The 52,615-nt window shown below is 60.8% G+C and carries 47 protein-coding genes; 29 read left to right on the forward strand and 18 right to left on the reverse strand.

What is annotated here, in order from left to right; genetic code table 11:
- From ACTHN9_RS06905 to ACTHN9_RS06975, 15 genes are all read left to right on the forward strand, one after another.
- Positions 1–1,138: DUF2345 domain-containing protein (locus ACTHN9_RS06905; protein WP_440536014.1), on the forward strand; the 1,138-nt coding region annotated here is incomplete at its 5' end.
- Between the two features lie 13 nt (positions 1,139–1,151).
- Positions 1,152–1,937: a DUF4123 domain-containing protein gene (locus ACTHN9_RS06910; RefSeq protein ID WP_440536015.1), complete on the forward strand. Its 786-nt coding sequence runs from the start codon at positions 1,152–1,154 to the stop codon at positions 1,935–1,937.
- 86 nt (positions 1,938–2,023) lie between these two features.
- Positions 2,024–2,779: a DUF3304 domain-containing protein gene (locus ACTHN9_RS06915; protein WP_440536016.1), complete on the forward strand. Its 756-nt coding sequence runs from the start codon at positions 2,024–2,026 to the stop codon at positions 2,777–2,779.
- The gene (locus tag ACTHN9_RS06920) at positions 2,776–3,126 is read left to right on the forward strand and encodes a hypothetical protein (protein WP_440536017.1); all 351 of its coding nucleotides are present in this window, start codon (positions 2,776–2,778) and stop codon (positions 3,124–3,126) included. The genes ACTHN9_RS06915 and ACTHN9_RS06920 overlap by 4 nt, the downstream gene beginning before the upstream one ends.
- 35 nt (positions 3,127–3,161) lie before the next feature.
- On the forward strand, positions 3,162–3,941 hold the full coding sequence (locus ACTHN9_RS06925) for a DUF3304 domain-containing protein (RefSeq protein ID WP_440536018.1): 780 nt from the start codon (positions 3,162–3,164) through the stop codon (positions 3,939–3,941).
- A complete protein-coding gene (locus ACTHN9_RS06930) occupies positions 3,881–5,761 on the forward strand; it encodes a T6SS phospholipase effector Tle1-like catalytic domain-containing protein (protein WP_440536019.1) in 1,881 nt (626 codons plus the stop codon). Before ACTHN9_RS06925 ends, ACTHN9_RS06930 begins: the two co-directional genes overlap by 61 nt.
- 3 nt (positions 5,762–5,764) lie before the next feature.
- The gene (locus ACTHN9_RS06935; RefSeq protein ID WP_440536020.1) at positions 5,765–7,027 is read left to right on the forward strand and encodes a hypothetical protein; all 1,263 of its coding nucleotides are present in this window, start codon (positions 5,765–5,767) and stop codon (positions 7,025–7,027) included.
- Entirely contained in the window at positions 7,024–7,281 is a 258-nt protein-coding gene (locus ACTHN9_RS06940; RefSeq protein WP_440536021.1) for a PAAR domain-containing protein, read from the forward strand. The genes ACTHN9_RS06935 and ACTHN9_RS06940 overlap by 4 nt, the downstream gene beginning before the upstream one ends.
- A 309-nt stretch (positions 7,282–7,590) precedes the next feature.
- On the forward strand, positions 7,591–8,244 hold the full coding sequence (locus ACTHN9_RS06945; RefSeq protein WP_440536022.1) for a hypothetical protein: 654 nt from the start codon (positions 7,591–7,593) through the stop codon (positions 8,242–8,244).
- A 46-nt stretch (positions 8,245–8,290) separates the two neighbouring features.
- On the forward strand, positions 8,291–8,500 hold the full coding sequence (locus ACTHN9_RS06950; protein WP_440536023.1) for a PAAR domain-containing protein: 210 nt from the start codon (positions 8,291–8,293) through the stop codon (positions 8,498–8,500).
- Positions 8,501–8,547: 47 nt separating this feature from the next.
- Positions 8,548–8,841: a hypothetical protein gene (locus tag ACTHN9_RS06955; RefSeq protein ID WP_440536024.1), complete on the forward strand. Its 294-nt coding sequence runs from the start codon at positions 8,548–8,550 to the stop codon at positions 8,839–8,841.
- Positions 8,842–9,124: 283 nt separating this feature from the next.
- Positions 9,125–10,099, forward strand: coding sequence for a WD40/YVTN/BNR-like repeat-containing protein (locus ACTHN9_RS06960; RefSeq protein WP_440536025.1), 975 nt, complete (start codon positions 9,125–9,127; stop codon positions 10,097–10,099).
- A gap of 139 nt (positions 10,100–10,238) precedes the next feature.
- Complete coding sequence (locus tag ACTHN9_RS06965; protein ID WP_440536026.1) at positions 10,239–10,853, forward strand: hypothetical protein; 615 nt, start codon at positions 10,239–10,241, stop codon at positions 10,851–10,853.
- 93 nt (positions 10,854–10,946) lie between these two features.
- Positions 10,947–11,456 carry a hypothetical protein gene (locus tag ACTHN9_RS06970; RefSeq protein ID WP_440536027.1) on the forward strand — a complete coding sequence of 170 codons (510 nt, stop codon included), beginning with the start codon at positions 10,947–10,949 and terminating at the stop codon, positions 11,454–11,456.
- A gap of 161 nt (positions 11,457–11,617) precedes the next feature.
- Positions 11,618–11,986 (forward strand): hypothetical protein, encoded by a 369-nt coding sequence (locus ACTHN9_RS06975; RefSeq protein WP_440536028.1) that lies wholly within the window; start codon positions 11,618–11,620, stop codon positions 11,984–11,986.
- A gap of 73 nt (positions 11,987–12,059) precedes the next feature.
- Here ACTHN9_RS06975 and ybiB read toward each other — a convergent pair whose 3' ends face one another.
- Positions 12,060–13,028, reverse strand: coding sequence for a DNA-binding protein YbiB (gene ybiB, locus ACTHN9_RS06980; protein WP_440536029.1), 969 nt, complete (start codon positions 13,026–13,028; stop codon positions 12,060–12,062).
- A gap of 281 nt (positions 13,029–13,309) precedes the next feature.
- Here ybiB and ACTHN9_RS06985 point away from each other — a divergent pair, with 281 nt between their 5' ends.
- Together ACTHN9_RS06985 and maiA are read left to right on the forward strand one after the other, a co-directional pair.
- Positions 13,310–14,026, forward strand: a complete 717-nt coding sequence (locus ACTHN9_RS06985; RefSeq protein WP_440536059.1) for a fumarylacetoacetate hydrolase family protein — start codon at positions 13,310–13,312, stop codon at positions 14,024–14,026.
- Positions 14,027–14,071: 45 nt separating this feature from the next.
- On the forward strand, positions 14,072–14,716 hold the full coding sequence (maiA, locus tag ACTHN9_RS06990; RefSeq protein WP_440536030.1) for a maleylacetoacetate isomerase: 645 nt from the start codon (positions 14,072–14,074) through the stop codon (positions 14,714–14,716).
- Positions 14,717–14,779: 63 nt separating this feature from the next.
- On the opposite strand, the gene ftsY is transcribed toward maiA, so the two are convergent.
- Positions 14,780–15,949: a signal recognition particle-docking protein FtsY gene (gene ftsY, locus ACTHN9_RS06995; RefSeq protein WP_440536031.1), complete on the reverse strand. Its 1,170-nt coding sequence runs from the start codon at positions 15,947–15,949 to the stop codon at positions 14,780–14,782.
- A gap of 276 nt (positions 15,950–16,225) precedes the next feature.
- Here ftsY and rsmD point away from each other — a divergent pair, with 276 nt between their 5' ends.
- The 8 genes from rsmD (at position 16,226) to ACTHN9_RS07035 (ending at position 25,370) form a co-directional block, all read left to right on the forward strand.
- Positions 16,226–16,846, forward strand: a complete 621-nt coding sequence (gene rsmD / locus ACTHN9_RS07000; protein ID WP_440536032.1) for a 16S rRNA (guanine(966)-N(2))-methyltransferase RsmD — start codon at positions 16,226–16,228, stop codon at positions 16,844–16,846.
- A gap of 113 nt (positions 16,847–16,959) precedes the next feature.
- Positions 16,960–17,466 (forward strand): pantetheine-phosphate adenylyltransferase, encoded by a 507-nt coding sequence (gene coaD, locus ACTHN9_RS07005; protein WP_440536033.1) that lies wholly within the window; start codon positions 16,960–16,962, stop codon positions 17,464–17,466.
- Between the two features lie 295 nt (positions 17,467–17,761).
- Positions 17,762–18,922, forward strand: coding sequence for a glycosyltransferase family 4 protein (locus ACTHN9_RS07010; protein WP_440536034.1), 1,161 nt, complete (start codon positions 17,762–17,764; stop codon positions 18,920–18,922).
- 262 nt (positions 18,923–19,184) lie between these two features.
- Entirely contained in the window at positions 19,185–20,348 is a 1,164-nt protein-coding gene (locus ACTHN9_RS07015; RefSeq protein WP_440536035.1) for a glycosyltransferase, read from the forward strand.
- Entirely contained in the window at positions 20,345–21,580 is a 1,236-nt protein-coding gene (locus ACTHN9_RS07020) for a glycosyltransferase (protein WP_440536036.1), read from the forward strand. Before ACTHN9_RS07015 ends, ACTHN9_RS07020 begins: the two co-directional genes overlap by 4 nt.
- 27 nt (positions 21,581–21,607) lie before the next feature.
- Positions 21,608–22,768 carry a glycosyltransferase gene (locus ACTHN9_RS07025; RefSeq protein ID WP_440536037.1) on the forward strand — a complete coding sequence of 387 codons (1,161 nt, stop codon included), beginning with the start codon at positions 21,608–21,610 and terminating at the stop codon, positions 22,766–22,768.
- Positions 22,769–22,823: 55 nt separating this feature from the next.
- The gene (locus ACTHN9_RS07030; RefSeq protein WP_440536038.1) at positions 22,824–24,200 is read left to right on the forward strand and encodes an O-antigen ligase family protein; all 1,377 of its coding nucleotides are present in this window, start codon (positions 22,824–22,826) and stop codon (positions 24,198–24,200) included.
- Between the two features lie 12 nt (positions 24,201–24,212).
- Positions 24,213–25,370 (forward strand): acyltransferase family protein, encoded by a 1,158-nt coding sequence (locus tag ACTHN9_RS07035; protein ID WP_440536039.1) that lies wholly within the window; start codon positions 24,213–24,215, stop codon positions 25,368–25,370.
- 16 nt (positions 25,371–25,386) lie between these two features.
- Here ACTHN9_RS07035 and ACTHN9_RS07040 read toward each other — a convergent pair whose 3' ends face one another.
- The 11 genes from ACTHN9_RS07040 to ACTHN9_RS07090 all read right to left on the reverse strand — a co-directional run bounded on the left by ACTHN9_RS07040 (position 25,387) and on the right by ACTHN9_RS07090 (position 43,816).
- Complete coding sequence (locus ACTHN9_RS07040) at positions 25,387–27,339, reverse strand: hypothetical protein (RefSeq protein WP_440536040.1); 1,953 nt, start codon at positions 27,337–27,339, stop codon at positions 25,387–25,389.
- Between the two features lie 103 nt (positions 27,340–27,442).
- Complete coding sequence (locus tag ACTHN9_RS07045) at positions 27,443–29,533, reverse strand: hypothetical protein (RefSeq protein ID WP_440536041.1); 2,091 nt, start codon at positions 29,531–29,533, stop codon at positions 27,443–27,445.
- A 444-nt stretch (positions 29,534–29,977) separates the two neighbouring features.
- A complete protein-coding gene (locus ACTHN9_RS07050; RefSeq protein WP_440536042.1) occupies positions 29,978–32,110 on the reverse strand; it encodes a hypothetical protein in 2,133 nt (710 codons plus the stop codon).
- Between the two features lie 869 nt (positions 32,111–32,979).
- Complete coding sequence (locus ACTHN9_RS07055; RefSeq protein ID WP_440536043.1) at positions 32,980–33,876, reverse strand: ATP-grasp fold amidoligase family protein; 897 nt, start codon at positions 33,874–33,876, stop codon at positions 32,980–32,982.
- 68 nt (positions 33,877–33,944) lie between these two features.
- Complete coding sequence (locus tag ACTHN9_RS07060; RefSeq protein ID WP_440536044.1) at positions 33,945–35,012, reverse strand: glycosyltransferase family 4 protein; 1,068 nt, start codon at positions 35,010–35,012, stop codon at positions 33,945–33,947.
- Complete coding sequence (locus ACTHN9_RS07065; RefSeq protein ID WP_440536045.1) at positions 35,012–36,280, reverse strand: oligosaccharide flippase family protein; 1,269 nt, start codon at positions 36,278–36,280, stop codon at positions 35,012–35,014. The genes ACTHN9_RS07060 and ACTHN9_RS07065 overlap by 1 nt, the downstream gene beginning before the upstream one ends.
- A 23-nt stretch (positions 36,281–36,303) precedes the next feature.
- Positions 36,304–38,523, reverse strand: coding sequence for a polysaccharide biosynthesis tyrosine autokinase (locus ACTHN9_RS07070; RefSeq protein ID WP_440536046.1), 2,220 nt, complete (start codon positions 38,521–38,523; stop codon positions 36,304–36,306).
- 109 nt (positions 38,524–38,632) lie between these two features.
- Positions 38,633–39,961, reverse strand: coding sequence for a glycosyltransferase WbuB (locus tag ACTHN9_RS07075; protein ID WP_440536047.1), 1,329 nt, complete (start codon positions 39,959–39,961; stop codon positions 38,633–38,635).
- A gap of 270 nt (positions 39,962–40,231) precedes the next feature.
- Positions 40,232–41,179, reverse strand: coding sequence for a GDP-L-fucose synthase (gene fcl, locus ACTHN9_RS07080; protein ID WP_440536048.1), 948 nt, complete (start codon positions 41,177–41,179; stop codon positions 40,232–40,234).
- Positions 41,180–41,197: 18 nt separating this feature from the next.
- Complete coding sequence (gene gmd, locus ACTHN9_RS07085) at positions 41,198–42,280, reverse strand: GDP-mannose 4,6-dehydratase (RefSeq protein ID WP_440536049.1); 1,083 nt, start codon at positions 42,278–42,280, stop codon at positions 41,198–41,200.
- Between the two features lie 435 nt (positions 42,281–42,715).
- A complete protein-coding gene (locus tag ACTHN9_RS07090) occupies positions 42,716–43,816 on the reverse strand; it encodes an acyltransferase family protein (RefSeq protein ID WP_440536050.1) in 1,101 nt (366 codons plus the stop codon).
- A gap of 586 nt (positions 43,817–44,402) precedes the next feature.
- Between ACTHN9_RS07090 and ACTHN9_RS07095 the strand changes: the two genes are divergently transcribed.
- Both ACTHN9_RS07095 and ACTHN9_RS07100 read left to right on the forward strand, forming a co-directional pair.
- Positions 44,403–45,386, forward strand: a complete 984-nt coding sequence (locus ACTHN9_RS07095; RefSeq protein ID WP_440536051.1) for a phytanoyl-CoA dioxygenase family protein — start codon at positions 44,403–44,405, stop codon at positions 45,384–45,386.
- Positions 45,383–45,940 (forward strand): putative colanic acid biosynthesis acetyltransferase, encoded by a 558-nt coding sequence (locus tag ACTHN9_RS07100; protein WP_440536052.1) that lies wholly within the window; start codon positions 45,383–45,385, stop codon positions 45,938–45,940. The genes ACTHN9_RS07095 and ACTHN9_RS07100 overlap by 4 nt, the downstream gene beginning before the upstream one ends.
- A gap of 569 nt (positions 45,941–46,509) precedes the next feature.
- Here ACTHN9_RS07100 and ACTHN9_RS07105 read toward each other — a convergent pair.
- Positions 46,510–46,857 carry a winged helix-turn-helix domain-containing protein gene (locus ACTHN9_RS07105; RefSeq protein WP_440536053.1) on the reverse strand — a complete coding sequence of 116 codons (348 nt, stop codon included), beginning with the start codon at positions 46,855–46,857 and terminating at the stop codon, positions 46,510–46,512.
- A 97-nt stretch (positions 46,858–46,954) separates the two neighbouring features.
- On the opposite strand from ACTHN9_RS07105, the gene ACTHN9_RS07110 reads away from it, so the two are divergent.
- Complete coding sequence (locus tag ACTHN9_RS07110) at positions 46,955–47,572, forward strand: hypothetical protein (RefSeq protein WP_440536054.1); 618 nt, start codon at positions 46,955–46,957, stop codon at positions 47,570–47,572.
- A gap of 69 nt (positions 47,573–47,641) precedes the next feature.
- Here the strand turns inward: ACTHN9_RS07110 and ACTHN9_RS07115 are convergent, their stop codons facing one another.
- Entirely contained in the window at positions 47,642–49,093 is a 1,452-nt protein-coding gene (locus ACTHN9_RS07115; RefSeq protein WP_440536055.1) for an FG-GAP repeat domain-containing protein, read from the reverse strand.
- A gap of 576 nt (positions 49,094–49,669) precedes the next feature.
- Here ACTHN9_RS07115 and ACTHN9_RS07120 point away from each other — a divergent pair.
- Positions 49,670–49,945, forward strand: a complete 276-nt coding sequence (locus ACTHN9_RS07120) for a YfhL family 4Fe-4S dicluster ferredoxin (protein ID WP_440536056.1) — start codon at positions 49,670–49,672, stop codon at positions 49,943–49,945.
- A 115-nt stretch (positions 49,946–50,060) separates the two neighbouring features.
- Here ACTHN9_RS07120 and pth read toward each other — a convergent pair whose 3' ends face one another.
- From pth to ACTHN9_RS07135, 3 genes are all read right to left on the reverse strand, one after another.
- Entirely contained in the window at positions 50,061–50,663 is a 603-nt protein-coding gene (gene pth / locus ACTHN9_RS07125; RefSeq protein WP_440536057.1) for an aminoacyl-tRNA hydrolase, read from the reverse strand.
- Positions 50,664–50,795: 132 nt separating this feature from the next.
- The gene (locus tag ACTHN9_RS07130) at positions 50,796–51,404 is read right to left on the reverse strand and encodes a 50S ribosomal protein L25/general stress protein Ctc (protein ID WP_440536058.1); all 609 of its coding nucleotides are present in this window, start codon (positions 51,402–51,404) and stop codon (positions 50,796–50,798) included.
- 187 nt (positions 51,405–51,591) lie between these two features.
- On the reverse strand, positions 51,592–52,548 hold the full coding sequence (locus ACTHN9_RS07135; RefSeq protein ID WP_440536060.1) for a ribose-phosphate pyrophosphokinase: 957 nt from the start codon (positions 52,546–52,548) through the stop codon (positions 51,592–51,594).
- Positions 52,549–52,615: the final 67 nt, after the last annotated feature.

The raw sequence follows: 52,615 nt of genomic DNA on the forward strand, positions 1-52,615 counted from the left end.
GAGCGCCCTACCGCGAATCGGATCCGAGGTGATCGTAAGTTGGGTCGACGGCAATCCTGACCATCCTCTCGTCATCGGCCGCGTGATGAATTCGTCGAATCTGCCGGCGTGGCGGCTGCCGCACCAGCGGGCGCTGACGGGTATTCGCAGCCGGGAGTTGGTGGGTAATCAGGGTAACCGCGCCGGCGGCCGGAGCAACCACCTGGTATTCGACGATACGGCCAACGCGATTCAGGCGCAGTTGAGATCCGATCACGGTGCGAGCCAGCTATCGCTGGGCAGTATTACGCGCATCGAGGATTGGCAGGGCCGGAAAGAAGCGCGCGGCGAAGGCTTCGAATTGCGCACCGATGCGGTGGGGGCGATTCGCTCGGGCAAAGGGATGTTGGTCAGTACCGAGGTTCGGCCCGAGGCGCGATCGCATATCGCCGATGTCGGCGAGCCGGTGTCGCGTCTGACACGGGCGCAAACGCTGCACGATCAGCTCGGCCAACTTGCTCAACGGCACGAAGCGCAGGACCCCGGTACCGATCAGACCCAGGTGGCCGACGCGCTCAAATCGCAGGCCGAGGACATCAAGGGTTTCGGCGGCGGCGATGGAGCTTTCCCGGAGCTTGACGAACCGCACTTGCTGCTCGCAGGCGCGGCCGGTTTGGAGATGACGACGCCCGCCAGCGCTCATCTGACCAGCGGCCAGCATGTGGCCGTCACGGCCGGTGAAAACGTGTCGATTGCTGCGGGCAAATCCGTGTTCGCGAGCGTGTCGGAAAAATTCTCGCTGTTCGTGCACCGCATGGGAATGAAGCTCATTGCGGCCAGCGGCAAAATTCAGGTGCAGGCGCAGAACGATGACCTTGAATTACTTGCGAAGAAGGTCGTGGCGATTATCAGCACCACCGATTGGATCAACATTACGGCGAAACAGGGTATCCGTTTGACCGCGGGGACCAGCCAGTTGGTGATCAGCAAGGATGGCATCAAGGGCTTTACCCCTGGCGAGAACATCATGCACGCGGCAAATCACGAGACGGTGGGGCCGCAGAGCGTACCGACCGTTTTTCCGGGGCTCCCCGACAACTTCTGCGAACGCTGCTTTTTGATGGCCGCGCGCTCGGGCAGTGCGATTGTGCCTCAATAGGCGGGGATTACCGATGAACGATTTCGTGCTGCTCGATGCGGCGATTTGGCGAGACAACCCGCAGTTCGACGTGCTCGCGCGCACGCCGAATGCGGTCCCGCTCTACGCCGACCTCCCCTCTGCCGACGCGAGCCAGTTCGGGCCATGGCTGCTACAAGCCGATGCGTTCGATGCCAGCGTGCCGGGTGACGAACCGCGTGGGGTGCCATGGCGATATGGCGTGAGCCGTCTCTCGACCGATGCGAGTCTTGCCAGTCTGACCGTACACCTCGAATCGCAACGCAGCATTGCGATGGCAGAGGGCGACCGTTACTACCTTCGGTATGCCGACACGCGGGCACTTGGGGCGTTGGCGCGCGTGCTGACGCCGGAGCAGGTGGGGCAACTCAAGGGCCCAGTGGTGCAATGGCATTGTCTGGACCGCTTTGGACAGGAACAAGCGTTTGGCGCGAATGTGCCGGCCGATCCGCGTCGCCACGGTGCGATTGTCCTGTCGGACGTGCAGAGTGCTCAGTTGCTCGAGCAACAACTGGCCGGAGCATTGGCCGACGAGCTGGCTGCGGGCAGTGGCGACGTTGCCGGTGAACGCTTGCGGGCCGAGCAGTATCCGCACGTTGAAGCATCGGCGGCGTTTGTGCTGGTGCATGGTATTGAGCCGTTCGATGTGCAACGGCATGTTGCGGCGGCAGCGGTCGAGACGAATGGCGCTGTGTTGCGGGATGCGCGGTTTCTCGCGCGTGTCGAGTCGTTGCGAGCTTCCGGGCAGTGGCAAGAACTATTGGCGTGGCGTGCTGCGTAGATGATCTGAATGGACTGGGAATCAGGGACATTGGAATGACAAAACGAACCTGTCGGGCATGGCTTGTAGCGCTTGGCGTCGCGTTGATGACTGCACTGACCGCCTGCCACTCGTTTGGCAGTGAAGAGACCTTCGGCTATTCCATGGGAGGTATCGATCATCTTGCGGACAATTTGAGCGTAACGGACTTCTGGGTCAACGGTGCAGCCGGTTTTCAGGCCGGGAGTGGCAACGCCGGGGTCCCCGCTCCTTCGCTACCGGTCAAATGGCATCCGGGCCTGACCGTTCATGTCGTGTGGGACGTTAGGGATTGGCAGCACGACAAAGGCAGTACTCACGAGGCGAACGTGCCGGTCGATCCTTACCCCGAGGATGGTGGCAACCTGTGGGTACATTTCCTCGCCAACGGCTCCGTACGCGTGGTGGTATCCGACATATCTCCGCTCGCGTCCAATTACCCTGGGCCGCACGATTCAATCCCTCGGAAGCGACCATGGGATATGTATCCGCCAAGGATCGCGTACAGCGATGTGAGCGAGCAGTTTCTGGACACGAAACTCATTCACCAGCGCTGTGATGCTGAGCCGGACGCGGCGGCCTGCGTGAAGCATGCGCACGAGAAACTTCTCGACGAGGAACGCGAGGATGCTCGTCGCTATCTTCCGCGGTGTGCCCCAATGGCTGGGGAGGACTATTTGGCTTGTGACAGGCAAGCGGAGCAGAGCATGCGTGCTGCACGTTTTGCGCGCCGCTGCAAGGTGACCCCCGACTTGCCCGAATGTGCTCACGAAAGAGACCCAAAGAATATTTCCCAACGCAGTACAGGAGCACCTGACCAGTGAGCGATCAGATCAGCCTATTGCGTGCCGCTGCGCACCCGGGCAACACCGATGGCGTAACGGCGACTACTCCGACGATGAGATATCGTCCGGAAAAGTGCGAATTTCCGATCCACGTCGGCGTGTTCTTCGATGGGACCCGCAATAACCAGAAGCAACAACTGGACGGGGCATCGGCGGCGTTTGTACTGGTGCACGGTATTGAGCCGTTCGATGTGCAGCGGCATGTTGCGGCGGCAGCGGTCGAGACGAATGGCGCGGCGCTGAAGCAAGCGCGTTTTTCGGCAAAAGTCGAGTCGTTGCGAGCGCCGGGACACTGGCGGGACCTATTGGCGTGGCGTGTGGCGTAAAAGCTATGAATGGACCGGGAATCAAGGACATTGGAATGACAAAACGAACCTGTCGTGCATGGCTTGTAGCGCTTGGTTTCGCCTTGATGGCGGCTTTTAGTTCGACCGCCAACGCTTCCATGAGCGGTATCGACCATCTTCCGGACAACCTCAGCGTGACGGATTTTTGGGTCAACGGCGTGGGGGGCTTCCAGGCCGGCAAGGGCGGGCGAAGTGCTCCCGGGCCAGCATTGCCTGAAAAGTGGTATCCGGGGCTAACTGTGCATGTGGTGTGGGACGTCAGGGACTGGGAGCACGACAAGGGAACCACCCATGAAGCCGACGTGCCAGTCGACCCGTACACCGAAGACGGCGATTTGTGGGTGCATTTCCTTGCCAACGGCACGGTGCGCGTGGTGGTGTCCAACATGGGCCCGCGTTCGCCCATCTACCCCGGCCCGCACGATCCGATTCCGCAGAAGGAACCTTGGGATATGTATCCGCCGAGGATCGCGTATAGCGATGTGAGCGAGCAATTCCTGGACACGAAACTTATACACCAGCGCTGCGATACCGAGTCCGATCCGGCAACCTGCATCAAGGAAGCACATGAAAAACTCCTGGATGACGAACGCGCGGATGCTCGCCGCTACTTGCCGCGGTGCGCGAGGATAACGACAGGCCCAGCCTATGAGGCGTGTAAAAAGCAGGCGTGGCAGAGCATGTATGCCGCGCGTCTCGCACGCCGCTGCAAGGTCGCACCAGATTTACCCGAGTGCGCACCCCAAAAAGACGCGAAGAAAATTCAAGAACGCAGCACGGGAGTGCTTTACTAATGAGCGATCAGATTAGCCTGTTGCGGGCTGCTGCGCACCCGGACAACACCGATGGGGTCACGGCGACCACGCCAACGATGAGATATCGCCCAGAGAAGTGTGAGTTCCCCATCCATATCGGTCTCTTCTTCGACGGCACGCGCAACAACCAGGACTGGGCCGACCCCGCACTGGGAGGAGCAACGCAATTGGCGCGGAAGAAGGACAGCAACGTCGCGCGCTTATTCCGCGCGTATCCTGACGATCCATTGAAGGGATACTATCCGCGCTACATGCCGGGCGTCGGTACCCCCTTCCTTGAGATTGGCGAGAACGGCGCCAGCATGCTAGGGATGGGCTTTGGCGCGGGCGGCGACGCGCGAATTGTGTTCGGGCTACTGCACGTGCTGAACGCGATGCATCGTTCGATCAACAACGGCGACATACCGATGATCGAAAAGCCAACGATCCGGGCGCTATGCGCGAACGCTTGGCTACCGATGCAAACCGGCGCCGAAGGCGGATCCGACGGCCTATCGCCGGCCGATCAGCGAGCGCTGGAGAAGGTCGGCATGCAGGAAAAGGGCGGGCTGTTGACCATGAATGGTATCTCTTGCCGTACCGAATTCCTGAAGGAGCAGTTCTCGTTACTCGCACAGAAGATCAATGACACGAAACACCCGAAGCTCGTGGAGGTCTTTATCGACGTGTTCGGCTTCAGCCGCGGCGCAGCCGAGGCACGCGTGTTTTGCAATTGGCTCGACGAGTGTTTCGATGGGGACACGCTCGCTGGCGTCACGACACATATCCGCTTTCTAGGTATCTTCGATACGGTTGCCGCTGTCGGTCTAGGTCCTGCGGCGAGCCGTTGGACCAACGGCCACGAAGCGTGGGGCGAGACGAAGAACCTGCGGCTCTCACCGCGTGTGCGCCACTGCGAACACTATGTCGCAATGCACGAGCAGCGCGAGTCATTTCCGCTAGAAGACATCCAAACGCCAGGCGATGCAATGCCGCCATGCTGCCGCCAATTTCGCTTTCCCGGAATGCACTCGGACGTGGGCGGCGGCTATCTGCCCGAAGAGCAGGGAAAGAACGGTGCTGACGACGAGAACAAGCTGGCCCGTATCCCGCTGAATATGATGTATCAGGCAGCCAGAGCAGCTAAGGTACCAATCGACATGACGAATGCGACGGTCCTAGACGGCTGGGATGCGTTCGCAATGGGGGACGCTCTTCAGAAAGACTATAGTGCCTTCCTCCAAGCCAACGGCACCGGCGAGCGGGCGATCACCGACTGCCTGATCGACATTCTCGCGTGGCGCTATCTCTACCGTCACACCTACGCGACGCTGCCGTTTGTCCAAGCATCGGGAGACAAAGACAAGCACGACTTGTTGGGCGCGCACCAGATATTTATGAAGGACATCGGCGAGCTCAATGCCGCGGACGCTCCAATCGATGGCACGGCGAAAGACGCTAGTACTTCGAAACTGTCGTGGGGCCGGGTCTTCGGGCAGAACCGAGCCAAACCCGCCAGCGCGGACGTCGCGCCCGCGGAAGCGGGCATGCCGGCGAAGCGCCGCGAAGTCTTCGATCAAATTATCAAACGCAAGCCTAACGATGTCGAACTGGCGTTCTTCAGCGACTATTGCCACGATTCCTATGCAGGCTTCACGCCATTTAACGTGTCGGGTGCGATCAATTGGATGGCATCGCGAAACGCGCCGTGGGAAGGCGGCGGGTATTTGCAGTACCGGACGCGATACGCGGGCGAAAGTCGTCGATTGGCGATGCTCGAGGCATATCCGCAGGACGGGGAGACCGCTGCCGCCGCGTGACTTGTGACAGATCAATTGAAAGACGAAATCGGCCGAGGCCCGATCTGCCTTCATGACAAAACCACAGACGGCGGCGAAGTCATCGCCGCGTGCGACGATCATGCGCATCTCCGCAATCGCCCCTCGACGGTCTATATGCCCACCCTCGCGCTGGTACGCTGGTCTGCCGGGGCAACACGGTACTGGCTCAGCAACGCGATGTCTATCCGGATGACAAGCATAGAACCGGACCGTCGCGCGCATGCTGCCGCTCGACAATCCAGCCGCGGCTTATACAGTTCTATGAGACGCATCATAAGAAGCGAATGCCGTCGCGAGACCTCATTTACCATCGGAATCAACATGAATACACAAGCACGCCCCGTCTCGCTACCCAGGACGGCTGCCGCCATCGCAGCGGTTGTCGCAGCGGCACCATTTCTTTCCGGCCTCTATTTTCTGGCGAAGGCATCTTCACTGTCCCCGGATGTTCTGGCGGTGAACCTCGCCAATCTTATTGGTAGCCTGGTATTTCGAACCGGTATGGTTTTTCTGATTGTTCAATGGCATGGGGAACAGCGGGGTCAGCTTGCGTTTCGCCGCCCCGCATTGCTGCTGGCGATCTATGCGTCGTGCTTGCTCGGTTGGCAGATCGCGCAGATGTTCCTACAACAAGCGCTGATGGGAAGTTTGGGCGACAGTATCTACAGTCTGAACCTCATCGTGACAATCATCACGCCGCTGAATGCCGTCCTGTATTCGCTTGTCGCTTGGCTGACGTGGCGGTTCATTACACGCATGCGACGCAAAGATGCCTTGCCACTGGCGTCGGACGGTAACGCACGGCGGCGCATTGCCGGCCTTGCGGCTTGGCTGTTTGCTAGCGTACTACTGTCCTTTATGACGGAAGCAATACAGATGTTGCTCGACTACTTCGACGATGATCTCAAGCTCGTGATGTTGAACTACATGGGCGCGGCTGCCATTCCGACAGCCTTAGTCTTCGCGGGAGCGATGCTCGGCCTGCCTCGCGATCTCAATCGACTGTACGGCTGGCGTCTACTGGGGTCGTCGCTCGTGGCGATGGTATGCGTTTCGCTGCTGACTTATGTGGCGCTGCGGGTACTGGGGGGCAACATTCTTGCCGGGGCCGGCTTGACGTCCGGGATACTGACGGTTCTGATTCTCGCCGGAATTGGCATGGCTTACCGGATGTGCTTCCGCGTGTTCTACGTTACTGTGCGCAGGCCGATCGCTGAAACACCTCAAGGAATGCAATCGTCATGAAAGACGAAAACGGCCGAGGCGTGATCCGCCTTCACGACAAGACGACGCACGGTGGAGAAGTCATCACGGCGTGCGACGAGATCAAGGCGATGGGCATCCCCGTCGCCTTGAAAGACGACATGACGTGGTGCCCGCAATGCAAAGGAAAATTTAAGATCCTGCCGGAGAACAGCCAGCGCAATCATCATGGTAAGCCGGTCGCATATCACAACGACCCAACCGAATGCGGCGCTCGACTGATTTCATCGTTGTAGAACCGGCACGTCAGTGTCCTCTTGAGGCAGGATTTCGACAGCTTTTCTGCGGTCACGCTTCGCCGTGGACGCGGGAAGCTTCGTGCCAGTAAGCTGGTCTGCAATAGCGCGCTTTCGCCCCGGGCCTGTTGACCTTAGAGGAAAACGTGCCTGCGACGATCAGCATTGAAACGGATGCATCACTCGAATGTGCGTAGTTAAACGTGTATGGCCCATACCCACGCTGGGCACTTGTCAGGATCAGGACTATGGGGTCGTCTAGCTAAGATCCGACCTCGACAGATACGCCAAGGAGTTCGGCAAATGAGAGTGCGGACATCGTTCATTACGGCGATGGTGCTCTCGGCCTGCAGTACTACGGTACCCGCACAGCAGGCCCGAACGTCGCCAACTGACCTTGCGCAAATCGATGCGACGATAAGGCAGTTCTATGCGTTGTCGCATCGAGAGGCATCGTGTGTCTTCGGCAAGATGGATCAAGATGGTCGGCCAATCGATCCGGTAGCACGCAACCGCGAGTTCCGCGCCGATGCATATACGCGGCTTTTCAAGCCTCTCTTTTCGCATTCGTTGTTTGACGAGATGCGCGCACCGTGCGTTGGGAGCGCCAAGGCAACCGGCATGCTTGACGTCCGATTGTGGGACTCCGAGATTGACTCCGACCCGTCGAACTACGGCCGCAATGTTCGGCTAAGAATCACGCAGCCAGTGCGCGTGCTGCAAGCAGGCCCGTCGCGCGTCCGTGTGCGGGTGGACTGGGCGGAACTCCTCAAGGGCAAGTCTAGCTACTATGGCGTCGGGCGAACGGACCTCATCCTTGTAATGGAGTCGGGCAAGTGGTTGATCGACGATGCGTATGCCTTTGGGGCGGCCACAGGATCGCCGAAGCAGTTCGATATGTCGATCGAAGACTTCGACGAAATGCCGGGTATGGTTCACTTTCGTCAGGACTCAACGCAATAGCTCCCGATCTTCTTGCACCTAGACATGCGCCACTATCTGATCCTCAATGCCACCAGCTCGTAACCGAGGGCTCGAATCGGGACATCGTCGACGGCAAGCCCATTGCGCTAAAAGGCGACACCGCCACGGCACACAAACCATCGCTGAAGGCGACGAGGCGGGAATGGTCAGCGGTAGCCAAGTCGCGTTGCATGGGCATTGTGTGACGTGCGGGTGCACGTTGGTTAGTCAGGGAACAACAATTGGGGTGGTTTGACGGTAGCCATGCGCGACCGCCCGATTCGACGACACAAGTCAAGACGAATGGATACAAGAAATGAACTTGTAGCACCCAAGTCCCCAACATTCTGCCGAGGGGCGCTATATGGGCTGATCGTTTTTATAGTCTGCGCCGTTGGCATTGCAGCGCCGATCAAAGTTCTTCCATTCATCTGGACGGGCACGTGGGTGATCGCCCTGTCGAGTTACCTCGTCCGGCGGCGACACTGGCATGCGCTCGCAGGCATGCTGCTGGTGGTTGGGATTGCCCTTTCTGTCTTGCTGGGCGCCCTGTTCGTAGTCACCATACTTGTCGGCGCCGCAGCCGGCACGCGTTAAATGGCGTCTGACATGCGGCGCAAACCGTTTACTTCGGCGTGGGCACACATGTCCGGTCATAGAAGTAGGAACGGACGAATGTACAAAGGCGCTAATGACCGGCTCGCACAACCGCGGGCGGACCTCCGTAAGGGCAAGTCCAGCTACTATGGAATCGGCGGAACGGACCTGATCCTTGTGAATGAGTCGGGCAAGTGGTCGATCGGCGATGCATACGCCTTTCGAGGCGCGGTCATTCGGCGTTCGCGCGTCTGGCTCTCCCCCCAGATCGGAAAGGATAGTTATGATGCGGTACCGTAAATGCGTCAGCCTCGTGGTTGGCATTGCTTTGCTGATCTTTGGTGTGGTGGCAAGTGCCGCTGACGCTAATAATTCGGACGTTGATAATCCGATTCATAAATTGAAAATTGGCCGATTGACGATCTTCCAGAAATATACGAAATACCTCAAATTTGTATTGGCGGACGGGCGTCTCATTACGGTGTCGGATACTGCGGGCGTCTATTGGCCGCCGGTTACATCCGATCGGTGGGGGCGCTTTTACGTCGGCAATAAATCAATTGACAGCAACGGTGGCCGTGTGACGTACCACGATTCTGATCGAAAGGCCATTTTATTGGGCTCTCATTATACGGTTTCGCCCGATGATGCCAATGAGTCAGTGAAGGTTCAGCACGATGGCCGCGTTTGCAAAATTGGCATTCGAAAGCTCGGTCTGGATCCCGCCGACGGAAGTGTCAGCGAGCTTCTGCGTGGCGTAATTCGCTTCGTGGATTCTGACGGCCCACTGGTCGGTCTTGTCACGTTGGGTGGGAGCCAAGCCGGTAATACTCACTACCTTGCGATTCGCATCTCCCCCGATACGTGTCACGTTGATTCCGCTAATCTCGGCAATCCGGATCTTCTAGTAGAACTAGGTTGGACGCCCGCCGGACATTGGTGGATAACAGGCTCGACTGAGGGTACGTTGATTCGCTCAGACGATGGTAGAAAGTGGACCACGACGCGTCTGCCGGAGAGCATTTCCGAACTTGTCAGCGCGTACGTGGTTGATCGGACTCATATCTGGCTTGCTGCTAGCGATTCAAAATCCGTCAATCAAGACACTCCACAGATCGTATACTCGGAAGATGGAGGCAATACGTGGACGCCGCTGGCGTGGCACAGCAATTGGATGTCGCGCGTTCCTCCGTATTGGCTGGAAGGGCAAATGCGGTCTCGCAGCGAGGCTAGTGAGGGCAAAATTGAGGCCCAATAGAACCTAGTGATCGAATGCCCGTTAGCTTGCTGACGGCCGTTGCATGCAACGCCACAAAATGCTCGAAGACTGGCTGAACGGGGATTCTTCGAAAGAAAATGTGCGCCGATCTGGTGTCGATAATTGAGGTGCGAATAGTATGAAAAAAGCGATTGCATTCGTTTTGATCGCAACGATATGTCGGATTGCTGCTGCGGAGCAATCTCCTGTCGTTGGTTTGTGGGAGCAGGTTGTCGCGGGCGACAGGGGTGATGGCTCTCCGGTTGGTACACAACGGGTAGACATCGTATTCGTCGATAAAAAAATTACCGAGGATACCTGGTTCACCGGCTTTTTTGCAGCGGACATAAAGCCCGAGGCCTTGTGTTGCATTGACATAAAAAAGGACGATCTGATCACGTTGTCGGATCTTTTGAGGAGGTATCCGTGGGATCCGGATACCGCGGAACATCTCAAAAAAATCACGGGATGGAGATACATATACAAGGCGAACCTAGTTCAGCTGGCTGAGCAAAACGCAAGAATGCGAAAGTTGGTAAAGAATTTGAGTGCTCCCCCCGCATTGTCGCCCTATTCTGCGCCCGTGATTTCTGGAAAGATCCAAGCTGCGCAGCTTGGAAAGACGTTCAAGGTTGGCAATGCGGGGGTCGCATATTCAGTCCGGGTGTCAGAGGACAAGAGCGCCATTTCTTACAAATTCTCGATCGACGGCAAGCCGGTGACGCTAACCGAAGATATGTTTCCCGCGGAGTAAGGGTTGGACGAAGGAAAGATGACTTCCCGCGAAGTGCGGCCGACGAACACACTGCACCAGCGGCTAGCTGGCGCGCGAACGGATTGAATTCACATGAGGTACGAACTTAGCAGTGTCGATTCCGACGTGGGCCGCGACCTTGCCGCCTCACAGGACGAAGCACCTTCGGCACCTGGACAACATGCTCTGCCTGAAGGCGTTTCTCACAACCTAGCTTGTCTGAACACGCTATGGATGCTCGGCTTCTTCGATGATGCCCTTTACGAGCAAACGAAGAAGGTGTTGCCCGACTCTCCGGACTTCGAGCAAGAGGGTGAACAAACGGCGATAGGCGGTCCGGGTGCGCTGTTGCAATGGATGATCGACAAGGACCTGCTTGGGCGGGCGCAATTCGAGGCGCTTGCTGCGCGGTTCGTTCGCGAGGGTGTCGAAAGGAAGCGGAATGAAAAGGATGACTTGCATCGGATCGTCGTTGCGATGGCGGTCGATTCGGAGTTCTGCGCGAGGGTGTTTAATGCGGCAATGAGCCGAAAAAAGGCTCGGGCATATGGCCCGTATGTCGTTGCGGCAGTGATCCTGATCCTTATGTTTCTCTTGCGCTGAATGGGATGAAAAAACGGATTCTCCTAAGCTTTGCGATATCTATGTCGCTGTTATCCGGAAGTGTTTCCGCCGAAAGCGACGTATCGTTCTCGGCCAAGCCCATTCGTCCGGGTTGCGCAGTAGTCATACACAAGGCCTACCCCTCAGGCGTCGATCCGAACGTGAATGCCACCGTGTTCGACCAACAACTCGTTTGGAAATGCAACGGTGCCGAAGCCGTCCCGATAGGGACGATTGGAGCGGAGGGTAGCGGCGCCGACATCGTCACCGTCTTCTATCGGCCGAACGAAATCGTCGTCTTGGCGCGTTGGACATCCGGTTCGTCCGCAGCGGACTTCCAAGGCGATCTCTATCAAGTCGATGCGTTTCGTCTCGAACAGGCGAGCAAGCAGACGACCTTCCGCGCGGTGCCGGCCATGACCAAGGCGTTCGGCGATGGCTACGATGGCGTGCTCAATGGAAAGCGTGTGACATTTCCCTACAAAAATGCCGCGTCGATCCGCAAGCGGCTAGCGGCGCTCGGTCTGTGATGTAGTCTGCTCAATCGCTTTTGAACGACGCCAACCGCCCGCGCCGGTGAGAAACCCCAAAGCTTTAATAATCTCAACCCGCCGTTTCGCCTCGCCCCACCCGCACGATCCGCACAATTTCCGCCACTTGCCGGGCGAGCGTAGGCGGCACGCTTGCCTCCCCGCGCAACACCGTTTCGATCCACCGCGCCGTCGTTTCCGCGTCGCGGCCGGCGGGCAATTCGGGGCCGGCTTCATCGGTCGACGACCGTTCGGGCGAGACGAGCGTCTCGGCGATACCGTCATGGAGCCAATCGATCTGCACTTGTCTGCGCGTATCGGCCACGGCCTCGCCTTCGGTCCCGCGCGCGAGCAGCGCGCCGCCGGCAGCCGCTTGCGGGTGACCGAGAAAAAGCTCGGCCAGATTGTCGCGATACGAGGGGTGCGTGTAATTGACGAGGCGCAGGCCAGCCGGCTCGAACGGCTGCAGAATCTTGATGAGGGTGTGCGTCGAATTGCGCACGCCCATCACGCGCCGCAAAGCCAGCAGGCGCGCGAGCTTCGGCGCGAGCACCTCGACCGATGCGAAAGCCACTCGGCGTTCGGCCAGCGCGTTCTCGATCTCGTCGTGCGAGGTGGACGCGGCAATGCCAAGACAACCAAAAATTTCCGCGCTCGTCACGCGGCCCGGATCTTCGGTCACCCCATGCACGAGCGTGGGCACGCCCTCGCGCGCGAGCAGGAGCGCCAGCAGCGGCACGAGATTCGGCTGCTTGCGCGCGCCGTTGTAGCTCGGAATCGACACGGCCCCGCTCACGCGCAAGGGCTCGACCGACGCCTGCGCGGCCGCCAGCATCGCCGCTAGTTCATCGGCCGTCTCGCCTTTCAGGCGGTAGGCCAGCAAGACGGCCCCGAGTTCGACATCCGACACGCGCCCATCGAGCATCGCGGCGTAAAGTGCGTATGTATCCTCGGGCGAGAGGGCGCGAGCGCCGTGCGGGCCGCGCCCGATTTCCTTGATGAAGCGAGCGCACAGGAACGGTTCGGCGATAGGTTGAGTCATGGGGCGCGAAGCGGAGCGCAATGGCTCGGCAGAAAAAGGGAAAGCTCAACGAGTACCGCATTCGCGGCGATCTGGCAAGATGCCTGACGCCGATTTACCCGATGATTCCGGTTCGCGAGCGGTTTCGCTCGATCGCTTTCCGACTGAGGCACGCGGGCAATCGGGCGGTGGGGCAGCCGACGGACGGCGATATTGAGGTAGCGCTAAACTCGCCATTTTCGCCCACGTCTTGCGCATGGATCTGCCGCGCTCAACCGCTCAACGATTACGAGGAAAACGCGATGGAGTATGTCTTTCCCCCCACGCCGGTCGTCGCCGTGCCGATCGCCGAAAGCCCCGACGCCGCAAGTACGCGTGAAGGCTTCCCGGTGCGCCGCATCTACTGCGTCGGGCGCAACTACGCCGCGCACGCGCGCGAGATGGGTCACGATCCCGACCGCGAGCCGCCGTTCTTCTTCTGCAAGCCGGCCGATGCGGTCGTGTATGTGGCGCCGGGACAAACCGGCGAATTTCCGTATCCGCCGCGCTCCAGCGACGTGCATCACGAGATGGAACTGGTTGTCGCGATTGGGCGGGCAGGGCGCGACATCGCCGTCGATAAGGCACTCGAACACGTCTACGGATACGCTCTCGGTCTCGACATGACGCGACGCGATCTGCAAGCCGAAGCGAAAAAGATGGGCCGGCCCTGGGACGTCGCCAAAGGGTTCGACCGCTCTGCACCGCTCGGCCCTATTCATCCGGTGTCGCGCGTTGGCCAAATCGAGCGCGGCGCGATTTGGTTGGCGGTGAACGGCGTCGAGCGCCAACGCTCCGATGTGTCACAGCTCATTTGGTCGACGGCGGAAACGATTGCTCATCTGTCGACGCTATTTACGCTCGAGCCCGGAGACCTCATTTTCACGGGCACGCCCGAGGGCGTGGCAGCCGTGAAGCGTGGCGATGTCATGTCGGGCGGCGTCGAGGGCCTGGGCACGCTGAACGTGCGCGTGGCGTGAGGCGAAAGGGGAACATCAGAAAGGGGAACATCCAGGAGACAACCGATGAAACTCTATAGCTATTTCCGCAGTTCGGCGTCCTATCGCGTGCGCATTGCGCTGAATTTGAAGGGCCTGTCGTACGAGTATGCGGCCGTGCATCTGCTACGCGGCGGCGGCGAGCAGTTCGCGCCCGAATACCGGCGCGTGGGGCCGGACTGCATCGTGCCCGCGCTCGTCGATGGCGACATCACGCTTCAGCAGTCGCTCGCGATCATCGAATATCTCGAGGAGACGCATCCGCATCCGCCGCTGTTGCCGAGCACGCCGGCCGATCGCGCCTACGTGCGCGCCATCGCGCTGCAAGTCGCCTGCGAGATCCATCCGCTGAACAATTTGCGCGTGCTGAAGTACCTGAAGCACGAGCTGAGCGTGTCGGACGACGCCAAGGATGCCTGGTACCAGCATTGGGTACGCAACGGGTTCGATGTGCTCGAGTCGATGCTGGCCGACGATCCCCGCACGGGTAAGTTCGTCTTCGGCGATACCCCGACGATGGCCGATCTCGCGCTGATCCCGCAAGTGTTCAACGCGCAGCGATTTCAGGTCGATATGCAGCCTTATCCGACGATCCAACGAATCTACGACGAGGCGATGCAGCACGACGCGTTCATGCGCGCGGCGCCGGGCCAGCAGCCCGACGCGGAATAGCCCGCACAAAAGAAAAACGCGCGTGTCGCGATGGGCGAAACGCGCGTTTTCGGGCGGTGGGGATTAGCCGAGCAGGGCGTCGGCGAATTCCTCGGCGTTGAACGGCTGCAGATCTTCCACTTTCTCGCCCACACCGATGAAATAAACGGGTACGGGACGCTGGCGCGCGATCGCCGCCAAGATGCCGCCCTTGGCTGTGCCGTCGAGCTTCGTGACGATGAGCCCGGTCAACGTCAGTGCATCGTCGAATGCCTTGACTTGCGCGAGGGCGTTTTGTCCCGTGTTCGCGTCGATCACGAGCAGCACTTCGTGCGGCGCGCCGTCGAAGGCTTTGCCGATGACGCGCTTGACCTTGCGCAGCTCCTCCATCAAGTGCAGCTGCGTGGGCAGACGGCCCGCCGTATCGGCCATCACGATGTCGATTTTGCGCGCACGCGCGGCGCTGACGGCGTCGAAGATGACGGCGGCGGGATCGCCGCTTTCCTGCGAGACGACCGTAACGTTGTTGCGCTCGCCCCAAACCGCGAGCTGCTCACGAGCGGCGGCACGGAACGTGTCGCCGGCCGCCAGCAGCACCGATTGGTCGAATCGCTGCAGATGCTTGGCGAGCTTGCCGATGCTCGTGGTCTTGCCGGCGCCGTTCACGCCCGCAATCATCATGACGAGCGGCTGCGCCCGACCGAGAACGAGCGATTTTTGCAGCGGCTGCAGCAGGTCGACGATCAGCGCGCGCAGCGCAGTTTTCACGTCCTGGGGATCGGTGAGCCGCTGCGTGCGGACTTTCTCGCGCAACGCGCCGAGCAGAAACTCGGTGGCTTCGACGCCCGCGTCCGACATCAACAGGGCGGTTTCGAGTTCCTCGTACAGTTCGTCGTCGATCTGCGTGCCCACGAAGATGCCCGTGAGGCCCGCGCTCGTTTTCGACAAGCCCGAGCGTAGCCGCGCGATCCACGATTGTCGTTGCGCCGGCTCGGGGGCCGGGGGCGGGACGATGGCCTCGGTGTCGTAGTCGTCGTCGGCCGAGACGGGGGCGGAGGCGAGCGCCGAGGCTTGGGCGCTCGGCTGCGGCACGGCGGGCGCGGCGATGGGGGCTTGCGACGGTGCGCGAGCCGGCTGAGTCGACTGAGCCGGCTGAGCCGACGCAGGCGCATTCGCGGGCGCATCCGCCTCCGGCGCGTCCTGAGCGGTGTCGGGCGTCTGACCGCCCTTGAATCGTTTGAAGAAACTGAACATGGTGTGCCGTGATGGTTGCCGCAAGCGAACGGCCTGCGGCGGCAATAGATGGCGCGTGGCCGCGCATGCGCCGCGGTGGACCGGCAATGCGGCAATGCGCTCGGTGTTAAGCGCGCTATTTTAACAGGCACCGCGCGAACGGCGTGCCGACGGCGCGTTTCCTGGGGCATTCCTGGCGCTTTTCGCGGGTATCGCGGCCGCTGTGGTAACGTTGGCAGTCGCTCCCGCGCACCTGCTTGGCGCCGGGTCCCATCGCTTTTCAACGCCATCGCCCGCATGTCCCGTTCCTCGTCCGCCTCCCGCGCACCCAGCGCGGCGCCCGCCCGCGGCAAGCCGCATACCGTCCGCATCATCGGTGGAGATTGGAAGCGCACCCCGTTGCCCGTGCTCGATCTAGAGGGATTGCGGCCCACGCCGGATCGCGTGCGCGAAACGCTATTCAACTGGCTCGGCCAGCGGCTCGACGGCTGGCGCTGTCTCGACTTGTTCGCCGGTACCGGCGCGCTTGGCTTCGAGGCGGCCTCGCGCGGGGCGGCGCGCGTGCTGATGGTCGAGCGCAACGCGAAAGCGGCGCGCCAGTTGCGCGAGATCCAAGCGCGATTGTCGGCGCACGCCGTCGAAGTCGTCGAGGCCGACGGATTGAGACTGGCCGCCGGCCTGCCGCCGCGCTCGTTCGACGTCGTCTTCCTCGATCCGCCATTCGGCGAGACGGCGGTGTTCGCGCGCGCGCTCGAAGCGGCGGCGCCGCTCGTGGCCGAGGACGGCTATTTGTATGTCGAATCGGGGGCGGCGCTCGAACTCGCGGAGCAAGGCCTACTTGCCGGCTGGCGCCTGGCGCGACAAGGCAAGGCGGGCGCCGTACACTACCATTTGCTGCAGCGCGAAAATGATGAATAATGCGCGTTTCGTAAGCGATAGACGACGGGCTCGGTAAGCCGCGTCAAGGCCGGGGGCGTCCTCGAAGCACGCATACCCCGTGTCCCAAACAGGATGATGACAGGAGATGGTCGATGGTAGTCGCCGTGTACCCGGGTACGTTCGATCCGCTTACGCGCGGTCATGAAGACCTCGTTCGGCGCGCGTCGAGCATTTTCGACACGCTCGTCGTCGGTGTTGCCGATAGCCGCAACAAGAAGCCGTTCTTTACGCTGCAGGAGCGGCTCGATATCGCCCAGGAAGTGCTGGGCCACTATCCGAACGTGCAGGTGATGAGCTTCAAGGGGCTGCTCAAGGATTTCGTGCGTGCCAACAACGCGCGCGTGATCGTACGCGGGCTGCGAGCGGTGTCCGATTTCGAATACGAGTTCCAAATGGCGGGAATGAATCGCTATTTGCTGCCCGACGTCGAAACGATGTTCATGACGCCGTCCGATCAATACCAGTTCATTTCGGGCACGATCGTGCGCGAGATCGCGCAGCTCGGTGGCGACGTCAGCAAGTTCGTGTTCCCGTCCGTGGAAAAGTGGCTGGTGGAAAAAGTGGCGGAAATGTCGCAAGCCTCGCCAACCCAGCCCTAAGTCTGCCGGCCGATGGAGCTAGGCCGTCCGACGGCCGGCTCATCGTAGGACACGCTTCTCTTCGAAAGCCGTTCTTGCGGGCATTCGCTCGGCGCAACGCGGGCGAATGCCGTTTTAAGCCGCGGATGCAGGCGCCCGCCCGTATCCGGATTTGCCTTCCCCTTCTCGCGATCTCGATCGCCGCATTAGGCGTTATCGGCCATTTTCGCGGCTGCAATTGCGCCGCGTCGCCTCGGCGACCTATCCTAGCGCGAGCATAAAAACGTCGATTCCAACGCTTCTTCTCGCGCCCGCTATGCGTATCCAATTCGTCATCGGCAATCTGAGCGACTATCACGTCCCGCGCTACCGTGCGCTGGTACGGTTGGCATTGAGCCGCGGCTTTCAAGTTTCGCTCGTCGAACTCTACGACACCAACAACTTTTACGAGTACCCGCAAAGCGCACGCGTTGCCTTCATGGAAGATGCCCCGCCCGAAACGTTCACGGTCTTCAAGAACGCGCCCGGCGAACGTAAGCATTGGCTGGTCGTCGCGGCTAAGGTGGGTGCGATCGTTCGGGCGACGCGGCCCGACTTCGTGATCACGCTCGGCTATCACACGAGTTACTCGATTTATCTGTGCGTGCTGCGCACGATCTTGCGCCGTTTCAGGCTCGTGTATATGTCCGACTCGAAACACGACGACGGCAAGCGGCATCGCGTGAAGGAAGCCCTGAAGCGGCTGCTCGTATCTCGCTTCGACGGTGCGTTGGTCGCCGGGGAAAAGCATCGCCGTTATGCGCAATCGCTCGGCATTCCGATGCATCGGTCGCGGGTGGGCTTCGACGTCATCGATGTCGCCTACTTCCGCGAAACGGCGAAACGAGCGCGCGCGAACGCGTCGAACGCGCGCGAGCGCTTCGATTTGCCGTCGCGATATGTCCTTTGTGTCAGCCGCTTCGTCGAGCGCAAGAACGTGCCGGTCGTGATCGACGCATTCGCGAAAAGCGGGCTGGGCGATGAAGGCGTGAGTCTTGCGCTCGTCGGACGCGGCCCGCAAGAGCCGGCGATTCGCGCGCAGATTGACGCGCTCGGCTTGTCGGACCGAGTGCGGATTTTTACCGAGGTCGTCAATCGCGACATGCCGGTCTTTTACGCCTTGTCCGATTTCATCGTGTTGGCCAGTGCCTTCGATCAATGGGGGCTGTGCGTTAACGAAGCGATGGCTTCGGGGCGGCCCGCAATCGTCTCCGAAACGTGCGGCTGCGCGAACGAACTCGTGCACGACGGCGTCAACGGATTTGTCGTTCGCCCGGGCGACGTGGACCAACTCGCTCAGAAGATGCAGCAACTCGGGACGGACCGTACGCTGCGCGAATGGTTTGCCGCCGACGCCGAGAAGACGATCAGCCGCTGGACGCCCGAACTCTTCGCCGAGAACTTGCTGGCGCTGGCGGGGGCGGTCGGCGCCGGGTGATCCGCCTTCGATAAAGCGTTCGCTCGGTGACGGCGATGGGGGCCGCCGAGCGAAAACCGCGCCGCGAATTCACGGCCACGTGGCAATTAAGGCTCCCCTTAGCGACCGATTTTGGACATGGATCTAGGCGTATTCGGTCATATTTAAAGCCGCGGTTGCGTTGCATTTTGCAGCGCGGCATATTTCCGACACGTGAGATGTCGGCTTGGGCCCAAGGCCTTTGCACGATGGAACCCATGTATTTCGTCACTATCGGTAAGTCATGCGTATCCAATTCGTCATCGGCAATATGAGCGACTATCACATCCCACGCTATCGCGCGCTTGTGCGGCTTGCCGTGCGGCGGGGATTCAAGGTCTCGCTCGTTGAAATGTTCGAACATACGGAGCTTTACGGTTATCCGCAAAGTAATCGGACAGAATTCCTGCAAAATGCGCCATCGGAGATGGTCACCGTTTTTAAAAATACGGTCGAAGGCGGAAAGAACCCGCTCGTCGTCATCGCGCGGCTCAGCGCGATCGTGCGCGCCACGCGCCCCGATTTCGTGATCACTTATGGCTACCACACGAGCTATTCGATTTACCTGGCTGTGATCAGGACGCTCATGCGGCGCTTCAAGCTCGTCTACATGTCGGATTCCAAAGCCGACGACGGCAAGCGGCACCGGCTCAAGGAAGCGATGAAACGGCTCATCGTGTCGCGGTTCGACGGGGCGCTCGTGGCGGGCGAGAAGCATCGCCGGTACGCGAAATCGCTCGGCATTCCGATGCACCGGTCCCGCATCGGTTTCGATGTGATCGATGTCGCGTACTTTCGCGAGAGCGCGAAGCGTGCGCTTTCGCGTGCGGAAGACGAGCGGCGCCGATTCGGTCTGCCGTCGCAATACGTGCTTTGCGTGAGCCGCTTTATCGAGCGCAAGAACGTGCCGCTGGTGGTGGAGGCTTTCGCTCGATCGGAGCTGGGCCGGCGCGGCCTATCGCTCGTGCTTGTCGGGCAAGGCCCGCTCGAGCAGTCGATCCGCGAGAAGATCGACGAACTCGATATGACCCGGCAGGTATTGATCTACACCGAGGTGCTGAACCGCGACATGCCCACGTTTTACGCGCTGACCGAATTCATCGTGCTCGGCAGCGCTTTCGATCAATGGGGCTTGTGCGTGAACGAGGCGATGGCCTGCGGGCGGCCCGCGATCGTATCCAACACGTGCGGCTGCGCAAACGAACTCGTGCACGACGGTGTCAACGGCTTCATTGTCGAGCCGGGCGACGTCGATCAAATGACGGAAAAGATGAAGCTGCTAGGCGAAGATCGTGTGCTGCGAGATCGGCTCGCCCGCAGTGCCGAGACGACGATCGGCGATTGGACGCCCGAGTTCTTCGCCGAGAGCGTGCTGGCATTGGCCAACGACGTCCGGGCTCCCCAATGAAGCCGCGTGCGCTCGTCATCGAACCGGACTTTTCAGGCCATCGCTGGCGTTACGTCCAGTGGGCCGTGGAGGCGCTCGTCGAAGCGGGATACGAGTGCATCGTCTCGACCGACGCTTCCAACGGCAAGCATCCTCTGATTCAAGGTTACGAAGCGGGCCGGGCGGGCGTTGAAGTGATTGGCCACCGCGGCGATCAGCGGCGCGTTTCCGTCATGCATTCGATGCTGGGGCGGGCGAAGGAAGACTTCTCCTTTTACGCCACGTTCGCTTGGGTGTATCGCGAAGTCGCCCGATCGCGGCAGGTGGACCTCGTCGTCGTGCCGTTCGGCGACTACATCGTCAACGTAATCGGGCTGCTCGGTTCGCCGTTCGGCACCTCGCCTTGGATGTGCGTCGTCATGCGCCAGACCTTTCATCACCGCGAAATGGGCGTGAACGTTCCCGCGCGCCCCGTCGTCGATTACGTCAAGAAAAAGCTGTTCTCTTGGGCGCTACGCCGCGGCAATCTCTCCGCGGTGTTGACGATCGATCCCACGCTGCCCGGCTGGCATGCGAACTCGGGTCTCGCGGGACGTTCCCCCGCCGTGCTGTATCTGGCCGATCCGTTTCCCGAAGGGGGAACGGTGACCGGCGACGAAGCGCGCGCGCGACTCGGTATCGGCGGCGAGCGCACGATTCTCGTGTACGGCGCGATCACGGACCGCAAGGGTGTGAAGGAATTGGTCAACGCCTGCGCGACGCGAGACGAGCCGCCGCTCGTCGTCATCGCAGGGGCGCAAAGCGACGACGTGCGCGCGTTCCTGGCTGGGCTTGAGCACCGGGCGAAGGAGCGCATCGTCGTATTCGACCATTTCATTTCGCCCGAAATGGAAGCCGATCTCTTTTGCGCTTGCGACGCCGTTTGGGTGGGCTACAAGGGGCACTACGGCATGAGTGCCGTGCTCGTGCAGGCCTACCGATACGGCAAAACCGTTTTGGCCTCGCCCTTCGGGCTGATCGGATGGTTCACCAAACACGATCGGCTCGGCCCGGTGCTCGAGGATCTGTCCACCCCGGCGATCAATGCCGCCATCGACGAAGTATTCGCCCGCGCAGGGGAGCGCGGCCCTCTCCATGAGCCGGACGGCCACAAGCTGCTCGCGGCTCATACCGTCAGCAACTTTAAAAAGACCGTCCGATCGGCTTTAAGGATTGCCGAGCCCGATGCCCTCACCATACCAACTCTTACATGATTTATGAGCTTGCGCATCCTTCACGCTATGTTCACCGTGGATCGTACCTACGGCGGCCCGATCGAAGTCGTCTTGCAGACTGCGCGAGAGCATCGGCGCAGGGGCAATTCGGTGGAGATCGTTTCTCTGGACGGGCCGCGCGATAGCTGCGTTCAGCAGTGCGAACTGACTTGCCACGCCGTGGGACCGGGCTTCGGCAAATTCAGATTCTCCCCGAAGCTTGTGCCGTGGCTGCGGGCGAATGCCGCGAAATACGATCTCGTCATCGTCAACGGTATTTGGAATTACGCGTCGCTTGGCGTGTGGCGTGCGTTGCGTCGTACGGCGACGCCCTACTACATCTTCACGCATGGGATGCTCGACCCTTGGTTCAAAGAGCACTATCCGCTCAAGCATTTGAAGAAATGCCTCTATTGGCCATGGGCGCAGTACCGGGTCTTGCGCGATGCCAACGCCGTGTTCTTCACGTCCGAGGAAGAACGGGTGCTGGCTCACCGGGCGTTCTGGCCATACCGCTGCAACGAACATGTCGTCAACTACGGCACGACGGGCGCCCTCGGCGACTTGCAATCGCAGCGAGAGATTTTTCTCGCGCGCTTTCCGCATCTGCGGGGAAAGCGCAACTTACTCTTTCTCGGCCGCATCCACGAAAAGAAGGGCGTGGACCTGACGCTGAGGGCCCTGGCTCAATGCCTGCGAGATGCACCGCAAGAGAAGATCGCCGATGTGCACTTGATCATCGCCGGCCCGGACGACGGCGAGTATGCGAGAGCGACGAGAGCCCTGTGCGACGAGTTGCATCTGACCGACAGAACGACGTGGACGGGCATGCTGGGCAGCGACATGAAGTGGGGCGCGTTTCTCGTTTCCGATGCGTTCGTGCTGAACTCGCATCAGGAGAATTTCGGCGTGTCCGTGGCGGAGGCGTTATCGGCGAGTCTGCCGACGCTGATCACCGACAAGGTCAACATCTGGCGCGAGATCGACGAGTGGCGCGCCGGTTTCGTCGACAAGGACGACCTCGGCGGGGCGGTGCGCCTGCTGCGGCGCTGGCTGGAAACGTCGGCGGAGGAATGGGCCGATATGCGCGCGCGCGCAAGAGAGTGCTTCGTTTCTCGATTCCATATCACCCGATCGACGCAATCGCTGCTCGATGCGCTCGCGCTGTATCGGGGTAAGCGGGTATGACCGCGGCCCGGCTGCGAGCAGCGAGCCGGCCGCATGCGATTGCCAAGGGGGCGAAATGTTCAACGGTAGCGCCGCGAAAGACAAATGGTTCGCCCGGTTCGATTCGGCGATCAGCCTCGCGTTGGTCTTGAATTTGTTCTTGATGCGGCCGGCCGCGCTCGGGCAGACCTATACGTGGCTGGCGATGGGATTGTCGGTGGCGCTGGTCGGCGTGTACTTGCTCTCCTGTGCGAAGCGACGCGCCCCCACGAATCCGGGGCTGCGGTTCGAGATGACGACGCTCTTCTTGCTGGTGCTGGCGTACTGGCTCTACGAAGGGCCGGTCTCGTTGATGTTCGACCGCTCGAATCTGACGTTCGCCGCAAAAGAACTCCTCACGACGATCGCCATTCTCGTTCCGTACGGCATCTTCCTGCTCAGCACGCGAACCAACCAAATCTTCTTCCGGCAATTTTGTACGGTGGTGTCGCTGCTGGGGATGTCGACCCTTGTGACGACCTTGCTGACGTTATGGTTGGGCAGTCGAGACCCGCTCTTCCTGTTCACGTTGAACGTGAAGGGCTATTCGGCCGATTCGCTCGATCAGACCGCGGCGGTCGGCGCCGTGTACTTCCCGCTTTCGATGCTGTACACGGATTTCATTGCGGGCGCGGTGACGCTCGACCGCTATTGCGGATTCTTTCGCGAGGCCGGGATCTATCAGGCCGTTGCATGCTTTTGCTTGGCATACGAAGCCTACACGCGGCGCTCCAAGCTCGTGATGTTCGGTTTGATCGCCGGCTCGATCCTGACGTTTTCGTCGCTCGGGATCGTGCTGCTCACAGCGACCTTGGGGCTGATTTTTCTACTCGGATCTAGGCGTTTTCTTGCATTGCGGGTGATGGTGACGGTGATCGCGTTGGCCTCGATCTACCCGTTGGCGATGTATACGCCGTACATCGGTTTGAAAGACAAATCCACGACCCACAGCGGATCGCTCTCGGATCGGTCGGAGGCGATTTCGCGAGGGCTCGAGCGGGCCGGCGACAATCCGTTCGGGTATGGCATGTACAGCAGCCAAACCCTCAACATCGGCATTTGCCTGCTTTCGAGCATGGGCGGGATCGGCATTTTCGGTTTCGCGTGCCAGGCCATGATCTTGTCGGGATGGCGGCCGGGCTCGGGCGCTAGCTGGAAAAAGCTCGCGGCCTGCGCGCCCATTCTCGTGACGGCGCTGATCTCCGAGCCGATCGCCGGAGAGCCCGCCGCTTATATCCTCGTCATGGCCTATCTGCCGGTCGTTCGCCGCCAAGCCGCCGCGCAACAACGCTATGCCGGTATGCCCGGCACGCCGGTTGTTGTGCGCAGTGCGAGCCATAGCGGCGCGATGGCATCGATGGCATCGAACCCACGCGCGCCGCGCAGGTTGACTGCCGACACGCGTCACTCCTAAAGAGACCGCTCGATGACATCCGCCTACGGGCCGCGACCCGGCGGCCAGATCGCGTCGTTGACGAGCCTTCGATTCTTCGCGGCGTTGGCCGTCGCGTTGAGCCACTTCACGGCGTTGGGTTTTCTCGATCTGCCGTCCTCGTTCCTTCGGTTCGTCGATGGCGGGAGATCGGCCGTTACGTTCTTCTTTGTCCTCTCGGGATTCGTCTTAGCGTACAACTACTACGACCCGCTTTCCAAACTGAATAGCTCGCGGTTCTATTTGGCGAGGTTTGCCCGCATTTACCCGGTGCTGCTGCTGTCTTTATTGCTGGCCGCGACGGTGACTGCGTACTTGGTCTTGGGGCACCACGACGATTTGATGCTCGATTGGTATGCGATCAAGGATCGCAAGTTCGCATCGTTGGGGGCAAGTCTCTGTGCGCAGCTCTTGCTTTTGACGGGATGGCTTCCACTGGCTTCGATCAATCAGCCATGGAACGGTCCCGCATGGAGCATCTCTTGCGAGGCGTTCTTTTACGCCGTGTTTCCATGGTTGTTGATGCGCTTCGCCGCGATGTCCAATCGACGGATGCTCGTGGTCTGCCTCGTTGCATGGTGCGTGCAGGGCGCGTGGATCGTCGCGGTGCTCCGTTTTCTCCCGGCGAACCGGGCGGGATTCATGGCTTATCAATTTCCCGTGACGCACGTTCCCGAGTTCATGATGGGTGTCGCAGCGGCGCTTTATTACATTCGGGCCAAAGCGAGCGGCGTGTCGTTGCATCGTCGCGGCATGGCGTTGATCGCCGTCGCGTCGATCGCATTGACCTGCGTCGCCGCGAGCGAGCTTTCGATGCCCGCATTCCTGTTCGAAGTGCCGCTCTTCACGGCGTTGATCTTGGGATTGGCGTTACTCGAGCGCCCCGTGCTCGGCGTGCTCGATCGAGGGCCGCTCGTGCTGCTCGGAGAGGCGAGCTTTTCGCTCTATTTGATTCACCTTCCCCTCGCGCACTGGGCGCATATTGCAGGCTTCACGGGGCGAAACGGATGGCTCGCGCTCGTGTTCGCCATCGTGGCGAGTATCGTCGTGTTCACTCGGTTCGAGCAGCCTATGCGTCGGCGCATTCTGCGCGGCACCCGCACGGCTCGACTCGAGCCGGCCGGCGGGGCCCGAGTCTCGACCGACGCGTGAGCGCGATCTCGGGCGATTATTGCCCGGTGTATCCGATCGGCGCAGTGACCTGCGCGGTCATGACCGCCGCATTTTTCGACACGACATAGATGGGCGACTCGGTTAGCGCGAGGTCGACGATGCCGTCGGCATAACGGACGGTGGAGGGGTTGCCCATCATATCGAGCACGGTCACGGTGCCCTTCGTGCCCGCACTGTCCACCTTGAGCGAGTAATTCACGCCGGCGGTTGGGCTATACGTGCCGGCCGACGTGGGCCAATTCGCGTTGTCGTGCGTCCACAAGGCCGTGATCACCGCGCCGCCGCCCAACTGTTGGAACGCATAGCCGTACACTTGCTTCGGCAGTCCGTTCAATCGCCCGAGCGTTTGCGTGCCGTCGACGATGCGGGTCATGGCGGCGAATGCCATCGCTTGCGGCTTGGGGCTCACGGCCTTTGGCGTGTAGGAGCCCTTCGGATCGACGATATCGAAGAACGTGCCGTAGCCGACCTCGCTCGGATAATCCGCGCCGAAGAAGAAGTAGGTGACCTGAGCGCCTTCGCCGAGCACGATAAGGTGAGCGCGCGCGGCGACAGCGGCCTGCGCGTACAACTCATTCGCCGACGGCGCATTCGGGCCGTATGCTGCGCCCGGATCGTAGCCGATGCTCAGTTCCGAAGACCATAGCGGCATGTTCGGCTTGACGGCTTGCATCTGTGCGCGCAGCGCGCGCATCTGCCGATCGAGTGCCTTCGCCGCTTTGGCGGGATCGCGATCGTTATCGTACTGCTCGGGCGGTTGCGATGGCGACGGGTGCGCGCTGTAATAGGCGTGCGTGGCCACGCCGTCGATATAGCTGCCTAATCCGTAGGAGGCGTGCCGCCGTAGAAGGCCGCCCGTGCACCACGAGCACTCGCCCGGATTGGGGCTCGTCGTGCCCATCACGACCGCATGCGGATCCGTCGAATGCAAGCCCTTGTACACCGCCTCGTAAAGCGCCACGAAGTGGGTGGGCGTATCTTTCCAGTCCGGTTCCCAAGTCACCTGATAGTAGTCGTTGCGCTGCTTCGGAAAGTACGCCTCGCGAATGGCGGCGGTGTCGGCGCCCACGCGTGCCATGTATTTGCGGTAATAGTCCAAATCCTTGGGGGCGTAGGTATCGTCCTGATACGCATCGGTCGGGCTTGCCCAAGCGGGAATGCCGTCGAGCCGCACGAGCCGCATGATGGCGCCGCTCTTGTATGCCGCGCCGAGATCGGAGAGCGACGGTGTCCACGTATCGGGACCTTTCGGTTCCATGAACGACAACTGTCGATCGTCGATCACGCGAGAGACGCCCAGCTTCGTGAGCATCGTGGTCCAGCCGTTGAAGCCCTCGAGACCGAAGCGATGTTGATCTTGATGGCGATAGGCCACTGCGGGAACGACGCCGGATAGGTCGGGCAAGATGCCGAAGGTGGCGATGCCGGCTGGGCGCGTGCCGGCTGACGGCAGCGCCCCGCCGGCGCGCGAGAGCGTCGCGGTGAGGGCGAAATAGCCGGCCACGGTGGCGCTGCAAGAAAGCGTGCTCGTCTGCGGGCCGCGAGCAACGGCAAACGTGCCGTGTCCGTCGACATGGCCGACCGAGTCCAGGATCGACCATGTCACGCGATCGGCTGACGGGGCGGCGGTGGCCAGCACGACGCTGAACGTGCTGCGTTCGGCGAACAGGCGCGTGCGGTCGGCGCTCGGCGTGTCGGCGCTGATTAGGCCGTCGGGCGAGCCGCCTGCGTGAGTGACGGGGGGCGAGCAGACGATGGCGCCCGTCGGCGTCGGTTTCGAATACGCCGCGTCTTGCGCGTGGGCGATCGAAAAGACCGAACTCGCCGCGACGCACAGCGCGATGCGCAAATACCCACGACGTGGAGGGACGGGACAAGCCCTCGGAGCAGCGCGGCGCTCGCTTATGTCGAGCGCGAGCGCGGCAGCGGATTCGAACGTAGCTGGCATAGGCTGGCGAATCTCATCGTGCGTTGATCGGGCGAGCCCGGCGGGCGAGGTGGCCGCCGAACGCGCGAAGCGAGGCTTGTTGTCCTTGCTGTCCTTACTGTCCTTATTGTCCCGTGTATCCGACCGGTGGGGTGACTTGTCCGGCGATCACCGGCGCGTTCTTCGACACGACGTAGATCGGCGATTCGGTCAACGTGAGGCGCACGACGCCGTTGACGTAGCCGACGGTGTAGGGGTTGCCCATCATATCGAGCACGGTCACCGTGCCGTTCGTTCCTGGATTGTCCACCTTCAGCGAGTAGTTGATGCCGGCATTGGGGCTGTACGCGCCGGCGGCAGTGGGCCAATTCGCGTTGTTGTGCGTCCACAAGGCCGTGATCACCGCACCGCCGCCCAACTGCTGGAAGGCATAGCCGTAGGCCGTCTTCGGCAGCCCGTTCAGATGGCCGAACGTTCGGGTGCCGTCGATGATGCGAGTCATGGCGGCAAACGCCATCGCTTCGGGTTTCGGGCTGACATTGCGCGCGGTGTGAGAGCCTTGCGGGTCGACCACGTCGAAGAACGTGCCGTAACCGACTTCCTCCGGGAAATCCGCTCCATAGAAGAAGTAGGTGACCTGAGCGCCTTCGCCGAGCACGATGAGGTGCGTGCGCACGGCGACGGCGGCCTGCGCGTACAGTTGATTCGCCGAAGGGGAATACGGGCCGTATGTCGTGCCCGGATCGTAGCTGATGCCCACCTCGGACGACCACAGCCGCATATTGGGCTTCATGGCCTGCATCTGCGAGCGCAGGGCGCGCATTTGCTGGTCGAGCGCGCGCGATGCTTTCGACGGGTCCGGGTCGGCGTCGAGCTGCTCGGGCGGCTGGGACGGGGAGGGCTTGTCGCTGTAATAGCTGTGCGTGACCACGCCGTCGATGTATTGCGCCAGCCCCAGCGGAGCGTGCGCGGCCAACAAGCCGCTCGTGCACCACGAGCACGCGCCCGGGTCGGGGCTCGTCGTGCCCATGACGATCGCATTCGGATCGGTCGAGTGCAAACCGTTATAGGCGGCGCGATAAAGCGAGACGAAGTTGGGCGCCGAGTCCTTCCAATCCGGCTCCCACGTGACTTGGTAGTAATCGTGCTGCTGGTTCGGGTAGTACGCCCCGCGAATAGCCGCCGTATCGGCCCCCACGCGCGCCATGAAGTTTTGGTAGTAGCCGAGATTGGTGGGCAGCCGCGTGTCGTCCTGGTAGGCGCCGGTCGGGCTGGCCCAGGCAGGAATGCCGTCGACCCGCACGAGCCGCATGATGGCGCCGCTCTTGAAGAAGGGGTCGACGTTGTTGAGCGACGGTGTCCACGTGTACGGTCCGTTCGGCTCCATCGTCGACAACTGACGGCTGTCGATGATTTGGGAAATGCCGAGGTCCGTGAGGATCTTCGTCCAGCCGTAAAACCCTTGCATGCCGAAGCGATGCTGATCTTGGCTGGTGTAGGAAACAGCGGGAATCACCGCGGATAGATTCGGCAAGATGCCGAACGTGGCGATGCCCGACGGACGCGTGCCGGCTTGGGGCAATGTCCCTCCGGCGCGCGCGAGCGTCGCGGTGACGGCAAAGTAGCCGCTCACCGAGGCGGTGCAAGAAAGCGTGCTCGTTCGTACGCCGCCGGGCACGGGGAAGGCGCCTCTTCCTTTGATATTGCCGCGGTCGTCTTGAATCGACCACGAGACGTAATCGGCCGAGCCGGTGGCCGTGACGAACGCTAGGCTGAAGGGGCTGCCCTCGGCGAACAAGCGGGCGTGGTAACGCGTGCTCGCGGGATCGGTGCTCGGCGTGTCCGCGCTGATCGGTCCGTTGGGCGTGCCGCCCGTCGTCGTGGTTGGCACCGAGCACGTGATCGCGCCTGTCTGCGGGGCGCTCCAGTACCCGGTGGAACTGTCGTACCAGCAGCGCTTGCCGTACCCATAGGCGGGATCGGTTCGGGAGACGACGCCGTTCGTGCAGGGAACGCCGTTCGTGAACGGTCCGTTGACGCTTTGCATCGGCCGAGGCGACGTCGTGCCGAAGACGACTTTTGCGGTGCCGCCGAACCCGCAGTACCCATATTCCGAGGCGCACTGCGTATAGGGGACGCCGCCGACATCGAGCGTGGCTTGCGCGTTAGCGTTGCGCACCCCCAGGCTGACGACGGCCAACAAGACGGTGCACAAACAATTCAACAATAGACAGAGACGGGCAGAAACGGCGGGGCGTGAGTAGACCATGTCCGGGCATGATGGGTGCTGAACGATTCGAACGAGGCATGCATCGGGCTGGCGAACTTCGTTGTGCCAGCGCGGCATTCGAGGTAGCCCGCGCAAGCCTGTCGGATGCGATGAAGCGACGTTGCGGGAGCGATTGAGACCCGTGGCGGATCAGCGCACGACTATGCCGATTTATGGGGTGCGAGGCAACGATGCACGCCGAAATGGCGGATATGTACGGTAATTCGGCCAAAAAATATGCCGTGCGGGAGCGACAGGGCGCTATCCGCACGGCGACAAGGTAATCGGATTTCTATTGGCTTACAGGTTGATGACCGGCAAAACGACGAGACTGGCGATCGATCCGGCGAACCCGGCGGGCGCTGCGCCGCCGGGTTCGCGAGGCGAGGCTTATTGCCCCGTGTAGCCGATCGGTGCGGTGACCTGCGAGGTCATCACCGACGCATTCTTCGATACGACGTAGATCGGCGATTCGGTCAACGTGAGGTTCACGACGCCGTTGGCGTAGCCGACGGTGTAGGGGTTGCCCATCATATCGAGCACGGTCACGGTGCCGTTCGTTCCCGGGTTATCCACCTTGAGCGAGTAGTTCATGCTCGAGGTGGGGCTGTACGAGCCGGTGGACGTGGGCCAGTTCGCGTTGTTGTGGGTCCACAAGGCGGTGACCACCGAGCCGCCGTTCATCTGCTGGAACGCGTAGCCGTAGGCCATCTGCGGCAAGCCGTTCAGGCGTCCGAGCGTTTGCGTACCGTCGATGATGCGGGTCATCGCAGCGAATGCCATGGCTTCGGGCTTCGGGCTGACCGTTTGCGTCGACCACGAACCTTGTGCGTTGGCCATATCGAAGAACGAACCGAACCCGACTTCGCCCGGATAGTCCGCGCCGAAGAAGAAGTAGGTAACCTGAGCGCCTTCGCCGAGCACGATGAGGTGCGTGCGAGCAGCCACGGCAGCCTGTGCGTACAGTTGGTTCCCCGACGGGTAGTTCGGACCGTATGCCGCGCCCGGATCGTAGCTGATGCCTACCTCGGAGTTCCACAACCGCATATTGGGCTTGACGGCCTGCATTTGCGCACGCAGGGCACGCATTTGCTGATCCAGTGCCTTGGAGACGTTGGCCGGGTTGGTATCGGTGTCGTATTGCTCCGGCGGTTGGGACGGCGACGGGTTCGCGCTGTAGTAGGCGTGCGTGGTGACGCCGTCGATGTACTGACCCAATCCGAGCGCACCGTACGTCTGCAGTTGGCCGCCCTCGCACCAGGCGCATGCGCCCGGTTCGGGACTCGTCGAGCCCATGACGACCGCATTCGGATCCGTCGAGTGCAGGCCCTGATACACGGCCTTATACATGGCGACGAAGTTGGAGGCCGAGTCTTGCCAATTCGGTTCCCACGTCACTTGATAGTAGTTGCTCTGCTGGTTCGGGAAGTAGGCTTTGCGAATCGCTTCCGTATCCGTTCCTACACGCCCCATGTAGCCCTGATAGTAGGTCGACAGATTCGTCGGCGCGTACATATCGTCTTGGAATGCGCCGGTCGGGCTGGCCCAGCCGGGGATGCCGTCGAGGCGGATGAGCCGCATGATCGCGCCGCTCTTGTAGATCGGGTCGGCGTCGGAGAGCGAGGGCGTCCACGTGTTCGGGCCGTTCGGCTCCATGTACGACAGTTGGCGATCGTCGATGATGCGCGACACGCCCAGCTTCGAGAGCATCGTCGTCCATTGATTGAAGCCTTGCATGCCGAAGCGATGCTGGTCTTGACGGGCGTAGCTGACAGCCGGCAGGACGCTGGCCAGATTCGGCAAGACGCCGAACGTGGCGATACCCGTCGGACGCGTGCCGGCTTGCGGCAACGTGCCGCCGGCGTTCGTCAACGTGGCCGTGATGGCGAAATAGCCGGCCACGCTCGAGGTGCACGAAATCGAACTCGTTTGCGTGCCGCTCGGCACGGCGAAGCTGCCGCTGCCTTTGATATTGCCCAGATCGTCTTGAACCGACCAGGCCACGTGATCGGCTGCCGGCGCGGTCGAGACGAACGAGATATTGAACGCGCTGCCTTGCGGGAACAGACGCGTGCGGTCGGCGCTGACGACGTCGGCGCTAATCAAACCGTTGGGCGTGCCGCCCGTGCTCGTGGTAGGCGCGGAGCAGGTGACGGCACCCGTCGGCATCGCCTTCCAATAACCCGTGGAGCTGTCGTACCAGCAGCTCTTGGCTTGGCCGTACGCGGGATCGCTGGGCGACACGACGCCGTTTTGGCATTGCACGCCGTTGGTGAACGGCCCGTTGACGCTGTCGTTCAACGTAGGCGAGGTCGAACCGAAGACGACTTTCGCGGTGCCGCCGAACGAGCAGCTTTGCCATTCGGAGGCGCACAACGTATAGGGGACGCCGCCCACGGTCAGCGTCGCCGGTGCTTGGGCATAAACGTTGGACGCGCTCAGGCTCGCGATGCCGAGCACGGCGGCGGCGATCGATCCCGTCAGCGGGAGTTGCTTGGGCAGATATTGAATAGCGTTTCTCATGGCAGTCATACTCTTCAAAAGAAAAAACTGGTCCCCAGGCGCAATTGAGATCAATTCGCCCAACGATTCGATGCGAAAATTCAGTTAGTGAGACTGAGCGGTTGTTTAGTAGTCCTGACTGTTCGCCTTGGACTTGCTCCGTTCTTGTGACGATATTATTGGTCAGCGCTTTTTCTTTTGATATCGGGGCACGCTGAAGCTTGCGTAGTCTGTGTAGGTTCTTTCGTCGGAGATTTCCTACTCGCCTTGTCGCCCGAAGTGCACGCAGCTAGAGCGGCGCAGACGGCCTGTCCGGCGGTACGCGCATCGCGCGCAGCGGGGTGCGACATGACATTAGGATAGTTCGGTGTACTAAGTAAGCGTGGCGCAAAGCGGACGGAATGATCCGTTGGCGCGCAATGGAGATTGGCCAACCCGCTATTTGCGAGGGCCATTCGTTTCGAATTAGCGGGGGAGTGGACGCGGGGTGACGCGTTTATTACTAATTGACGAAAGCGGAACGGATGTTACGCATGATGTGCCGCTCGTCCGTCTCGCTTATTGATCCATGTCATGAAGCGAGGGGGAAGCGGCTCGCGACGGCAAACGCGATCTCATGACGGCACCCGCGCCCATGAAGGCGGAGGCGGGAAGCGGAAAGCGCGGATTGGAAGACACTAGATTCAGATCGTGGCGTTCAGGCAGTGGTTGGGAGTATCGCAGCTCTGGGGCGGCGGCGAAATCGGCGAGGGAGGAGATCGGTGTAGGGGCGACCAGGCACGGCGTCGGAATCGTCCGACAAAGGGGGGACGGCATACCGCCCGTGCAAACGGTCCGATAAGGAGTGACGCGATGCGTCGTTCCGCGGCGACCGGAACGACCGTGACCGCCTAGGCCGCCGGGTAATGCGCCTGTTTGAGGATACGTCCCCATTCATAGTCGCAACGATCGGGGGTGTACGGCATGGTGCCGCCGCCCGGCGTGAACGTCAGTTCGCCGAAATACACCTCGTCGTCCGGCGCGTAAAGATCGACGCGCACGTACCCGAGCCCCTCGGCCAACTGCATGGCGATGCGCGTGAGCGTGTCCCAGTTCGACGGCCGCGGCAAGGCGCATTCGCTGCGCCTGTAGCTGCCCCACGCCAATTCGAGCCGGTTCCAGTGGGCATCGTAGATGTCGGCGCGCGCGTCGCCAAACCGGTCCGCGATGATGCCTGTATAAATAATAGGCCCGTCCGGCCCGCGGCCGAATACGTGCATCTTGAGGTCGGCCGGAACCCGTCCTGTCTTGTCGAGCAGCAGCTTCTCGAAAAAAATGCGGGGTCGGATACCGCGATAGTGCCGCTCGCGTGCGACACGGGAGTAGTCGATACCGAGCCATTCCTCGGCGCGGCGTTGCAGCGCTTCGAAGCTCGTGCGCGATTTGTCCCTCACCACCTCGACGAAGCCGGAGCCGTGACTCGCTTTCATGACGAACGAGGAAGGGAGGAACTCGAAGATCTCCCGCGTGAATAGATCCGGCGCGGCGATGAGCGGGATGAGGTACTTTTCTCCGATACGATCCCGGACATACGTACGCACGCTCAGCTTGTCGGCCAAGTCCTTCCAGCGCGGGTCGGGATGCAGGCATCGCGCAAGGATCATCTCGTTGAACGTGGCCGGATCCTTGATCCGCGGGAATCGGCCGATTCTCCGGCGATGGGATAGCGCTAGATAAAGCGGGTCCGGAAGCAGCGCCGTTCCCCACCGGAGCACTTGTTTCGTGATGTGCGATGCAGAATTTCCCACAATGGCTCGCCCCGCCTACGTTCAGGCCTATGATCGGATGACTGAGTACAGCTTGGTCGTCGTTATCGTTATGCTGCCCGCGCGACTTGCCGAGCGATCTGGATGTATCGATCGGCCGTGTCCGCAAGCGTCAAACCATGCAGATTGCGCTGCGCCCTGCGCTGCTCCAGCGCCGTCGCGAGTGCGTTCGCATACGCCTGCGTATCGGTCGTGTCGATCAGTTGAACGCCGGGTAGGTTTCGCGCGAACGCGAAGGCGGCAATCGTGCTCGCGACGACCGGGATGCCCGAGGCCAGCGCTTCCAGGAACGCGATGCTGTGCGCCTCCGAGCGCGACGGCATGGCAAACACCGTTGATGCCGCGAGGATCGCCGGGATGTCGGAGCGTGGGCCTTGCACGTCCACCCGGTCGGCGATGCCGAGTTCGGCCGCGAGTGCGATGACGCCGGCATGGTATTCGGGGTCTTCGATCACGCCGTAGAGCACGAGACGCGCACTGGGCACACGTCCGAGCACTTCCTTGAATGCCCGGACCGTCTGCATTTGATCCTTGACCGAGGTATAGCGGCCGATTTGCACGATTTGAGGTGCGTCGCGCCGGCCGCGCTCGGGCCCGCCGCCGCCTGCAAATCTCGCGATGTCCACGCCGTTCGGAATGACGGTCATCAACGGATGCGATCCGACCGCCGTTCGGTAGTCCTCCACGTTCGCCGGCGATACGCCGATCACCGCGCTCGCGCGGCGCGACAAGGAACGCTCGACCCATCGGAACAGCCCGCGTGCGAAATCGTTCGTGGCGGAATGCATGACGTAGACGACGGGCACGCCGCTGGGCAGTGCGCGCGCATAGAACGCGGGGATCGTCGCGTGCGCGAAAATCACGTCCGGCTTGAAGTGCCGGATGGTTCGATGCAACCCCAATAGCTTGCCGATCAAGCCGTGCTTGCGGGCGGGAAAGCGGCAAGCCACGTCGCCGCGCTCGAGTTCGGCACGAAACGGAGCGAAGTCGGCTTGTTCGGGATACAACGCCGCGATGCACACCGAATGGCCCTGCGTCTTCTGCAGCAGGGCCAAATCCTTGACGAGCACTTCCGCGCCCGACAGGCGCGGTATCCAAACGAGGTGAAGCGCGCGCATCACTGGCTCCTGGTCAACCGGTAGAACATGAAGAGCGCCGCCGCGGACAAGCCGGCCGTCAGCGACCAGGCAACGCCTGTCGCTCCCCAGTGCCGCGTCGCGAGCGGAACGGTGACGAGCAGCACCGCAATTTGCACGATCGACGCATGCGTGGTCGTCTTCGGGCTGCCAATGGCGCGAAGATAGGCGACTAGCAGCGCGATCAGGGCGCCGATCGCCATGTTGACGACGAAGATATCGAACAGTGGAACGGCCCCGAGCCACGATTTGCCGAGGACAAGCGAAAAAAGTTGCGCGGCCGACGCGCGCGCGATCAAGACGATCGCGGCCAGCGCGCAGACAAGCAAGGCGAGGTAGCGCTTGAACAGACGCGCGGCCTTTTGCGGCTCCTGACGATGCTGAGCGGCGAACGTGGGAAACAGGAACTGCGACATGGCGATGGCCGCGTCGGCGAGCAGCATTTGCGCGAGCCGGGACGACATTTGGTACGCGCCGAACTGCGCCGGTCCGAGCAGCGATGCGACCACGACCTTATCGAACTGATTGAGCACCAGCGTGACGACGCTCGAGGCCCAAATCCAGCGACTGAACCGAACGTAGTGACCGATGCCGGACCAGGCGAGCCGCAGCGGAGGGCGCGGCTGCATCGTCATCCAAGTGAGCGTGGTCTTGAGCGTTTCCGCAGCGATCGTGCCGAGCAGCGCCGAATACACGCCCGCACCGCTCAGGGCGGTGCCGATCGCGATGGAGCAATCCGCGATCGAGGCCGACATTTCGATGGCCGCGATATGCTGAAAGCGCCGCTCGCGCTGCACGACGCAATAGGCCGGCGACATCGTTCCGCGAATCAGCGGCACGACGGCGGCAAGCAGCAGCAGGCCCAGCTCTCCGGCGCGCAAGTGAAACAGGCGGAACATCGTCGGCGCGAGCGAGGCCAGCAGCAAGGCGATGAACACCCCGCGCGTCGCGAGCGTGGTCAGAACCGAACCCAGCTGCGAACGGGTCGGCGCATCGCGATCTTGGATGATCGCCTGTGCGAGACCGGTGTCGGAAAGCGATTCCGCAATGGCCACGGCCAGCAGTGCCACGCTGACGCTGCCGATCGCCGCCGGTCCCAAAATGCGCCCGAGCGCGAGAAACTTCACAGCAACGAGCCCGCGCACGACGAGTTGCTGCAGCAGCACCCACGTTGGCGCGCTCGGATGCAGCCCCCCGCGCAAAGACAACGTCGGGAATCGAATCGACCTCGCCGTCCTGGTTTGCTCCATTGCGTTATCCCCGCCTCGTTCGATTACCGCAAGGCTTTGGGCGACGTGTAGCCGCCGTATTGCGCCCCATACCCGTAGCCGTAGCTGCTCCGGTCGGGCTGGAATGCGTTCAGCAGCGCACCCTTGACCGGAACGCCGGCGCGGCTGAGCCGCTTGATCGATTCCTGAATTTCGCCGACGTTGTTCAATTCGTGGCGTGCGACAAGAAACACGGCGCCGGCATGGGCGCCCACGACTTGCGCATCCGAGACGGCGAGCACGGGCGGCGTATCGATAAGCACGATGTCGTAGCGCTGAGAGAGCGTCTCGAGCTGCGCCCGCATCGTTTCGGAAAGCAGCACCTCGGACGGATCGTGCGGCAGTGCGCCGGTCGGGATGAAGTCGAAGCCGGTGCCGACACCGCGCCGCGTCACTTCGTCGATCGTCCTTGTCCCCGCGACGAGTTCCGTCAAACCGTCGCTGGCGGGCACGTTGAAATACTCGTTCAAGCGCCCTTTGTGCAGATCGCCGTCGATGAGCAATACCCGCTTGCCGCCCGCGGCGAGCACGGCCGCGAAATTGGTGGCGACGAACGATTTGCCGACACCGGGGGTGGGGCCCGTCAGCATGACGATGTTGTTGGGCGCATCGAGCAGGCTGAACTGGAGCGCCGTGCGCAAACTGCGCAGGCTCTCGATGGCCGGGTCGCGCGGCTGCCGGCTGGCGAGCAACGCCGTCGACGCACGCTGGTTCTTGGCCGAATGCGTGAGCATCTGCTGCGACTCGCTAAAGGGAATCGCCGCGAGCACGTCCAATCCCGTGTACCGCTCGATGTCCTGCGGATGCGAGACGCGATTGCGCAAAATCTTGCGCAAGAGCGCCCCGGCGACGCCGAGTGCGATGCCGAAGATGAACGACAGCCCAATGACGAGCAGCCGCTTCGGCCTGACCGGCTTTTCCGCGATGTTCGCGTCGTCCACCAGACGCACCGTGCCCAAATTGCCCGCTTGAACCACCTTCAATTGCTGGGCGGTATTGAGCAGACCGGTATAAAGATCGGTATCCACTTGCACGTCGCGCTTGAGCCCGACTTCCTGCCGCTCGAGATCGGGGAACTGCTTCATCTGCTCGGTGAGCGAACTCATGGCGTCGTTCAGCTCGCGAATCTGACTGTCGATTGCCACCACGCTCGGGTGCGAGGGCGCGAATCGCGACAGCAAATCCTCACGCTGAATCTTCAGCTCCAACAGCTTGGACTTCGCCGCGGTCGATTGCTGCAACAGCGCCGTACCTTCGCCCGTGAGGTCGACCGCCCCATGCTCGTCGCGAAAGCTCGTGTACTTTTGTTCCGCGTCTTGGAGCTGCGCTTTCAACTGAGGCAACTGCGCATTGAGGAACGCGAGCGAACGCCTCGCTTCCGCCGTCTTGCGATCGACGTTTTGCGCGAGGTATTCCTTGCCGATCGTATGCAGCAGCTTCGCGCACAGGATGCGGTCGGTGCATTCGAGCGACGCTTGGACGACGCCCGATTCCTTAGCGATTTCCGCGATCTGGAGCCGGTCTTGCAATTGCTGAATCGTCTTGAGCCGCGAATTGCGCGTGAGCGTGAAGCGGATGCCAGGCTTTGCATCGATCGACGAGACGTCGAGCGTCACGGGGCCTTCGGGCAGTTGGAAGGTTTGCGCCACGCCGATGCGGCCGTTGAACGAACGATCGCCGTCCGGTGAAATCAGCCGATACGCGCCGCCACCGAGGAACTGCAAATCGAACGCTTTTCCGTAGAGGGCTTCAGGCACGTCGAAGGTGCTCGTCTCGATGCGCTCATCGCCCCATGCGTATCCGCCGAGCCCGAACAGCCCCGGTTGAGAGAGCGATTTGTTCATTCTCGCGATGAACTGGCCGATGAGCGGGAAATAGTGCGGGCGAGCGCTGACGTCGAGCTGCAGCGCGTCGACTGCTTTCGACACGACGAGCCGCGACCGCAGAATCTCGATTTCGGTGGCGGCGCCGGTCTTGATATCGAACATGGACGAGACCTCGCCGAGCAGGCTCTTCGACTGCTCCGCCCCTTCCTCGACCTGGAACATCATGTCGGAGCGATAGACCGGCGTTGCCGTCAGCGCGTAGAGGGTCGCGAGCAACACGGCGCCGAACGTGCACTTGAAAATAAACGAACGCGCCTCCCAGAGAAAATCGATCTGCTTTCTGAGGTCGATTTCGTCTTGGACGGGCACACTCATCGGGATCGGTTCTAGCGGTTTCATTGCTTGTCCTCGGAGATGCTGGGTCCTCTCGGACCGTTGACCATTCACGCCGCCTTTCGCCCGGCCGCCGATCTCAAGGACCGGGCGTGCGCCGGAGGCAGGTACACCATCACTGACTACACAGCAGCGTCAGCGAATCGACGAAATTCGCCATGACGCGTTTGCGATCGAAATGCATGAGCGCGTATTGCCGCCCGCGCATGCCGCATTGATTCGCCCACGCCGGTTGATCGATCAACGACTCGATCGCCGCGGCGAACGCATCGGTATCGCCGGGCTCCACGGCCACGCCGCACTGCGACACCACGGCGCTCAGTTCGCTGCCTTGCTGCGCGGTCGTGACGACAGGCCGCGCGCTCGCCAACATGCCGGCGAGCTTCGACGGCATGACGAGATCGGTGACGTCGGCCCGCTGCGGCAGCAAATGCACGTCGGCGCAGGCAAGCAATTCGGCCAGCCGGTGTGCCGGCTGAAGCGGCAAGAACGTGACGTTGCTCAACCCCGCGCAAGACGCCTCGAACGCGCTGCGTCCCGATCCATCCCCGCAAAAGACGAAGCAGATATCGCTGCGCCGCGCGAGGATCCGTGCCGCCTCGGCCAGAATGTCCAGCCCTTGCTTTTGCCCCATGTTTCCGGAATACAGACACACCTTGCTGCCCGGCGCGAGCGCCAATTCTTCGCGATACCGATTGCCGCTGGCGCTGCCGCTCTCGTCGCCCACGGTGACCCAATTCGGCAGAAACACGAGCTTGCGGCTGTCGACGCCTTTGGTCTTTGCGAGATCCAGCATCCTTTTCGAAATCGACGAAACGATGTCGAAGCGGCGTATCAGCGCTTGCTCGATCCCGAGCGCGAGACGTTTGAGCCACGGCGCTCGCACGAGTCCCAGCACGAATGCGGCATCGACTTCGTAGTCCTGCACGTGCAACCAGCACTTCGCCCCGGTCAGCTTGGCCACCGTGAGCGCGGGCATCGCGCACATCAAGCTCGGCTCGACCACCCACACCACGTCCGGCCGCCAGGCCGTGAGCCGGGCCATCACGGGCAAGGCCGCCAGCATGAAGCTGGCGTAATGCACGAGACGTTTGATGCCGCCCGGTTTTTCCGGCACATAGAGCGGGCACCGGAAAATACTCACGCCCGGGCGGGGACGTTCGACAGAATATCGATTCGAAAAACCTTCAAAAATGCGCCAGCCGGGGTAATGCGGTTGAGCGGTGACGACCGCCACTTCGAACCCGTGATCGGCGAGCGATTCGACGAGTTCGCCCGAATATTTGCCGATGCCTGTCAGCTCGGGGGCGTAATTCAAGGTGCAGACGACGATGCGCGAACCCTTCGCGGCGCTTTGAGGGGCCGTGCCGTGTAGGGGTAGCCGCTCGCTCGCGCCGCCCTCGACGCCGGTGCCGATGTGTTCCCGATCCGAGATGTCGCGCACTTTGTGCTCTCCGATTCAAGCGATTCGCCTGGTTGCTCGACCGTCGCTGGCAACAGTCGTAGCAGGGTGATCGGCCGTTACGGGGCAACCCGGCCGAATGGGATTTTTTTTGATTTTTTCCGATCGCCGCGACCACTTCCTCGAATTCGCACGCGCGCGAAAGGCGAGCGGCACGTAACGACTTGCCGGGAATCGCCCGGGTCGGAAAACTCGGATACCGCGATCGAAAAAACCGAACGTAAAGCCTGCTAAGGCGGCGGGAGCGGCATGCTAGGCCTGTGCGATTTCCGACAAGAAACTGTCGTAGGCGCGCCGAATCCCATCCTCCAAGGAAATTCGCGAGCGCCATCCGAGTTCCCGCATGCGGTCCACGTTGAGCAGCTTGCGTGGCGTGCCGTCGGGCTTGCTCGCATCGAATACGATCTCGCCGTCGAATCCGACGATGCGCATGACCGTCTCGGCCAACTCGCGAATGGTCACATCCTCGCCGACGCCGATATTGAATAGGCCGTCCGCGACGTCGGATTCCATCAGAAACACGCACGCATCGGCCATATCGTCGACATACAGAAACTCCCGCCGCGGTGTGCCGGAGCCCCACACTTCGATCCGGGCGTCGCCCCGTAGCTTGGCGTCGTGCGTCTTGCGCAGCAGTGCGGGTAGCACGTGGCTCGTCTGCAGATCGTAGTTGTCGCGCGGCCCGTATAGATTGGTGGGCATGGCGCTCACGTAATGCGTTCCATACTGCCGGTTATACGACTCGCACAGCTTGATCCCTGCGATCTTGGCCATCGCATAGGGCTCGTTGGTTTTCTCGAGCGGGCCCGTCATCAGATAGGACTCGCGGATCGGCTGCGGGCAATCGCGCGGGTAAATGCACGAGGAGCCGAGGAACAGCAAACGCTCAACGCCGGCCGAGTAAGCCGCATGGACGACGTTCGCCTCGATCATCAAGTTCTCGTAGATGAACTGAGCCGGATAGCTGTTATTGGCGTGGATGCCCCCCACCTTCGCCGCGGCCAAGAACACATACGCGGGCCGCGTTTCGCCGAAGAAGCGCTGCACGGCATGCGGATCGAGCAGATCGAGCGACGCGCGATCGGCGGTCACGATATGGCGATAGCCGCGCTGTTGCAGGCATCGCACGATCGCGGAACCGACCATGCCGCGATGGCCCGCGACGTAGATCGGTTCGCTCTTGTCGATGGTACGGAGCATCGTTGTCCTCGCTGGGGCTTATTCGTTGAACTCGAAGGCCTTGTAGCCGTGCTCCTTGACCAGCTCGTCGCGCTCCGCGCTACGCAAGTCTTCGCGCACCATCTCGGCCACGAGATCGGCGAATCGCGTGCGCGGCGTCCAACCGAGCTTCGTGCGGGCCTTGGTGGCGTCGCCGAGCAACGTCTCGACTTCCGTCGGCCGGAAATAGCGCGGATCCACGGCGACCACCACGTTGCCGTGAGCGTCGTAGCCTTTCTCGTCGACGCCGCTGCCGCTCCATCGGATTTTCATGTCGAGTTCTTCTGCGGCGGCATTGACGAAGTCGCGCACGCTATATTGCCGGCCGGTAGCGATGACGAAATCCTCGGGCTGCGCCTGCTGCAGCATCATCCATTGCATTTCCACGTAATCGCGTGCGTGTCCCCAGTCGCGCTTCGCATCGAGATTGCCGAGGAACAGGCACTCTTGCACGCCCAGCTTGATGCGTGCGAGGGCTCGAGTGATCTTGCGCGTCACGAACGTCTCGCCGCGAATCGGCGACTCATGATTGAAGAGAATGCCGTTGCACGCGTACATGCCGTACGCTTCGCGATAATTTACGGTGATCCAGTATGCGTACAGCTTGGCCACCGCATACGGCGATCGGGGGTAAAAGGGCGTCGTTTCGGTTTGAGGAATCTGCTGGACCAGCCCGTACAGTTCCGAAGTAGACGCTTGGTAGAAACGCGTCTTCTTTTCGAGCCCGAGGATACGGATCGCTTCGAGAATCCGCAGCGTGCCGAGCGCGTCGGAATTGGCCGTATATTCGGGTTCCTCGAACGAGACGGCCACGTGGCTTTGCGCCGCCAGGTTATAGATTTCGTCCGGCTGCACGTGTTGGATGATGCGCGTAAGGCTCGACGAATCGGTGAGATCGCCATGATGCAATACGAACCGGCGCCACCTTTCGTGCGGGCCTTGATAAAGATGGTCGATGCGGCCCGTATTGAACAGGGATGTACGGCGCTTGATGCCGTGCACCACGTAGCCCTTGTCGAGCAGCAATTCGGCTAGGTAGGCGCCGTCTTGGCCGGTTACGCCCGTAATCAGTGCGACTTTCAATCGTGCCTCCAAATGAGGGGTCCGCCACGTCGTAGCAAGGCCGATCTCACTATGTCGGAGCGCCGGCTTTGCCTGCAATTTTGCTTGCGCAAAATATGCCGTGTTGCTTAATGCAACGCAACAATGCTTGTGAAAATGGCGGAAAACAGCTATCCGGCCGCACCAATCGCGTCACGCCAGCATGACTAAACTGCCAGCGATGCCGGTTTCGTAGGTGCTATTTATTTTGGTTAGCCGCGCGAAATCATAAAGATTAAGAAAAATACGCGGGCATGAAATGGCTGCCGCTGGCGCGGATTGCGGTGGCGCAGGGGCGGGCGATCGAAGCGAAGCTCACGCGACAATGGAAGTGCGAAGCGAACGCGCGAAGCGCAAATGCGAAGCGCCCGAGCGCGGGCGGTGTCGGGCGCGTCGCGCGTGGGGCTGGATGGGGCCTTACGCTTGCGTGGTTGCGGTGGGTTCGGGGCTTCTCGGCAGGCCGGCAAATCGTCCCAAGATGAATTTTCGTCCGGGATGCTCGACGAGTCGGAAGGTCGCCTGGGCGGCGATCACGAGCGCGATCAAAAAGAGCGCGAGTTCGGCGACAAACGCCAAACCGCTCGCCTCGCTTAGCCTGCGCTCGAAGATCAGCAATAGCGGCATATGCATCAGGTACAGCGAATACGATAGGCGTCCCAGCGCTTGAGGCGCGGCCGTTCGAAGCAACACCGAGACGGGCCCCGCGTCCGTGCTGAGCGCGACGATCAACAGCGCACTCAAGACGGGAACGCCAAATGCCGCGAGGCCATAACGCGTCGAGAGGCAGACGGCGTAGACGAGCGATAGCGCGAGCACGATCGACACGAGCGGGCGCGACAGCCGTGCGACGACAGCGGGACGCTTCGACAGATCGAACGCGAAGCACCCGGCGAAATAGCCGAATGTACATCGCACCATCGCGCCGGGCGAGGCGACATTGTCCAGGCAGGCTTTGCCATGGCCGCAATGGTGAACGAGGTCGATGGCAAGCACGAAGGCTCCCGCGACCAAGCTCAGTATCGCGAACGCGTAGGCGCGGCGGCGGCGACGCCCCTGGAGCAGCAAGCAGAGCAGGGCGAAGATTAGGTAGTTATAGAACTCGGTGCTGATGCTCCAACTGGCGAAGTTGTACACGATGACATGCGGCAGCCCGAGCCCGAACGTCATCGAAAGCGTGGCCATGAGATCCGCGACCGAAGGCAGCAGCCATCGCCCGCCGTCGGTTAGCGCCACGGCGTTGGCGATCAGAAAGTAGATCGCATACGAGGCGATGAGCAGCGGCATCAAGCGTGCGATCCGTGCGATCGCGAAATCGCGCACGTCCGACGTCGATTGCAAATGCCCGACGTAGTTCATCGACATCACGAAGCCGCTCAGCACGAAGAATAGGTCGACGGCGAGATATCCGGCCTTGAACAGGCTGAAGGCATGCAAGTGAGGAACGTGATAAAGCACGACAAGCAGTGCAGCCACGCCGCGCAGTCCTTCGAACGACCGATTCATGACCTTCGCTTTCATGTCGCTCCCAAGGAATTCGGCTCTTGCGGAGGATGCCAATTCGTGAGAGGTGGGGCAACGGGCACTGAAAAAATGGCCGATAAGTGCTATCGCCGCATGAGTACGGCGTCGATTGGGGCGTTCGGAAATCTGTCTAATCGGACGGGCTTGTCGTTATGCCATTTAACGCATCCTGTGTATGGGCGAATTCTTTTGGCGAGATTATTTTTGTCGAAATATTTTTGACAGCTACCCTTTGGTTCGCCGAACCGGGACGCCGACGGCTACGCGCCTTCGACAAGCCCCGCGATTGGCAATTCAGTCATGTTCATGCATTGGGCGATGGGCGCTGCGGTAGGCGTTATCGGCCAGATTTTCAGCGGCCGTTGCATAGCACAATGCTACGCGGCATATTCCCCCCGAAAGGCGACATCGTCTTCGAATCGAGCAAACCCGACGGCACGCCGCGCGAGTCTGCCGTGGGTCGCACGGATGCGTCTATTGAGTTGGCGATCCGGTATGTCGCTGGCCGATGGGATCCGGCGGACCTACGGCAGCTTGACTGTGCGCGCTGTGCTACTGCAACCCATGACAGGATGCCACGCGCATGCACAAGATCCTCAGTCCTATTGGGACGGAAATCGAAATCCCGGAAACGGCCGATCAAAATACGACGACGTTCGACTTGAGCGAACTCACCGCGGCGAAGCGCTATTACGACGAGAACGGGTACGTCGTCGTTCGCCGCACCGTGGATCCGGCCGTTTGCGATTCCATTCGTGCAGCGTTCGATCAGACGGTCAAGCGCTATCCGGGGTACATCTACCGGCAAGCGACGGCGAACCCCGAAAAGAACAAGATCAACGAGCACGGCTTCGTGATGAATCCGTTGCTGAACCTTCAGTCGCTCAGCGAAGCGCAGTTTGCGCCGCTCAAGACGCTGGCGGTGAAGGTGTTCGCGAGCGACGCGATCAAGTCCATCAATCGCGCCATCTTTTCGGAGCCGGGCAAGCTCGTGCAGAGCATGTATTTCGAAGGCAATTCGGAAACGTGGCCTCATCAAGATACGTACTATCTCGACAGCGAACGGATCGGCACGATGGTGGGGTGCTGGTACGCGCTCGAGGATATCGACGCGGGCGCGGGGCGATTCTTCGTCGTACCCCGTAGCCACCGAATCGACATGGTGAAGAACGGAAAGAATTTCGACGTGGCGTTCAATCACGGCCGCTACAAGGAACTCGTCAAGAAAATCCTTTCCGAAGAGCAGATCGAATTTCGGGCGCCGTTCCTGCAAAAAGGCGATGTGCTTTTCTGGAACGCGAAGACGATCCATGGCAGCTTGCGCACGACTCGGCCGCAATATTCGCGCAGTTCCTTGACGTCCCATTTCATTCCGGTGTCTCACCGGTTCTTGCAGTTCCAGTCGAAGATCAAGCCGCTGAACCTGCGCGAATTTCACGGGATGGCGTTCCATTGCCCGAAGGACATGGAGCTTTTGTCGAGCCGGCTCGTGCTAGGTGTCGAGACCACGTTCCCCAAGACGTTTCAGATGGCCAAGAAGCTGGCGATCAAGGCGCTGGTGAAATGACGCATCCGAACAGAACGATCGATTTGACGCTGGCCGGGAAGGGAAACTACGCGCATGCGCGCGGGGCACTCACGCGGCTGGCTTGGTTCATCATCGAGGCATGCGTGATCGACAATCGCCTCATGCCCGTTTCCGCGGTGCGGGTGGGGCTGCTTCGCATGTTCGGCGCGAAGATCGGCCGCAACTGCCGGTTTCTGCATGCGATCCGTGTGAAGGCGCCTTGGAATCTCGAGGTCGGTGACAACTCGTGGTTCGGCGAAAGCGTCTGGATCTACAACCAGGACCTGATTCGCATCGGCTCGAACGTGTGCATCTCGCAGGGCACCTTTCTGACCTGCGGCTCTCACGATGCCGGGACGAACATGGATCTCCAGGTCGCCCCGATCACGATCGAAGATGGCGCATGGATCACCTCGAAATGCGTCGTCCAGAAGGGCGTGACGATTGGCCGCTCGGCGCTCGTCACGCCGCTGTCGGTGGTGCACCGGTCGCTCGAGCCGGAGGGTGTCTACGGCGGCAATCCATGCCAGTTCATTCGTAAGCGATTCCGCTGATCGCGGAAGGCGCACTCGGGGCACGCTCGCGTGGCGCCGGGCGCGGCGAGGGCCGCAAAGCTATAATGGTGCCGTTATTTCCAGTGAAGTTGGTGCCAGCATGGCCCTCATGATTCCCGACGAGTGCATCGATTGGCAGTCCTAAGCAATCTTCGCGCGTACCGTCCATAGAGGCTTCTAGCTTTGCCAATTGCCAGAAATTATCCTCTTGCAACTCAACTGCAACTCAGAGGAGAAAATGGCAACTTTTAGCCAACGCACCGGCCGTTGGCAGTAAAAATAAATCGAAATGGATTTCCGGCGCAATATAAATCGTTTTAGAAAAAAGCGGAAGGCCAGGTTTGAGCTCGCTCAGTTGAAGCAGCAATGGTCTCAGCTTCTGTCGCCTGAAAATCCTCCTTCCTGCAAGCAAAGCTTTTCATAGTCCCCAAACAGCCCACGACAGCCGCCGATGTCTTACCTCGAATAGCGTGAGATGCCGTTTCTCAAATAGCGCGCAACGTAACACTTAGAAGTCGGACTAAGTGCCGGCGATGTGAGCACAATTTCTGAACCGCCAGCTGCCACTATCAGGCCCCGTTGGCCGCCTTCGCGAAGGCTTCGGCGAGTTTGTCGAAATGCTTGAGCGCGGCGGGCGTAAGTTCTATCTGCTTGCGGCGCGTGTCTTCCGTGTCGCTCAGTGTGAGCCAGCCCTTTTCACGCATGGACGTGACGCGGGCGTGGAGCGTCGCGGGCGAACCAAGCTGGCTTTGCGCCATCATGTCGCGAACGGAAAGCCGATCGTTTTTTTGCGTCGTGCGCGCAACGAATTCGAGAATTTTTTCTTCGAGCGGATCAAGCGCAGGCAGCGCGGGCAGTCCACGGAGCGCTTCTGTCAGTTGAAGGAATCGAAGGTAGATATCGGCAGGGCGGGTCATGGCGTATAGTCCTGACTTCGAGACGTCCGCGATGCACAAGAAGGTGACGCAATCACCAGAATCGCGACGATATCGGAATCACAATCATTTTACGCGAATGAGTAGCTTACGTTTACATTTCTGGTCGGTAACGGGCACGGTGATCGTCTACGTGCTGACGCTCGGCCTCGATGAACTCATCTTCCTGCATGGCGGATCTCCAACTTTCGTGGACTGGATCTACCTTCCAACTGGCATCCGCCTCTTGAGCACGCTCCTGTTGGGCGTGGACGGTGCTATCGGACTGCTGATAGCCGGGTTGATTGTCGATTTTTTCCACTACTTCCCGCATGACCCTGTTCGAGCCGTTGTCGGCGCCATTTTCAGCGCAGTCGGTCCTTACATCGTCTATCGTCTCGCGTTGGAGCGCTACGGCCTGAAAGCGTCGCTGACGAATCTCACGCCCAAGCGTCTTATCGTGCTGGCGTTTGCCGTCGCGCTGGCGAACTCGACACTGCACCACGTCTGGTTTGCGCTGACCGGGGATACAGGGAATTGGCTGCAAAGCTATTTCATGATGTTTGCAGGCGATCTGCTCGGTGCGTTGATCTTGCTGTATATCGTCAAGGGACTTCTGACTCTTCTGCCGAGACAGCCAGGCCGTTCGCGCATGACGGATGGCATGTTCAGAATTCGGTTGGCCCTAAACAGTGCCTACGATAACCGTCTAGCCTGACGATAGAGCGTTTACGCGGAAAGTTAACGGAGTGACTTCGATAGCCACTCCTTCCGTGCGACGAACTCCTTACTTGTGCAGCAACGTGATCATGTTGTAGTTGGTGGTGCCGGTAAAGGCCCCTAGTGTTGTTGGATCGCCGTAGGCCAGGAACATCAGATCCGTCTTGCCACTACCGAAATTGCCAAACCAAGGCTGTAGTGGGGTGCTGTTCGGATTAACACCAAGCTGCTGAGCGATAGTAGTTACGCTTGCACCATTGAAGACGTCCATGAATTGCATCTGTCCGTTCACGAATTGAAGGACCGGACGCCAGTTGCCCCACTGCGAGAGATTTACACCGCCCGTCAACAGCAGTTCGAGTTCGGTCTTTCCATCCCCGTTGATGTCAACAGCTTGCATGCGTGTAACGTCTGCGAGCACAACGCCTGAGGAATTCTGAATATTGACGTTGGGCACATTGGCAGAAGCAGTAATGTCAGTGAAGTTGCCCGCACCATCGTTATGGATGAGTTGAAGGTACGTTCCTGTTCCACCACCTTCCCAAATAACAGCGATATCGGGGTGACCAGTGCTTTCAAAATCGCCAACTACTATGCTTGACACACCAAGATGTAGGTTGCTGCCAGACGTATACGGAATGGTCGCGTAAGTGGCCGGAATCGGAATCGTCACGCGGCTAGACGTTTGATAAACGCCACCCACCAGCTTATAGATGAATACAGCGTTTTGATGTGTGAGGAATGTGCCGCCACTATATGTGCCAACGATCAAATACGGTGAGCCACTGCTGTCCAGGTTAGCCAATGCGGCAGTACCCTGCATGACATAATCGATGGACCCATTGAATTGGCTTGTCGGTGTATAGGCAACTTCCGGCGGCAACGATGCATTGTTTTCGATGAAGTTACCATTGCCATCATTATTGAAGAGTGCGGTGCCGAAGCCCACAACACTCGAGCCGCCCAAACGAGTGATAACGGCGGTTTGTCCACCAGGTACATTGGTGTTGTACATGGTGCTGACGTGGTTGAAGTTGAATTCGCCACCTGCGTCATCTTGGTTCAGTTGCGCGCTTGCGATGTTCACTAGCTTGCCGCTCTGATTGAGCAGCAGTTCGTTGTCATGTCCGGCGCAACCAGGGGTAGCTCCACAGTCAACAAGCTCCTGTCCTTGGTCAGCGAACATCAAGCTATCGACACCTGTTTTGTTGAAGTCACCTGCAAAGATCGCATCGACAAAGCCAGTAGTCGGCGCCGCGCCAGAGATCACGTTTTGCGTATTTTGTGTGAAATTGCCCTTGCAGTCGCTTGTGAAGATTTGCATCGGCAATGCTGGATTAACATCATAGTAGGTCGGCGTATTGACGAGTGCTGGGCAGCTATTCTCACCAAAATTGCCAACTTGCCATTGACGCATGCCTTGCAAGGCAAAAAGCGAGCCACTCGAAGCTCTTGCAGAAGGAGTCGGTGTGGGAAAGTTATTTGTAACGGTCGACCTGACTGGTTGCTGGTAGTTCACCAGCAGACCAGCGGGCGCAGACGCGGGAGTGGAGGGGGATGCACTGGTAGATGCAGTCGAAGTATTTCCGCCCCCACCTCCGCCGCAAGCAGAAATGAGGACCACTACGGATGTGATCGTCACTGCCTGCGCGAGGTGCTTACTTATTGACTTCATTTCCGCTTTCCTCTGTTGTAGATCCGCTCAGAACGACGTCGTCGAGACGGACGATTTCAAAACCGATATAAAAATCATAGCGATCTGGGCGAGAAAGGCCACTCTCGTTCGTTTGATAACGACCACTACGCAGCGAACTTTAGGGCAGCATGGAAAATTTTTTCTGGGCGGCGCGAGGTACGGCGAGACGGCAATGACGTGACAATCTGTTAGGTCGGCGTAAGGATCGGCGGGCGTGCGGCGCCGTCGATCGTGGCGGAGTGCGTCGAGCTTTGCGCACTGCACAATTCGCAACACCTGTGCAACTCAAATCGCAACTCAGTCGAAACTTGCGAACGCGACTTTCTGGAATTTTGCACGACCGTGCGGAAGGCTGAAAAGCTATAATGTATTGTTTTTTCTAGGAAAGTTGGTGCCAGCATGGCCCTCATGATTACCGACGAGTGCATCAATTGCGACGTGTGCGAGCCGGAGTGCCCGAACGACGCAATTTCGATGGGGCCGGAGATCTACGTGATCGATCCAGCCAAGTGCACGGAGTGCGTCGGCCATTTCGACGAACCCCAATGCCGGCAGGTGTGCCCCGTCGAGTGCATTCCCACCGATCCGCAACACGCGGAAACGCCCGACGCGCTGCTCGCCAAATACCACGTGTTGCAGGCCGCGAAGGCGCCGACGGACAAAGACAAAGCCTAACTGAAGACGCATCGCCGCGCGCCGGCCAGGGCCGGCTCGCGGCGGCGTGCGCTCGTCGCTTGGGGCCCGACCGTTCTGGTAGGCGATACCGTCTAACCGGTCAGCTATCGCCCGTTCAGCCGCCGCTATGCAACTGCATCATCGCGCGCTCGGGCGCCCCTTTGACGACATGCGGCATGACGACGAGCGCGCGCTCGATCGCCGCATCGATCACGTTTTGTTCTTCCTTGCGCGGCGGCTTCAGGACGAAGTTCGCGACATCGGGTTTCGCCCCCGCGCGGGCACTTTCAGGAATCAAATCGCGCGGATGGCCGATGCCGATCCGCAGCCGCCAATATTGCTGCGAGGACAGGTGTGCCGAGATGTCCTTCAGCCCGTTATGCCCGCCGCTGCCGCCGCCGAGCTTGAGCTTGACGGCGCCGGGGGGCAGATCGAGTTCGTCGTGCGCGACGAGGATCTCGTCGGGCAAGATCTTGAAGAAGTGAGCCACGGCCACGACAGACTGTCCCGAGCGGTTCATATACGTTTGCGGCTCGAGCAGATGCACTTCCTCGCCATGCAGACGCGCCTTCGCATAGAAGCCGTGAAAGCGCCGCTCGTCGCGCAAGGTGGTGCCCGCGTCGCGCGCGAGCTGATCGACGAACCAAAAGCCGGCGTTGTGCCGTGTGGCGGTGTATTCCGCGCCCGGGTTACCGAGCCCGACGATGAGCTTGATCATGCTGGGATGCCGGCGAACCGGTCCGAGAACGAGTGAGGGAATCGAGCGAAAAAAAACCCGCCGGGCAAGCCGCGGCGGGTCACATCGTCCGTTTCGATGAAACGGATCGAGAGGATAGGCGCGAGAAACGCCTTAGGCGGCGGGCGTTTCGCCTTCCGCTGCGGCTTCAGCCGCGGCACCGGCCGGCACGGCCGCTGCTGCGACAACCGGGTTTTCGCTTTCGATGTGCGCCACGAGCGACACGCCCTTCGGCAGCGCGATGTCCTTCGCATGCAACGATTGGCCAGCTTCGATCTTCGCGAGGTCGAGTTCGACGAATTCGGGCAGGTCGGCCGGCAAGCATTCGATTTCGACTTCCGTGACGACGTGCGAGATGATCGCGCCGCCGGTCTTCACGGCCGGGTTCGTTTCTTGGTTCATGAAGTGCACGGGCACCTTCGTGTGCAGCTTCTTGTTCGGGTCGACGCGTTGGAAGTCGACATGCAGCACGAGCTGACGGAACGGGTGGTATTGCACGTCACGCAGCAGAACGCGTTGCGACTGGCCGGCCACTTCGAGATCGAGGATCGACGAGTGGAAGGCTTCCTTCTTCAGGGCGTGCCACAGGGCGTTGTGATCGAGTTCGATCAGTTGGGGTTGTGCGGCTGCGCCATAGATAATCCCCGGCGTCTTGCCGGAGTTACGCAGGCGGCGGCTCGCACCCGTACCTTGCAGGTTACGCTCGAAGGCGACGACTTTCATGTTCTATCTCCAATAGCTGCCCGCGACCAGGCAGTGAAATGGAGCCTTCGTACACAGCGGCCGAATGCCGCCGGCTAGCTAGGGCTCCAGACGAAAACGGCGCGTTTCGATGACCGAACCGCGCCCTATTGCCGAAGCCGCCCCTTCTTACGATGCGGCGCCTTCGGCGCAATCTCGATGCTTGGCTTCAGCTCTCGGCAAACAGCGACATCACCGAATCGCCGCGGCGGATACGCGAGAACGTTTCGGCCAGCAAGCCCGCGCACGACAGCGAGCGGATCTTCGCGCAGGCACGCGCTTCGTCGCTCAGCGGGATCGTATCGGTGACGACGAGTTCGTCGAGCGACGAGTTCGCAATGCGCTCGCCGGCACCGCCCGACAGCACCGGGTGCGTTGCATAAGCCACGACTTGCTTGGCGCCGCGCTCCTTGAGCACTTGCGCTGCCTTGCACAGCGTGCCGGCGGTATCGACCATGTCGTCCATGATCACGCAGGTGCGCCCTTCGACTTCGCCGATGATGTTCATCACTTCGGCGACGTTGGCCTTGGGGCGGCGCTTGTCGATGATGGCCAGATCGCAGTTCAGTTGCTTCGCGAGCGCACGGGCGCGCACCACGCCGCCGACGTCCGGCGACACAACCAGCAGATTCTCGTAGCTCTGCTTGCGCAGATCGCCGAGCAGCACGGGCGTGGCGTAGATGTTGTCGACGGGGATATCGAAGAAGCCTTGAATCTGGTCGGCGTGCAGATCCATCGTGATGATCCGCTCGACGCCGGCGATTTCCAGCATGTTGGCGATGACCTTGGCCGAGATCGCGACGCGCGCCGAACGCGGGCGACGATCTTGGCGGGCATAGCCGAAATAGGGGATGGCTGCGGTGATCCGGCCGGCAGACGCGCGCTTGAGCGCATCGACCATGATCATCAGTTCCATCAGGTTGTCGTTCGTCGGCGCGCAAGTCGATTGAAGGACGAAGACGTCCTTGCCGCGCACGTTTTCCTGGATCTCGACCTGGATCTCGCCGTCGGAGAAACGGCTGACCATTGCTTTGCCGAGGGGAATGCCGAGAATTTTGACGACTTCCTGAGCAAGCGCCGGATTAGCGTTGCCAGTAAAAACCATCAGGCCGTCATGGCTGCTCATCATGCACCTGCTGCTGGAGGCGGGAACTGCGGGAATGTTTGGCAGGGGAGGAAGGACTCGAACCCTC

Origin of the sequence: Trinickia sp., assembly GCF_051953405.1 — a bacterium.
Taxonomy (GTDB): Bacteria; Pseudomonadota; Gammaproteobacteria; order Burkholderiales; family Burkholderiaceae; genus Trinickia.

What these genes read in the sequence shown, in the direction of transcription:
- ACTHN9_RS06910 (WP_440536015.1), top strand. Translation starts at nt 1,152, where the DNA reads ATGAACGATTTCGTGCTGCTCGATGCGGCGATTTGGCGAGACAACCCG.
- ACTHN9_RS06915 (WP_440536016.1), top strand. Translation starts at nt 2,024, where the DNA reads ATGACTGCACTGACCGCCTGCCACTCGTTTGGCAGTGAAGAGACCTTC.
- ACTHN9_RS06925 (WP_440536018.1), top strand. Translation starts at nt 3,162, where the DNA reads ATGACAAAACGAACCTGTCGTGCATGGCTTGTAGCGCTTGGTTTCGCC.
- ACTHN9_RS06940 (WP_440536021.1), top strand. Translation starts at nt 7,024, where the DNA reads ATGAAAGACGAAAACGGCCGAGGCGTGATCCGCCTTCACGACAAGACG.
- ACTHN9_RS06950 (WP_440536023.1), top strand. Translation starts at nt 8,291, where the DNA reads ATGCCACCAGCTCGTAACCGAGGGCTCGAATCGGGACATCGTCGACGG.
- ACTHN9_RS06955 (WP_440536024.1), top strand. Translation starts at nt 8,548, where the DNA reads ATGGATACAAGAAATGAACTTGTAGCACCCAAGTCCCCAACATTCTGC.
- ACTHN9_RS06960 (WP_440536025.1), top strand. Translation starts at nt 9,125, where the DNA reads ATGATGCGGTACCGTAAATGCGTCAGCCTCGTGGTTGGCATTGCTTTG.
- ACTHN9_RS06965 (WP_440536026.1), top strand. Translation starts at nt 10,239, where the DNA reads ATGAAAAAAGCGATTGCATTCGTTTTGATCGCAACGATATGTCGGATT.
- ACTHN9_RS06970 (WP_440536027.1), top strand. Translation starts at nt 10,947, where the DNA reads ATGAGGTACGAACTTAGCAGTGTCGATTCCGACGTGGGCCGCGACCTT.
- ybiB (WP_440536029.1), bottom strand. Translation starts at nt 13,028, where the DNA reads ATGACTCAACCTATCGCCGAACCGTTCCTGTGCGCTCGCTTCATCAAG.
- ACTHN9_RS06985 (WP_440536059.1), top strand. Translation starts at nt 13,310, where the DNA reads ATGGAGTATGTCTTTCCCCCCACGCCGGTCGTCGCCGTGCCGATCGCC.
- maiA (WP_440536030.1), top strand. Translation starts at nt 14,072, where the DNA reads ATGAAACTCTATAGCTATTTCCGCAGTTCGGCGTCCTATCGCGTGCGC.
- ftsY (WP_440536031.1), bottom strand. Translation starts at nt 15,949, where the DNA reads ATGTTCAGTTTCTTCAAACGATTCAAGGGCGGTCAGACGCCCGACACC.
- rsmD (WP_440536032.1), top strand. Translation starts at nt 16,226, where the DNA reads ATGTCCCGTTCCTCGTCCGCCTCCCGCGCACCCAGCGCGGCGCCCGCC.
- coaD (WP_440536033.1), top strand. Translation starts at nt 16,960, where the DNA reads ATGGTAGTCGCCGTGTACCCGGGTACGTTCGATCCGCTTACGCGCGGT.
- ACTHN9_RS07010 (WP_440536034.1), top strand. Translation starts at nt 17,762, where the DNA reads ATGCGTATCCAATTCGTCATCGGCAATCTGAGCGACTATCACGTCCCG.
- ACTHN9_RS07015 (WP_440536035.1), top strand. Translation starts at nt 19,185, where the DNA reads ATGCGTATCCAATTCGTCATCGGCAATATGAGCGACTATCACATCCCA.
- ACTHN9_RS07020 (WP_440536036.1), top strand. Translation starts at nt 20,345, where the DNA reads ATGAAGCCGCGTGCGCTCGTCATCGAACCGGACTTTTCAGGCCATCGC.
- ACTHN9_RS07025 (WP_440536037.1), top strand. Translation starts at nt 21,608, where the DNA reads ATGTTCACCGTGGATCGTACCTACGGCGGCCCGATCGAAGTCGTCTTG.
- ACTHN9_RS07030 (WP_440536038.1), top strand. Translation starts at nt 22,824, where the DNA reads ATGTTCAACGGTAGCGCCGCGAAAGACAAATGGTTCGCCCGGTTCGAT.
- ACTHN9_RS07035 (WP_440536039.1), top strand. Translation starts at nt 24,213, where the DNA reads ATGACATCCGCCTACGGGCCGCGACCCGGCGGCCAGATCGCGTCGTTG.
- ACTHN9_RS07040 (WP_440536040.1), bottom strand. Translation starts at nt 27,339, where the DNA reads ATGCCAGCTACGTTCGAATCCGCTGCCGCGCTCGCGCTCGACATAAGC.
- ACTHN9_RS07050 (WP_440536042.1), bottom strand. Translation starts at nt 32,110, where the DNA reads ATGAGAAACGCTATTCAATATCTGCCCAAGCAACTCCCGCTGACGGGA.
- ACTHN9_RS07060 (WP_440536044.1), bottom strand. Translation starts at nt 35,012, where the DNA reads ATGCGCGCGCTTCACCTCGTTTGGATACCGCGCCTGTCGGGCGCGGAA.
- ACTHN9_RS07065 (WP_440536045.1), bottom strand. Translation starts at nt 36,280, where the DNA reads ATGGAGCAAACCAGGACGGCGAGGTCGATTCGATTCCCGACGTTGTCT.
- ACTHN9_RS07070 (WP_440536046.1), bottom strand. Translation starts at nt 38,523, where the DNA reads ATGAAACCGCTAGAACCGATCCCGATGAGTGTGCCCGTCCAAGACGAA.
- fcl (WP_440536048.1), bottom strand. Translation starts at nt 41,179, where the DNA reads ATGCTCCGTACCATCGACAAGAGCGAACCGATCTACGTCGCGGGCCAT.
- ACTHN9_RS07090 (WP_440536050.1), bottom strand. Translation starts at nt 43,816, where the DNA reads ATGAAAGCGAAGGTCATGAATCGGTCGTTCGAAGGACTGCGCGGCGTG.
- ACTHN9_RS07095 (WP_440536051.1), top strand. Translation starts at nt 44,403, where the DNA reads ATGCACAAGATCCTCAGTCCTATTGGGACGGAAATCGAAATCCCGGAA.
- ACTHN9_RS07100 (WP_440536052.1), top strand. Translation starts at nt 45,383, where the DNA reads ATGACGCATCCGAACAGAACGATCGATTTGACGCTGGCCGGGAAGGGA.
- ACTHN9_RS07105 (WP_440536053.1), bottom strand. Translation starts at nt 46,857, where the DNA reads ATGACCCGCCCTGCCGATATCTACCTTCGATTCCTTCAACTGACAGAA.
- ACTHN9_RS07110 (WP_440536054.1), top strand. Translation starts at nt 46,955, where the DNA reads ATGAGTAGCTTACGTTTACATTTCTGGTCGGTAACGGGCACGGTGATC.
- ACTHN9_RS07120 (WP_440536056.1), top strand. Translation starts at nt 49,670, where the DNA reads ATGGCCCTCATGATTACCGACGAGTGCATCAATTGCGACGTGTGCGAG.
- pth (WP_440536057.1), bottom strand. Translation starts at nt 50,663, where the DNA reads ATGATCAAGCTCATCGTCGGGCTCGGTAACCCGGGCGCGGAATACACC.
- ACTHN9_RS07130 (WP_440536058.1), bottom strand. Translation starts at nt 51,404, where the DNA reads ATGAAAGTCGTCGCCTTCGAGCGTAACCTGCAAGGTACGGGTGCGAGC.
- ACTHN9_RS07135 (WP_440536060.1), bottom strand. Translation starts at nt 52,548, where the DNA reads ATGAGCAGCCATGACGGCCTGATGGTTTTTACTGGCAACGCTAATCCG.